Source organism: Olleya sp. UBA1516, assembly GCF_002323495.1.
GTDB lineage: Bacteria > Bacteroidota > Bacteroidia > Flavobacteriales > Flavobacteriaceae > Olleya.
This window is the reverse complement of record NZ_DCQO01000020.1, coordinates 231,492-289,162: the sequence shown is the minus strand read 5'-3', so window position 1 is coordinate 289,162 and position 57,671 is coordinate 231,492. Positions and strand designations below refer to the sequence as shown.

Below are 57,671 nucleotides of genomic sequence, written 5' to 3'. Positions count from 1 at the left end.
CGACAAAATACACTTTTACATCGTTTAAAGTGTTTAATTTTTAGTTGTGAGTTATTCTTTTTGTTTTCACTTTAATATTTTATTAACTTGTTAAAAATTATAAATCACATTAATGAACTACATTAAAAACTTTGGCTTAAGTAACATATTACTACTTATTTTGTGTCTAGCAATTATATTGATTGCCGAGTATTTATTTTTAAAAGGAGAGCAACTACATGGTATTTTTATTGGTTTATGGGCACCAACTCTTTTAGGTGTAATGATATATGTAAAACTTGTAAACAATGGAAGGAAATAGTATTGTATTTTGGTTTTCTATTATCGTATTTTTTTGTGTCTTTGCATGGGCTTTAGTTATGATTAGAGCTTACAATAAAACAACTAAGGATTAAATAAAGTTTATAGATGAAATTTTTAAGAGAGTTTAAAGAATTTGCTGTAAAAGGCAACATGATGGATATGGCTATAGGTATAATTATAGGTGCATCCTTCAATAAAGTAATTGATGTTTTAGTTAAAAAAGTTTTTTTACCACCATTATCATTATTAACTGATGGTTTAAATTTTCAGAATAAGCGCTATATTTTAAGAAATGAGATTGTAAGCAATGATGGTGTGGTTACTAGTCAAGAAGTAGCTATATATTATGGCGAATTGTTTGAGGTTGTATTAGACTTTTTAATTGTTGGTTTAACGGTATTTATTGTTGTTAAAGCTATGAATAGGTTAAAGGATAAATCACACGACACCAAAAATAAAACAGTTAAAACACCTAAGGATATCGAGTTGTTATCAAGATTATCCGATTTAATGGAAGAGCAAAATGCGCTTTTAAAAGCTTCAAAAAAATAAGATATGCCTAAGCCTAAAGGTCAAAAAAACACAAAAAACAAAGCCAAACACTCTAAGTTAATGGCTAAAAAAATTAATAAAAAGAAAAAGGAGGAAGCCACAAGAAAGGAAAAACTTAAAGCTATTGTAAATAGTCAAATAAATAATAAATAAAAAAGAGCCAATATTAATTGGCTCTTTTTTTTATAATTTGATTAAAGATTTTTCAATATTTAAATCACTTAATATTTTATTCGTAAAACTATAATGTCCTTTAGTTGTAATAATTTTAAAACGATGGTCTTTCATTCTGGTAACTACGTCTAAAAGTCGCCATTTTGTTTTTAATTGTTTTGGTTTTTCGCTTTTTAAGCCTAATTCAAAAAAATATTTTTTCGTACGCTTATAAGCTGTAATGTCAGGTGTGATAACTAAGCTGTTTTTCTTTTTAATAAAAGATTTAGGCGATTCATATCCATCTAAATCCGCTTTAATATTTTCATACCCTAAAAACTTTAAATGTTTAATAGATTGTTTTAAAATGTCTTCGTGTGCTTCTTTGTCTTGTGCTATCATAATCAATAAGATACAAAAAAAAGGGTAGGTTTTAGTTAAAGACTAGTTAAAGCTACTTATTAAGTTTTAATATTAGTAAGCCTAGTATTATATAGTCAATTTTAAAATCAGTAATTTAGTAGTCTTAAAGTGTTAACAAAATGAAATTAGAAAATCAAGGTATAAATACCATTTGTACACATGTTGGTGAAGTGCCAGATGAGCAATTTAAAGGCGCAATATCTCCAATTTATTTATCATCTTCTTATCAATTTATGGATGTAGATGTTAAACGCTACCCAAGGTATTTTAATACTCCCAATCAAGAATATTTGGCCAAAAAAATTGCAGCTTTAGAACATACAGAAACTGCTATGATATTTGGTTCTGGTATGGCAGCTATTAGCCATATGTTTTTAGCGTTTTTAAAATCAGGAGATCATATTGTGGTTCAAAATACCTTATATGGAGGAACATCTAATTTTATTAGAGAAGAATTTCCTAAATTAAATATAGAGTTCACTTTTACAAATGGTTATAAAGTTGAAGACTTTGAAGCAGCAATACAACCAAATACCAAGTTGATTCATATCGAAACACCTTCAAATCCCTTGCTTACCATAACAGACATTAAAGCAATTGCCAATTTAGGTAAACAAAAAAGCATTGTAACAAGTATAGACAATACGTTTGCAAGTCCAGTAAATCAAAATCCAATAGATTTTGGTATTGATTTAGTAATGCACTCGGCAACTAAATATTTTGGAGGTCATAGTGATATTTGTGCAGGAGCAGTAGCAGGAAGTAAAGATCATTTAGATAAAATCTGGAATGTATCTAAAAATTATGGAGGTAGTTTAAGCGATTTTACGGTTTGGATGCTGGAGCGTAGCATGAAAACTATGGGTTTACGTGTAAAAGCACAAACTAAAAATGCTAACAAATTAGCAAAATGGTTAGATAAACAAACATTTGTTAAACAAGTGTATTATCCTGGTTTAAAAAGTCACCCAGAACATAAGTTAGCAAAATCTCAAATGAAGGGTTTTGGAGCTATGTTGTCTTTTGAACTTATAGATAGTATAAATTCTGATCAATTCATGAAGCAATTACAGTTAATTAAAGCTTCTATGAGTTTAGCAGGTATAGAAAGCACAATGTTATCTCCAACACAAACATCACACTCGTTATTAACACCAGAACAGCGTTTAGAAATTGGTATATCAGACGGACTTATTCGTTTTTCTTTAGGAATAGAAGAGGCTAAAGATTTAAAAGCAGATATAAAACAAGCAGTGGAAGCAACCATAAAATAATCAACTCATAACATTTTCAATAAAAATATTTTGCATAAAAAAAACAAACATACCGACGATTACGATTTTGATCAGCTATCATTAGTTTACACGGACTTAGAGCCTTTCATTTTTACAAATGCCAATAACAAAAAAACTATTGATTTTGCTAACCCTAAAGCAGTAAAGGCTTTAAATGCAGCATTATTAAAATCTCATTATGATGTAGTATTTTGGGATTTTCCTGATCACTTTTTGTGTCCTCCAATTCCTGGACGTGTAGATTACATACATCACATTTCAGATTTATTAGAGCGTTCTAAATTAACAGAAAATATAACTGTTATGGACATTGGTATAGGTGCAAACTGTATTTATCCCTTATTAGGTAATGCAGCGTATGATTGGAGTTATATAGGTGTGGATAGTAATGATGACGCCTTAAAAGCTGCTCAAAATATCATTGATAAAAATAACTTACAAGACCAAATTAAACTTAAAAAACAAAATGACGACGCACATGTGTTGACAGGTGTTTTAAGTGAAACAGATAAGGTAACAGTAACCATGTGTAATCCTCCATTTTTTAAAAATGAAGCTGATGCATTAAAGGCTACAACAAGTAAACTAAAAGGACTTGGAAAGCCCACAGACCAAATGGTCAGAAACTTTGCTGGACAAGCACATGAATTATGGTACAAAGGTGGAGAAAAAGCTTTTTTGCATAATTATTTATACGAAAGCTCTTTATTAAAAACTGCAAGTTTTTGGTACACAAGTTTAGTGTCTAACAAGGATAATGTAAAAACAATAAACCAATCACTTAAAAAGTTAGGTGCTACAGCTGTTTTAACAATTGGAATGAATATTGGAAACAAAAAAAGTAGAATTGTTGCTTGGACATTTTTAGATGAACAACAAAAAGAAGATTGGAATAAAAATTAATTTATGAAAGTAGATATACTAGCATTTGGTGCACATCCAGATGATGTAGAGTTAGGCGCAGGAGCTACAATAGCAAAAGAGGTCGCTAACGGTAAAACTGTAGCTATCGTTGACTTAACTAAAGGAGAGTTAGGAACACGTGGTACAGAGTTGACCAGAAAGGAAGAAGCAGAAGAGGCTAAAAATATATTAGGAGTAGCTTACCGAGAAAATCTGGGTTTTGCAGATGGTTTTTTTGTTAACGACAAACACCACCAACTAGAAATTATAAAAATGATACGAAAGTATCAACCAGAGATTATATTATGCAATGCAATTGATGATAGACACATTGATCATGGAAAAGGGAGTAAGTTAGTTAGTGACGCTTGTTTTTTAAGTGGTTTAATTAAAATTGAAACTATAGTTGATGGTATGCCTCAAAAACAATGGAGACCAAAGCAAGTTTACCATTACATACAATGGAAAAATATAGAACCAGATTTTGTTGTAGACGTCTCAGATTACATGGATGTTAAGATGAAAAGTGTATTAGCCTATAAAACTCAGTTTTTTGATCCTAATAGTAAAGAACCAGAAACACCTATTTCTAGCAAAAACTTTACAGATAGCGTAAAATATAGAGCAAATGATTTAGGAAGACTAATAAATGTTGATTACGCAGAAGGCTATAATGTAGAGCGTTACGTCGCTGTGGAAAGTTTATTTGATTTAAAGTGAAAAAATTTTAAAAAAAAGGTTTGGAATAACTACTAAATAAATTACCTTTGCACACGCATTATTAAATGTGCACAAATGGTGGTTGTAGCTCAGCTGGTTAGAGCGTCGGTTTGTGGTACCGAAAGTCGCCGGTTCGAACCCGGTCTTCCACCCAAAAGCAAAAAGCTTCTCTAAATATAGAGAAGCTTTTTTTGTGCTTTTTATTTTAAATAAAAGTAAATGTGTTTAGACTTTTATAATTAATAACTTCAAAATATAATAGATAAAAAAAAGTCCTGTAATTTTACAGGACTTTTTTATGTTGTTATTCAGCTTTATCAACTATAATTCTTGATGGTCTATTGGCTAGTTCCCAAGCAGTATAAAATACTAATCGGGTTCTGTTTTCTAATAGATCGTATTCTATCTTATCTGGCGTATCACTTGGTCTGTGGTAATCATCGTGCGTTCCGTTAAAATAAAATATAACTGGAATATTATTTTTAGCAAAATTATAATGATCAGATCTGTAGTAAAATCTGTTAGGATCATTATCATCATTATAAGTATAATCTAATTCTACCTTAGCATACTTTGTATTCATCTCTTCAGAGATCTCATGAAGCTCTGTGCTTAATTTATCACTACCAATTAAGTAGATGTAATTACGGTCTCCTGTTTTACGTTTAGGGTCAACACGACCAATCATATCTATATTTAAATTAGCAACAGTGTTGGCTAATGGAAAAATAGGATCGTTATCTGTATAATGCTGACTTCCTAATAAGCCTTTTTCTTCACCAGTTACATTTAAAAATACTATAGATCGTTTTGGACCATGTCCATCTTTTTTAGCTTTAGCAAAAGCTTCTGCAATTTCTAAGATAGCTACAGTACCTGAACCATCATCATCTGCACCATTATAAACTTCTCCATCTTTTACACCTTCGTGGTCTAAGTGAGCAGAAACCACAATATACTCATCTGGTTTTTCCGTACCTCTAATTATAGCAGCAACATTCTCAGAAGATAAATCTTGAGAGTTATTAGTAAAGTCTAAATCTAAGTTAGCTTTAACTAACTTATTTTTAAATGAAGCATCAAATGTTCTTACATCTTCATTAAAAATAGCTTTAGTCGTTTCAGTATTGACTAAAAAGTAAAACATGTCTTTATCATTGCCAGCTAAAGTCATTCTACCACTAGAAGCTCCAAAACGTAGTGCAGCCATAGCAAAGACTTCTGGATTATAATATAAAACAGCTTTTGCTCCTTTTTTTTCAGCTAAATCACGTTTTAATGCAAATTCTTGTCTAAAATTAGACCAATTTGAAGACTCTTTAGTTCCTGATATTACATATGTACCATCACTGTTTTTAGGTTCTCCGCTTACAAAAAAGACAACTTTACCTTTTATGTCTATGTTGTCGTAGTTAGAAAATTTATCATCTTCTATACCGTAACCTAAATTTACAATTTCAGTAGCTTTTAATTTACTTGTTTCCATTGGGTTGATAGAAACAAAATCTTCTAAATTTTTTAATGACTTTTCATTAATAGTTAATGCAACATCTGGCTTAGATTGCACCTTTAACGGTACATCTTGAAAATAGTTTCCATCGCTTTTTGCAGCCGGAACACCATATTTAATGTAATGTTCTTTTAAAAAGTTGATTGCTTTTTTCTGTCCTTCAGCACCAGTTTCTCTACCTTCAAATTCATCAGATGCAAAAGTGTACAATGATGTTTTTAGGTCTTCTTGTGTGATTGTTTGTCCGTAGACAACAGGATCTACAATTTTAGTGCTTGTTTCGCTGCCTTTTTGAGAGCTTCCACAGGCCACAAATAATAAACTTAATGTGGCGATTGAGAATGTTGATTTCATTAATAATAAATGATTTAAGTAGTTATACCTTCAAAAATACAAGAAAAATTAACTTAATATTAAGTTTACCTTGATTTTAAGATATAATTAGGAAACTATAAATCGTCAGGTTTTACAAAGTTGACTTGCTTATTTTGCAAATGTCAGTTTTTCTAAAAATTAATGGAATAGGCTTTTTTGATTACAGGCTAGCGGTATATTTTACACTTAATATGTAAGTGGATAATATTTAATTATTAGTGTTTTTATTAGCTGGATTTATATTCATTTAACATTTTAAATCAAATGGAATTAATCTAATGTTTTTACTTAATCAATAATGATTAAATCTTCTAATTCTTCTTTAGCTTCTTCTTGTCTTTGTTGTTCAAGTTCTTTCAACTCTTTAGTGTCTCCGACTTCTTTAACACTAAAAATAGATTTATAGGTTGCAAGTGCTAGAGCAATTATAGTTATTAAAAAAACAACTTGTATGACATGTGTCGGTTCTTGATTTTTCTTGGATTTAAAAAATGCTAATAGTCCAAAAGAAAGAGCAAGGATAGCTGGAATAAACGATAATTTATATAGTGGTAAAACTGAAAGAATTACAGCCAATACAGCAAAAATTAATCCTAATATTATACTTATTTTTCTCATGTTATTAGTTTTTTAATCCAGTCGCAGATTTTATTTTTAACTCACCACTTCCAACTGCTATTTTAAATTTAGCATACACAGGTATTTTGTTGTCGTCAGCAGTTAACCAAAGTAAATTGGCATTATTTCCTTTTAAAAAGTTGTTACCAGCAACGCTAATGGCTAGTTTATAACATTCTTTTTTACCAATAGCAGTATTAATAGTTTCTTTAGCTAGCAAAGTAAAGCTAAGTTTGGTCATTTTATTATCAAATAAGACTGTAAAAGAGTCTGAAGCACCTATTGGAGCTTTATTAATATCTAATGTTCTAATTTTATAAATCGTAGAGACAATATCTCTAGTATTTCCATTTATTTTTACATTATTATTTTGATCCCAAAAACCTGTTTTAGTTTTTTTAGTCTTTTTTCTAATTAAGCTTTCTACAAGATTAGCTTTATGGTTGTACTTATACTTCACAAATTTGTAATAACCACCTTCATTAATCTCTCTGTTATATAAATACGGAGTAACTGTTCTAGGGTTTACATAGCTTTCATATAAATCTCTAATTTTAAAATAACTATCAAAATCACTATAGGTAGTGGCAGTACATTTTAAATGTAATAAAGTTGCGCTACTAGTCTTCATTTCGCTAGTTTCCATCTTAACTTCTGCTATATCTGTTAATATTCCAGACATATTGTAAGAGGCAGCAAAAGTTAATTTTTCTCCAGCTTTAAAAGCTTTATTATCTTGAGCTTGCAAAAAACTAAAGGTTACAAGTGCTAGTAATACTGTTAATTTAAATTTCATAAAAAGGTTATTTATTTGTCAAAGATATAACTTAACATTAATTGTGCCGAAATTATTGTCCTAATTTAATATAGTTGTTAAACCTTTTGAAAACCATGCTACTGTATTATTCAATTTTGTACTTTTGTGTCGTGATAAAAAAAGCGTTACATAAAATAGGATCTGCATTAATGGCATTAGTGGTGTTGTTGTCAACATTGTCTTTTACTGTTGAAAGTCATTACTGCGGAGATCATTTAGTAGATGTTGCTGTTTTTACCAAAGCAAAAAAATGCGGTACTCCTGTGGATACTGACAAAAACGTGGTTTTAAAAAAATCATGTTGTAAGGATGTTGTAAAAATTATTAAAGGTCAAGACAAACTAAAGTTAAATAGTTTTAACGATTTAGATGTTGCTAATCAATTTTTGATAACCTCTTTTGTTTTTACTTACTTTCATCTGTTTGAAAGTCTTCCAAAACAAATCATTCCGCATAAAAATTATTCTCCACCCAACTTGGTTATAGATTACCAGGTACTTCATGACGTATTTGTTATTTGATAAAAGGCTTTAATTATTTCGCTTACGCGGAAATTATTTAAAGTTAATTTTATTAAATCATATTTATAATGACACATATTTATACAGTTACAGGTATGACCTGTAATGGTTGTAAAGCTTCGGTAGAGAAGTCTTTACAATCTTTAAAAGCAGTTGTAGATGTTTCAGTTAATTTAGAGCAATCTAAGGCTGAAATAGACATGACTGAACATATTTCAATTAAACAATTACAAGACGTACTATCAGATAAATTTCAAATAAGCGAAGTAAATACTTCTAAAAACCTATTTGATTCTGTTGCTAGTGATCAACATGATCAAAGTCAATTAAGACAACTGTTTCCCTTGTTTTTAATCTTTGGTTATATAACAACTGTTGCTGTTTTACTAAATCTTAAAGCTTGGGAATTGTCTAACTTTATGTTAGATTTTATGGGCTTATTTTATTTTGTATTTAGTTTTTTTAAATTCTTAGACTTAAAAGGGTTTCCTGAAAGTTTTAAAATGTACGACCCATTAGCTAAGGCTATTCCTAAGTATGGTTTAGTTTATCCATTTATCGAGCTGATTTTAGGTTTGTTATTTATTGCTAGAATTCAGATTCCGTTAGCCTTAATTATCACAATAGTTATTTTAGGTATCACAACGTTTGGTGTAATTAAAACTTTGCTAGATAAAAAAACTATTCAATGTGCTTGCTTAGGGACAACGCTTAAACTACCAATGACCAAAGCGACCTTTATAGAAAACACCATTATGATACTAATGGCAGTTTGGATGTTAATTAAAATCTATAATTAGTTATGAAAAAATTATTGATATTATTTAGCTTTTTTCCAATACTGCTAATCGCACAAGACAACTTAACAGGTACCATTTATGACGCTAGTCAAGGTGATGCAAAACAACCTTTATTTGGTGCTAATCTAATTTGGTCTGGAACTAGTGTTGGTACAGCTACAGATATTGATGGTAATTTTAGTTTGCCATTTGTAGAGAGTACTAATGATTTGATAATAAGTTATGTTGGGTTTAAATCTGACACACTAACTATAACGTCTTCAAATTCAATTAAACATGTGTTAGAACCTACCAACAACCTTGATGAAGTTTTTGTGCAATCCAGAAAGGTAGCGACTTCAAGATCTTATTTAAAAGCTCAAAACACACTATTGGTAAGTAGCGACGAGCTTTTAAAAGCTGCTTGTTGTAACCTGTCGGAAAGCTTTGAAACTAATCCATCCATTGATGTCAATTTTAGTGATGCTGTTACAGGTACCAAACAAATAAAAATGCTAGGTCTTTCTAGTCCTTATATATTAATTGCTACAGAAAATATTCCTGCAATTAGAGGTGCTTCTCAAGCTTTTGGTCTTAGTTTTATTCCTGGTACTTGGGTTGAAAGTATTCAAATTACTAAAGGCGCAGGAAGTGTGGTTAATGGATTTGAAAGTATTGCTGGTCAGATTAATGCCGAGTTAGTGAAGCCTTCAACAGACAATAAATTTTTTGTTAATTTATATGGTGCAAGTAGCACACGATTAGAATTAAACACGCATTTTAATACTAAAATTAGTGATAAAGTTAGTACTGGTTTGTATTTGCATGGTAATACACATCAAGAAAAACATGATGTAAACAACGACGGATTTTTAGACATGCCTTTATATAATCAGGTAAATGTTATGAATCGCTGGCAATATACTAATCCAGAAAAAGGGTTAGTAACATTTGTTAATTTAAGGTATTTGGATGATAGTAAACAGTCAGGTCAACTTGACTTTAATCCTGATACAGATAAACTAACCACTAATGCTTGGGGAAGCGAGATAGATACAAAACGCTATGAGATTTCTACTAAGTTAGGATATGTAAACCCAGAAATACCTTGGCAAAGTTTAGGTGTACAATTTGCTTTTAGTAATCATAAACAAGAATCTTATTTTGGTTTAAATGAATATAATATTGAGCATACCAGCATATATTCTAACATTATTTATAACTCAATTATAGACGACTCTAGGCACAAGATTAAAACTGGTATAAATTACACTTATGATGATTACAATGAGTTTGCTATTCAGCAAGATTTTGAAAGAACTGAACGTTCTTTTGGTGGGTTTTTTGAATATTCGTTTGACGATTTAGAATACTTTACCATGACAGCAGGCCTGCGTGTGGATACTCATAATTTGTTAGGCGAGTTTATTACACCAAGATTACACATGCGATATTCACCTTGGAGTAAGTCTGCAATCAGAGCCTCTGTAGGTAGAGGTAAGCGTAGTGCTAATATATTTACTGAAAATCAAAATTTATTTGCCTCTTCACGTGAATTTTCAATTTTAAATACCAATGGAACCATTTATGGTTTAGACCCAGAAATAGCATGGAACTATGGTGTGTCTTATTTACAAGGGTTTAACCTTTTTGGAAGACAAGCCGATGTGACTTTAGATTTTTACCGTACAGATTTTCAAAATCAAGTTGTTGTTGATTTAGAGAATAGTCAAGAAGTAAATTTTTATAATTTAGAAGGAGATAGCTATGCTAATAGTTTTCAGGCCGAATTTAACTATAACGTATTTGAGCATTTTAATTTAAGGACTGCTTATAAATACTACGATGTAAAAACACAGTATAAATCAGGAAAGTTAATTAAGCCACTTACACCTAAACATAGGTTGTTTGCTAACGCTTCGTATGAAACCATAATTAAAAATAATAGTAACTGGAAGTTTGATTTAACCTATAACTGGTTAAGCGAGCAAAGGTTTCCTTCAACATTAAATAATCCTATTCAATATAAAATAGACGATTATTCTAAGTCAATCGGAACTTTAAACGCACAAATAACTAGAGTGTTTTCGCCAAAATTCGAAGTATATTTAGGAGGAGAAAACATTACAAATTTAAGACAGGATAACCCTATAGTTAGTGCAGACAATCCATTTAGAACAAGTTTTGATACCAACTTTGTATATGGACCAATATTTGGTAGTATGTATTATGCAGGATTAAGATATAAATTAAAATAAAACCAATATAAAATGAAAAAACTAGTATTAGTATTAATAATGATTGCATCAACAGTAAGTTTTGCACAAGACAAAAACAAAAGAGAAAGTTTAGAAGTTGATGGTGTTTGCATGATGTGCAAATCAAGAATCGAAAAAGCATGTTTTAAAACCAAAGGTGTTAAAAGTGCTATTTGGGATGTAGATACGCACGAGTTAAAATTAATTTTTGACGAAAATAAAACAAGTTTAAAAACCATCGAGCAAAATGTATTAGCTGTAGGTCATGATACAAAAGACTTTAAAGCAACAGACGAAGCTTATGGCTCTGTACATGATTGTTGTAAATACAGGGATGAAGAGGTTAAGGATGATCACAAAAATGATTAATCATAAGTAATTGAAATAAAAAAAACGCCTGCTAATTGCAGGCGTTTTTTATTACTTATTTAGTAATGTATAATTTTACTTATTAATTAAACCTAGTAACTCAGTTTCCATCATAACATCAAACATATTAGCTTTAGGGTTAACAATTATAGCATTTTTGTCTACTATAAATATTTTGTTAACGGGTTTAAGTGATAAAAGTTCAATTGCATCCTCAACATTTTCAAAATGATACTCATTGGTCAAGCTAAAGTTATTACGTCGTAAAATTTCTGCTTGCTCTCTGCTGCTTATTTTATTAATAGAAATAGCAATAATATCAAACTCAGGGTATTTTTTTTGAAGATCGTTTGCACGCTCATGAGAAACTTTTAAGTGATATCTATCTTTAGCATCCCAAAAGTAAATGATGGATGGTTTAGTAATAATATCCTTTAAGTGTTTAGTTTCTTCATTTTTATTAATCACCATTAAATCAGGGATTACTTGACCTGGTTTTAAAAGTTTATAAGAGTTGACTAGCTTAGTCGCTTTAAATTTTTGTTCATTATTAGTGCTTTTTGCTTGAAACGATTTTAATAACGTATCATAATCATCTACGCTTTTTGAAGCATTAATAAACTTAATCATGTTGTAATATAACAATCTGTTTTTAATAAAGGTGTCAGATACCTTTTGCTCTATTAATGATAGCTTATCTAAATTATAATCTAAAGATTGGTTGTTGTAAGTATCGTCTTGAGAGTGTTTAAAGTGCTCTTGTAAGGCTATGTTGTTAAAATGAAACCTTAAAAAGGATACATAAGGTCTGTAATCTTTTAATAGCTTGTTGTTATAATCAATATCAGATCTAAAGTCAAAAAAGTCACTTGGTAGATTATTAAAAATAGCTTCTTCATTTTGGCTATAATTAATAAACGGATAGGCTTCTTTACTATAATAATAATTGTAATCTATATTGGCTCTAGCATAAGCATCAAAAAGCTCAGTAGTTTTATGCTTGTCATTAAATTTGGAAAGCTTTTCTAATTTAGCCTCTCTTATTTTTGAAAGCTTAGCTTCAAATGCTTTAGGTTCTAATTGACTTATTTTTAAAATTTCTTGTTCTTGTTGTTCTGTTTCTAAAAACAAATCCATCAGGTAATTGTTTTCCTTTTCTCCAATACCATTAAAAACTAAAGACTCATCAAATTCCTTAGTATTAACTCTTACCATAATACTATCTAGAGGCTGTATTAAAAAGGACTGAGACTCTTTACCATCGTAAAAACTAAATAGTCCAGGCTCAAAGTCATTAAAAACATATTTAAAACGATTATTACTATCTAAAAACACCGTATCAATAATCTCAGAAGATTTAAAAATGATAATATAATTGGTGCTTGGGTTAATAATTTCGCCTCCAAAAAATGCAGTATTGTCCTTTAATGTCTTCTTATCTTTTTTACAAGAAAACATGACGCTAGAGCAAAGTAAAAGATAAATAAATAGTCTTGTATACATATGGTAATTAATAAGGGCAAAAAATTTTACAAACAAAAATATGTTTTGCGAAAGAGTTCTCGTGTTAAGGCGTTGTTAAAACTTATTAAAGACTGAATGTATATGGCTATTTGATGTTAATTTTCTACTTTTGCACAAAATTAAAATTCAAGATATGTTATCAGTATCAAATTTATCAGTTCAATTCGGTAAGCGTGTGCTTTTTGATGAAGTTAGTACCACTTTTAATAATGGAAATTGTTATGGTATTATAGGAGCCAATGGAGCTGGAAAATCTACATTTTTAAAAATTATTTCTGGACAGATGGAGCCGACTTCGGGTCAGGTACATTTAGAAGCAGGAAAACGTATGTCGGTTTTAACACAAGACCACAATAAACATGACGAAGACACTGTTTTAGAAACAATATTAAAAGGTAATAAAGCCCTTTATAAAATAAAGACAGAAATTGACGCATTGTATGCAGACTATACAGATGAAAACGCTGAGAGAATAGGAGAGCTGCAAGTGCAATTTGAAGAAATGAATGGTTGGAATGCAGATAGTGATGCTGCAGCAATGCTATCTAATCTAGGTATAAAAGAAGAGTTTCATTACACATTAATGGGTGATTTGGACGGAAAACAAAAAGTACGTGTGTTATTAGCGCAAGCACTTTTTGGAAATCCTGATGTCCTTATTATGGATGAGCCTACCAATGATTTGGATTACGAAACCATTGCTTGGCTAGAAAACTTTTTAGCTAATTATGATAACTGTGTTATTGTGGTCTCTCACGATAGACACTTTTTAGATGCGGTTTGTACACATATTAGTGATATTGACTTTGGAAAAATTAATCATTTTTCTGGTAATTATACCTTCTGGTATGAATCCTCTCAATTAGCAGCAAGACAACATGCACAGCAAAACAAAAAAGCTGAAGAGAAGAAAAAAGAATTAGAAGATTTTATCCGTCGTTTTTCTGCTAACGTAGCAAAAAGTAAGCAAGCTACAAGTAGAAAAAAAATGATTGATAAACTTAATATAGATGAAATTAGAAGAACCAGTCGTCGTTATCCTGCCATAATTTTTGACAGAGATAGAGAAGCTGGTGATCAAATTTTAAATGTCGAAGGTTTAGCAGCATCAATTGATGATGAAGTGTTATTTAAAAATGTAGATTTAAATCTACAAAAAGGAGATAAAGTAGTCGTATTTTCTAGAGATTCTAGAGCAACTACTGCGTTTTACGAAATTTTAAATAACAATCTAAAAGCAGATGCAGGTAAATTTGATTGGGGAGTTACAACGACACAATCATACCTTCCATTGGATAATAGTAAGTTTTTTGAAAGTACAGACATGACTTTAGTCGATTGGCTAAGACAATGGGCTCAAACAGAAGAAGAACGTGAAGAGGTACATATTAGAGGGTTTTTAGGGAAAATGATTTTTAGTGGAGAAGAAGCCTTAAAAAAATGTAATGTACTATCTGGAGGAGAAAAAGTACGTTGTATGTTATCTAGAATGATGATGACTAGAGCTAACGTATTACAATTAGACGAACCAACAAACCACTTGGATTTAGAGAGTATTACAGCGTTTAATAATTCGCTTAAAAACTTTAAAGGGACTGTTTTATTTACAACTCATGACCACGAGTTTGCACAAACAGTAGCTAATAGAGTAGTAGAATTAACACCAAACGGAGTAATTGATAGATATTCTACGTTTGATGATTATATGCAAGACAAAAAAATAAAAGAACTAAGAGACCAAATGTACGCTTAGTAATTTTAAAATTTTATTTACATCTTTAAAAGCCTTCAGATCTCTCTGAAGGCTTTTTTTATTGGTCTTTTTTCATATTTATGAATCAATAGTTTTAGTTAATCATGTGTTAAATAGAAAAATTTAAAAACCGACATTTAAGTTCTCTCGTAAATAGACCGAACTTAAAAACCAAAACAATAAAATTATGAAAACAGTAAAATTATCAAAAATCGTATTAGGACTTAGTGTAATGCTTGTAGCAAATTTAGGTTTAGCTCAAGACAAAAAAATGATGAAAGAAGACACTAAAATGGTTGGAGGAGCAGAGATGTATCCATCAAAAAATATTGTAGAGAATGCAGTAAACTCAAAAGATCACACAACGTTAGTTGCAGCAGTTAAGGCAGCAGAATTAGTTGATGTTTTACAAAGTGAAGGACCTTTTACGGTTTTTGCACCAACAAACGCAGCATTTGACAAGTTACCAATGGGAACAGTTGAAACCTTATTAAAACCAGAAAATAAAGAGCAATTACAAACAGTATTAAAATATCACGTTGTTGCTGGAAAGTGGAATGCTAAAGAAATTTTAAACTTAATTGAAAAAGGAGATGGTAAAGCGGTTATTAACACTGTATCTGGTGGCACTTTAACTGCATGGAAAAAAGGAAAAGATGTTTATGTAACAGATGAAAACGGAAACTCTGCCAAAGTTACTATTGCAGATGTAAATCAATCAAACGGAGTAATACACGTTGTTGATTCGGTTTTATTACCAAAAGCATAATACAAACGTATTTGAATAGTCTAAAAAAACCTCTTCATTCTTTACAGAATAGAAGAGGTTTTTTTTATGCTTTAGTTTCTGCTTTTACAGCTTCAACAATGGATAGTGCTTTACTAAGTTCAGATTCGTGAACAAATACTTCAGGTACTCGTGGTATATCGTGTACAAAACCACCTAGTCGACCAGATTCATTTTCGTCTTTAATAATTGGATTTATTCCAATATCTTCTAATCTGGTTTTTATTAATTGTACGATTATAAAGTTACCTTCAAAAATTTTTATATAGTCTGTCATAATTTTGAATTTAAGTTGTTACTTAAATATACAAAAAAATAAAGGAAGTCTATAGGTCTTTAAAAATTATAGTTTTGTTAAATTATTCTATATTTTTAATTGTAAAATACTTGTATAAACTGTAACCACCTGATCCTATAAAGGCTATTGCTATTATTAATCTAATAGTGTTAGATGTTAGATTTCCATTTAAGTGTTGGTAAATTCTAAATAGACCATAGGCAATAAACACTATGCCTAAAATTAAATTCAAAATATTATTTTTTGGTTGAGGTTTCATGGGTAGCTAATTAGTCTTGTTTTTTTAATTGCGTATAATTATATAGTGCATAAATACCATAACCTATAGCAGCAACAGCAATGGCTAGCCTAAACGAGCTTAATGTTGGATTAGCATTAAAATGTTGGTATAATCTAAAGCACCCAAATCCTATTAATAATAGTCCTGTAAATAAATTATAAAGTTTATTGTTTTTTAACGATTCCATATTTAGATCTGTTTACGCTTGTTTGTCTTTTGTGTTTTTTATGTAAGTGTAAATTGCATATCCACCATAACCAAAAAACACCAATGCAATAATTAATTTTACTAGATTAAAAGCAGCTTCATTAAAAAATTGATACAGTCTATAAAATGCATAAGCTAAAAAAACTAGTCCTGATATTAGAAAAGATACATTCTTTTTAAAAATAGAAGCCATAATTATCTTAACTCTGCACCAAGTTGTTTTTCAAAATTGTTTTGTAGCTTGTTCATTATTTTATCAACTACTTTATCCGTAAGCGTTTGTCTCTCGTCCATAAATGTAAAGCTAACAGCATAACTTTTTTTACCTTCTGGTAAGTTTTTACCTTGGTAAACATCAAATAAATTTACTTTTTTAAGTAATTGTTTTTCTGTTTTTTTAGCGATTGCTTGTAGGCTATCAAAGGTTACGTTTTGATCTAACAGTAATGCAAAATCACGTCTTACTTCTGGGTATTTAGGTATTGCTGTAAACTTAATTTTGTTACGTTTAGCAACCTCTATAATAGTATCCCAATTAAAATCGGCATAAAATACATCTTGAGTTATATCAAAATGCTTAGCTATTTTAGATTTTAATACACCAAAGTTTACTAAGGTATCACGTCCTATGCTAAGCTGCAACCCTTCGGAAAACACATCATTTGTCGTAGCGCTTTCTTGGTAGCGTGTAATTCCTAGACGCTCTAAAACACTAGCAATAACTCCTTTAAGGTAAAAGAAGTTGGTTTTTACTTGTGGCGCATTTGACCAGTTTTCTTCGGTTTTAAATCCAGTAACTAGTAATGATAAGTGTTTATATTCTTCGCGTGTACCATTATAGTCGTGATAGGTTTTACCAAATTCAAAAAACTTTAAATTAGTTTGACGTCTATTAATGTTGTGACTTAAAGCTTCTAATCCAGAAAAAAGTAAGGTTTGACGCATAACTCCTAAATCTTGACTTAAAGGGTTTAGCATCTCTACATTATCCTCTGCTTTTAACTGTTCTGTTAGTTTTAAATAGTTTGCACTTGTTAAAGAGTTTGCCATAATCTCAAACCAGCCTTGAGCTGCTAATTGATTACCAACAACGTTTTGTAGTTTATAGTCTTCAAATCTTGAAGCATTAGATATTGAGGCATTTAGTTTAGAGCTAGTCTCAATATTATTATAACCATAGACTCTTAAAATCTCTTCTATAACGTCAGCTTCACGTGTAACATCATTTCTAAAAGCAGGTATAGTTAGACCTAATCCAGTTTCTGTTACACTATTAATTTTAATATCTAAAGAGGTTAGGATTGATTTTATAGTTTCGGTAGGTATTTCTTGACCAATAAGTTTGGTTACTTTATCAAAACTTAATCTAACCTGAAAGTCTTCAATTTTATTAGGATAAATATCTGCAATATCACTAGTAATTTCTCCTCCAGCAATCTCTTGGATTAGTAGTGCAGCACGTTTTAAAGCATATTCTGTTATTTTTGGATCAATACCACGTTCAAACCTAAAGGATGCATCTGTGTTTAATCCATGACGTTTTGCAGTTTTACGCACACTTACAGGGTTAAAGTAAGCACTTTCTAAAAAGATGTTTGTTGTATGCTCTGTAACTCCACTATCTATACCTCCAAAAACTCCTGCGATACACATAGGTTTTTCGGCATTACAAATCATTAAATCATCTTCATGTAATTCACGCTCTACGCCATCTAAAGTGGTAAATTTAGTGCCTGTTGGTAATGTTTTAACTTCAACTTTATTTCCGGTAATTTTACTAGCATCAAAAGCGTGTAATGGTTGACCTAAATCGTGCAATACGTAGTTTGTAATATCTACCACGTTATTAATAGGTGACAAACCAATAGCTTTTAATCTGTTTTGTAACCATTCTGGAGAGGTTTCTACCTTAAGACCAGATATGGTCACACCACAATATCTTGGTGCTAATTCTTTATTTAATACGTCAACATCAATTTTAAGTGTTCTGCTATCTACATGGTATGCACTAACGCTAGGTGTAATTAATTCGACATTTATTCCTTTTTGTTGTAATCCAGCTTTTAAATCACGAGCAGTTCCAAAGTGGCTCATTGCATCTGCACGATTAGGTGTTAATCCAATTTCAAAAACTTGATCATTTTCTACTTCAAACAAATCAGCACAAGGTGTGCCAACGACAGTGTCTTCTGGTAAAACTAAAATTCCGTCATGAGATTTTCCTAAGCCTAACTCGTCCTCTGCACAAATCATTCCGTGACTTTCCTCTCCTCTAATTTTACCTTTTTTTATGGTCCAAGCTTCACCTTCTTCAGTATATAAAGTAGTTCCTATAGTTGCAACAGGTACTTTTTGTCCAGCAGCTACGTTAGGAGCACCACATACAATTTGCACAGGTTGATCTTGCCCTATATTAACAGTAGTTACTTTTAGTTTGTCTGCATTGCTATGTTGTACGCAAGTTAAAACCTCACCAACAACAACACCTTCTAAACCTCCTTTAACGCTTTGGTATAGGTCTAAGCCTTCAACTTCTAAACCTAAATCTGTAAGTAATTCGCTAGTTTGTTCTGGAGTCCAATCAATTTTTATAAATTGTTTAATCCAGTTGTAAGAAATCTTCATTTGTATACTAATTAAGTGCACAAATATAACAATACTTAGTAGTTTTAAGGATTTAAAAAACAGCTTTTATTTCATTTTTAAAGCATTTTTTTAGGACAAATTGCAGATACAGAAAATTGTTATGGTTTTATGTCGAAAAAACATGGCGTTTTATCCGTAATTTAAATAAAAGACATATACTTAAAAATCTAATTAGGCTTTTATTACCGTATATTAGATAGATATTAATCATTAAAACCATTAAAAGATGAAAACTATTTTTAAAATAGCATTACTTGTTGTGTTATTTTCAGTTGCTTCTTGCAGAGATTCTAAAAAGGACGATGCAGCAGTAAAAGCGACAGAGCAAATCGAAACTATTGAAGTTGAAACAGATAGTCTAGTAAACGATTTAGAGCTTGAGGCTGATGAACTAGAAAAAGAATTGAAAGAACTTGAAAACCTATAATAACATGAAGCATTTAAAAATAATACTAGTATGTACAGGACTATTTTTAGTAGGTAGTCAACAAACACTTACTGCGCAAATAGCTACTGAATCTGAATTAGTTAAAAAAACAGAGCAGAAAAAAGCAGAAATGAAAGCCCAAAAGGAGCAAATGAAAGCGCAGATTAATGACAAAAAAGAAGCGCATAAAGACAATTTGAAGGAGAAGCAAGGCGAGTTAAAAGAAAGGCATGCCAAAAAGGACGAAATGAAGGCTGAAATGCTAGAAGAAAAAGCCGACATGAAGGCTAAAATGGAAAATGCTACTGGTGAGGAGAAAGAAGTTTTAAAAGCTGAAATGAAAGAAAAAATGAGTGCTAAGCGTATGGATATGGCACAAAAAAGAGAAGAATTAAAAGCAAAACGTGAAGCGTTTGAAGGTGATAAAGAAGCCTATAAAGCAGAGCGTATTGAAGCTGTTAGATCTAGAATGACGTCATATGATAATAAAATAGATGCTAGCGACCAATTAGTAACTAAAGGTCAAGACAGATTAGCTGCTGCTAAAGCGCAATTAGAGCAGCAAAAAGCAGAAGGAACTATTACGGATGAGGAAGTTAGCAAACGTGAAGCTACTTTTAAAAGAATAGAGGAAAAGCTAAAAAAGCATGAAAATGCAATTGAAAGAACTAAAACTAGAATTCAAAATAATAAAGAAAAGTTAGTAGAACTTGAAAAAGTGGAAACTGCTGAAGAGTAATAGTTATAATATTTTATATTTTAAAAAGACATTGTTAACGCAATGTCTTTTTATTTGTAAGTATTTTGTTGTTATTTCGAATAATATTGTAAAAAAACATTTAAATCATGCGTCAACTTTTAGTTATCCTAGTACTTTTTAGTGTGTTATCTTGTCAAAATAATGATACCGAGTTTTTAACTTTTGGTACATATCGAGGCGAATTAAAAGTAAATGACACTAAAAAACTTCCGTTTATCTTTAACGTAAAAGATGCTAATGCATTAGAGATTTACAACGCAGAAGAGGTTATTACAGTGGATGAGATTGAATATAAAAATGATTCGGTTTACATTAAATTGCCAGTGTTTGAAGGATTATTAATTGCAAAAATTAAAGACCAAACCCTAAATGGTCGTTTTGTTGTTGAAGAAAAAGGACGTCAACAAGCTTTTACAGCATCAAAAAATGAAAGTAGATTTGATAATAACGCTAAAGCGGAAACTAATATTACAGGAGAATGGGAAACTGTTTTTAGTCCAAATACCGAAGCTGATAAGTACGTCGCTAAAGGGGTTTTTAAACAAAACGATAATATTGTAACAGGTACTTTTTTGACCGAAACTGGAGATTATCGTTATCTAGAAGGGATTGTTGATGGTAATCAATTACAATTATCAACGTTTGATGGTGCACATGCCTTTTTGTTTACCGGAACCGTTACAGATAGTACAATTAATGGACAGTTTTACTCTGGTAATCACTGGAAAGAGCCATTTACAGCTAAACGTAATGATAACTACCAATTAGCTAGTGCTAATAATTTAACTTATTTAAAAGAAGGGTATGACACCTTAGCATTTAGCTTTCCAGATACAGACGGTAAACAAGTATCTTTAAAAGATGATCGCTTTAAAAACAAAGTTGTGGTTGTACAGATTATGGGTACATGGTGTCCAAATTGTTTAGACGAAAGTAAATTTTATACACAATATTATAATGCAAATAAAGATAAAGACATTCAGTTTGTCGCATTAGCGTTTGAATATGCTAAAACCGAAGCTAAAGCCTATAGTTTTATAAACCGATTAAAGGATAGGTTAGATATTAACTACCCAATATTATTAGCGCAAACCGGATCAACGAGTAAAACTGCTGCTAACGACAAACTCCCTATGTTAAACCACGTATTAAGTTATCCAACGTCAATATTTATAGATAAAACTGGTAAAGTGCGTAAAATACATACAGGTTTTAATGGTCCAGCAACAGGAGACAAATACACAGAGTTTAAAACTGAGTTTAACGCCTTTATGGATATGTTGCTAACCGAATAAAACTTTTGGTTTAATAGGTCTATTTTAAAATATACCATAAAGAAAATAACGAAATAAATATCCATAAAACAACCGCTAGTGTGATAGGTTTTAAACCAGTAGCTTTAAGCTCTTTAATAGAAATTGTTGAGCCTACTATAAATAATGTTACAAGTAAAAGACGTTTTGATAGTGACACAATAAAGGTAGTAATGAAAGGTGGTAGTATTTGATAGCTATTTATAATTATTGCAAGTATAAATAAAATAATAAAGTAAGGAATTTTTAGTTTTCCTTGATTGGTTTTAAAAAATAACATCGAAAAAAAGGACAACGGAATAATCCAAAGCGTTCTAGATAGTTTTACTGTAGTCGCGATTCTTAAAGCTTCCTCTCCATAATTTAAAGCAGCTCCAACTACAGAGCTTGTATCGTGTATAGCAACAGCACACCATAACCCAAATTGTTCTTGTGTCAAGTTTAAAAAATGTCCTATCGTTGGAAACACAAACAAAGCCACAGCGTTTAGTAAAAACACAATGCCTAAAGCAAGACTAATCGTATTGCTTTTTGCTTTTATAATTGGCGCAATTGCAGCAATAGCACTACCTCCACAAATGGCTGTTCCAGAAGTAATAAGGTGACCAAGTTTTAAATCTATTTTTAAAATTTTTGTCAATATTATACCTAAAACTATGGTTAGTGTAATGGTGTAAAGTGTCAAGTTAAAGCTGGTTTTACTAGTCTCTAACGTTTCAAATAGATACATGCCAAAACCTAATCCTATAACAGATAGTTTTAAAAGATAGTGTATAAATTTATGGCTATGTTGCTTAAAAGGGTTCTTAAATATAATAGCAAATAAAAAACCTAATATCAACGCTAATGGACTGTTTATAAATCCCAATAGACATAAAGTTATTAATGTAAAGTAAACTATTTTGGATAATACATTTTTCATATCAAACAGATTTGTGTGATACAAAAATAGGTGTAGATAATAACTTTATAGCAATGTAAAAAGTTATTAGATATAACTAAAAGTTATAATTAAAACGTATTATTTTTTTAAAGTAATCAAAAGTATGAGATAGGTATCCTGTCCTTTTTACAAAGTAAAACCAGCGTTGAATATCCAAATCTTTAATATCTATAATTTTAAGTTTATTATTTTTTAAATCCTCTGTAATGGAGTGTATCGATAACAAGGCGTAATGATCAGAGTTTAATAAATAACTTTTAATAGCTTCAGTACTATTAAAGGATACGACACTATTTAGCTTACCAATATTATTTTTTAATAAAAAAGCATCGATAATTTCTTTTGTTCCTGATCCAGTTTCACGTTCAATCATAGGTAAGTCTTGTAACGTGTTTATATCAATACTACCTTTCGGGAAACTATAGTTTTTAGCATTTGTAACTAGTACAATTTCATCTTTTATAAACTTTTCAAAATGTAATTTGGGATTAGCGCTACTTCCTTCGGTGATTCCAAAGTCGATATCTTCATTTAGAATTAAATTTTCTATGGTTTCAGAATTATTACTGATGATATTAAATTTGGTTTCTGGGTATTGTGCCCTAAATTTAGCTATCGTTTTGGGTATGATGTAATTAGAAATTGTGGTGCTAACTCCAAACTGGATAAAGTCGGGAATGTTTTCTTTTTTAAGAAGAAATCGTTCATCCATTTCGGAATAAATAGTCAATATTTTATTAGCATAAATTAAAAAGGATTTACCTTCAGCAGTAAGTTCAATCGAATTTCTTTTTCTAATAAATAGAGTAGTTTTGTAGTCTTGCTCTAAGTTTTTTATGGCTTTTGAAATTGCAGGTTGGGATAAATAGAGTTGCTCTGCAGCCTTAGTGAAACTTAAGTGTTTAGCAACGATTTTAAATATATGTAGTTTAGTTTTCATTAATTTTTCACGTATATTTAAAATTGCTATTGCTGTTTATTTTTTTTTGCTTTTAGAAGATTTTACAATAAAGCTGATCAGTTTTAATTAGCCATGTATGCTTTCGCTTTTCCCGTAGCTTTTAATTAGTTCGCCTTCAAACTCAATCAATTCTTTCCAGCGTTTGTCAACATCAATGTCTTGACCATATTTTCTTGCAAAAGTGATAAATGTCGTATAATGTCCTGCTTCGCTGACCATCAAGTCATAGTAAAACTTAGATAGTTCTTCGTCGTTTATGCGTTCTGATAATAGTTTAAAACGCTCGCAACTACGCGCTTCAATCATAGCAGAAAACAGTAAGCGATCAACCATAGACTGTAGTCTGCTTCCGCCTTTATTCATAAATTTATAAAGCTCATTTACATAATGGTCTTTGCGCTCACGACCTAAAGTATAACCTCGTTTTTTTATAATTTCATGTACCATCTGGAAATGTTCCAATTCTTCTTTAGCTAATTCTAAAAGTTCTGTTACTAAGTCTACTTTTTCTGAGTTATGGGTAATAATAGTAATCGCGTTAGTGGCTGCTTTTTGCTCACACCAAGCGTGGTCTGTAAGTATTTCTTCTAAATTAGATTCTGCAATGGTAACCCAACGTGGATCGGTTTCTAGTTTTAGGTGTAGCATAATTGTAGTGCGCTTTTAGGTTTTGGCTTTGTGCTTATTAACGTTGCGCAAAGATAATTATATTTTATACTATTAAAGTAATGTCTTTTCATTTGGTTAATACCAAATTAGATTCTGTTGCATTACGTCACTTCGAGTGATTTGTGAAGCATGAGCAAATTGTATCGAGAAGTAATTCAATAGCTATTAATTTCCGCTTTAAGCGAATTAAAAACATGTATTGCACTACTAACAGCAGCTTCCATTTTACCAGAAAACACAGGGCTGGTTTCTGCTCCAGCAATAAAAAGTTTATTACCTAATAACCCATTTTTAAACACTGGATGTCCATTATTTTGTTGTGGCATTAAAAAGTTGTTGTCAGTAGTCGTTGTATGTTTTTCGTCTTTCCATACACACTCTTCGTAACTTAGATAATCTACTGCTTGATCGCCATAATAACTTTGTAATTGCTCTAAAGCAAGTTGTTTGCGTTCCTCTTTGCTTAAATCGCTTAAATTAGAGCTCATAAAGCCGCTTAAAGCATAAACTGATTGCTCAGCATTAGAATGGTCGTAAAACTCTTGCAAAGGTCCTGAATTGGCATAAATAGTTCCGCTGCTTTGTAGATGTTTCCAAAAAGGGGTTTTATAAGTAAAACCAGCTCTGATTGAGTTATGCATCCAAGTATGTGTGTTGGCTAAAACGTTTGTAAAAACGTCAGGTAATTTAGGAGTTACGCCAATGTTTTGATTAAACAGAGCAGGAGGTAAAGTGGATATTACAAACTTAGATACATAGGTTTGATTGTTGGTTTGTACTTCTAGTAAATTAGCTTTAAGCTGAATTGAAAGAACGCTTGTCTCAGTAATAACACTTGTATTTTTTAATTGTTTTGCAAGCGTTTCAATTAAGGTTTGTGTTCCGTTTTTGATGCGATAACTTACTGAATCATTATTGGGTAAAGACACCAGTTGCGGTTGTTTGTTTGGATCTGGTTGGTAAATAGCTGTGGATCCGTAAAATTGCTCAAAGACGTCAATATTAAGTGTTTTAAGTAATTGTAAGACATTGGTTTGTTGTGGGACAAGCCATGTTGCGCCTAAATCTATTGGAGCCTGATTGATATTGCGTTTAGTAATAATACGTCCACCAATACGCGTATTAGCTTCTAAAATAGTTGTTTTAATATTAAGGTCCTTAAGTAAAAAGGCTAGTGTCAAGCCAGTTAATCCTGCTCCAATAATAAGTACGTCAGTGTCTTGTTTAGTCATGTTTTAGCTAATGTAATTCCAAATGTTTTTATACTTACTCATTTGTCGGTAAGTTTCTAATATAATTGCATTTTCTGGACTACTTAAACTTGGGTCTTTTGTTAAAAGGTCTTTTGCCCAATAACGCGCGTGTTGTAAAATGTCGTTATCTTTTACAATATCTGCGATGCGTAAATTTAAGATTCCGCTTTGTTGTGTACCCATAATATCTCCTGGTCCACGAAGTCTTAAATCCACTTCTGCAATCTCAAAACCATCATTTGTACTAGTCATGGTTTGGATGCGAGTTTTACTATTTTCGGACAATTTATGACTGGTCATTAATATGCAATAACTTTGCTCTGCACCACGTCCAACACGACCTCTTAATTGGTGTAATTGTGACAGTCCAAAACGCTCTGCACTTTCAATTATCATGACCGAAGCATTGGGTACATTTACCCCAACTTCTATAACTGTAGTTGCAACCATAATTTGTGTTTCTCCTTTAACAAAACGTTGCATTTCAAACTCCTTATCTGCAGGTTTCATTTTGCCATGAACGATGGAAATTTGATACTCTGGCATCGGGAAATCTCGCGTCAAACTTTCGTATCCATCCATCAAATCTTTGTAGTCCATTTGGGCGTTTTCTTGGATCAAAGGATAGACGATATAGACCTGTCTTTTTTTAGCAATTTCGTCACGAATAAAACGGAAAACTTTTAGCCTGTTTGAGTCGTACCTATGGACTGTTTTTATGGGTTGTCTTCCAGGAGGTAATTCGTCAATTATGGAGATGTCTAAATCACCATAAACTGACATCGCTAAAGTCCTCGGAATTGGAGTTGCGGTCATGACCAAAACGTGAGGAGGAAGGGTGTTTTTTTTCCAAAGCTTAGCACGTTGCTTAACTCCAAATCGATGTTGCTCGTCAATAATTGCTAGTCCTAAATTTTTAAATTTAACCTTGTCTTCCAAAACTGCATGTGTGCCAATTAGTATGTCTAATTCGCCATTTTCTAACATTTTATGTATTTCTCTTCTTTCTGAAGTTTTACTTGAACCTGTAAGTTGTTTAATACTGATTTCTAAATCATTGCATAGTTCAATTAATCCATTATAGTGCTGTACTGACAAAATTTCAGTAGGTGCCATTAAGCAAGCTTGAAAACCGTTGTCAAGTGCCATTAACATTGACATTAAGGCGACAATAGTCTTTCCAGAGCCAACATCGCCTTGTAAAAGACGATTCATTTGGGCATTGCTACCTAAATCTGACCTAATTTCTTTAAGTACTCGTTTTTGTGCATTGGTTAATTCAAACGGTAAATGGTTTTTGAAAAACGTATTAAAATGTGTTCCGACGGTTGTAAATGGAAACCCTTTTATTTTAGTTTTATGAATTAAATTTTTGAGAATTAATTGTAATTGTATGTAAAATAACTCTTCAAATTTTAGTCTAAATTCGGCTTTAGAAAGTGCGTTTTGATCCTTCGGAAAATGAACATTTAAAAGGGCTTCAGATTTAGAAATTAATTTGTTTTCTGAGAGCAGTTTTTCGGACAAAGTTTCAACAAATCTACCCTTGGTTTCAAGGAATAAATTTTGCATGATTTTTGTCATCACGCGATTGCTAATTCCTCGGTTTGCTAATTTCTCAGTTGAAGGATAAATAGCTTGCATTGCACTTCGTAAATTAGCTTCGTGTTCTGACAATAATTCGATGTCAGGATGAGGCATATTATACTTATTTGCAAACAGGTTTGTTTTTCCAAAAATGACGTAAGTTGCATTTAATTTTAAACCTTCCTTAATCCATTTTTGACCTCTAAACCAAACCAATTCCATGGTGCCAGTTTCGTCCTTAAAAGTGGCAACTAATCGCTTGCCTCTTTTCTGAGCAATCTCTTCAAATTTTACAATTTTTCCAACAATTTGCACCTCTGCTGCATTGGGTAATAATTGGTTGATTTTGTAATATTTTGTACGATCCAAATATCTATTTGGAAACAGATTTATTAAATCCTGATAGGTATGAATACCCAACTCCTTGCGCAACAAATCTGCACGATTTGGTCCGACGCCTTTTAGGTAATCTATTGGAGTTTGTAAGTTAGTACTCATAGACAACGAAATTAATCTATTTTGATTTAAAGTGAAAGTTAAATTGATTTGCTTTGTGTGTTACAGTTATTGCGCATCGTCACTTCGAGTGATTTGTGAGGCACGAGCAAATTGTATCGAGAAGCTTCAAGAGTAAGGTTTGGTTCTCGATACACTTCTCCTAAGGTCGAAGCATTCGAACTGACGTAGTGTTAATTGGTTTGCGAGTTTTATTGCGCATCGTCACTTCGAGTGATTTGTAAGGTACGAGTAAATTGTATCGAGAAGCTTTAAGAGTAGATTGTGGTTCTCGATACACCTTTCCTGCGTCAAGGCACTCGAACTGAGGAGTTGTGCTTAGTATTATGCTATTATTATCACGTATCGTCACTTCGAGTGTTTTGTGAGGCACGAGCAAATTGTATCGAGAAGCATAAAGAGTAAGGTTTGGTTCTCGATACGCTTCTCCTAAGGTCGAAGCACTCGAACTGACGTAGTGTTAATTGGTTTGCGAGTTTTATTGCGTATCGTCACTTCGAGTGATTTGTGAGGCACGAGCAAATTGTATCGAGAAGCTTTAAGAGTAGATTGTGGTTCTCGATACACCTTTCCTGCGTCAAGGCACTCGAACTTACGAGTTGTGCTTAGTTTTATGCCAATTTTATTATGTATCGAGTTATAAAAAGGAGAATGAATTTTGTTTTCCCTTTAAGGAAATCAAAAGAAAGAGGAGTTAACACATCACAAAAAATTGTATTTTGGTCTAATCCTTGTTTAAATCTATTTATGAGATATCTTTTAGTGCTATTTATTACGTTTTTATGTCTTTCCGCGAAAGCGCAACAAACTGAATTTATCGATTTTATATCTATAAAAGCTGAGGTCGGTTTTGAAAAAGACAATACGGTTAAAGGGAAAGCTAAGTATATTTATAAAGTCTTGAAGCCTTTTGATTCTTTATTTATTGACGCTGTAAATATGGAAATCATTAATTTTTATGATGATCATTATGATCTTGATTTTGAGTATAACGGAAAACAAATTGTATATAAACCAACTTTTAAAGCTAATACGTATCATGAGTTAAATATCGAGTACACAGTAAAGCCTAAAAAAGCACTCTACTTTACAGAAAAAGAAGATTCAAATCAAATCTGGACGCAAGGTCAAGGTAAATATACCAGTCATTGGCTGCCAAGTATTGATGATATGAATGATAAAATTGAATTTGATTTATCAATCACATATCATAAGGATTATCAGGTTATTGCTAACGGTTTGTTAGTTGAAAAAAAAGTCAACGATTCAACTATTACTTGGCATTATGACATGCAAAAACCTATGTCAAGTTATCTTGTAGCATTAGCAATTGGAAAATATGATACACGCGTTATCACATCTAAAAGCGGAATACCAATCGAACTATATTACTATCCTGAAGATTCGTTAAAAGTAGAACCTACCTACCGTTACACCAAACAAATGTTTGATTTTTTAGAAGACGAAATTGGTGTGTCTTATCCTTGGCAAAATTATAAACAAGTACCAGTTAAAGACTTTTTGTATTCTGGTATGGAAAATACTAGTTGTACCATTTTTAGTGATGACTTTATGATTGATGACATTAGTTTTGTGGATAAAAATTACGTTAATGTTAATGCACATGAGCTAGCACATCAATGGTTTGGAGATTTAGTAACAGAAACCTCTGGAACGCACCATTGGTTACAAGAGGGATTTGCGACGTATTACGCATTATTAGCAGAGCGTGATGTATTTGGAGATGATTATTACTATTGGCGACTTTATGAGTACGCAGAGGAGCTAATGGAGCAGCAAAAAGCAGGAGAAGGTACGATGTTATTGGATCCAAAATCTAGTAGCACGACGTTTTATAAAAAAGGTGCTTGGGTTTTACATATGTTACGTGAGCGAGTAGGTGATAAGGCATTTAAAAAAGCTGTTAAAAGTTATTTGAATACGTATGCTTTTAAAAATGTGGAGACTGAAAATTTTATTGTTGAAGTTGAAAAAGCTTCGGGACAGGATTTGACAGACTTTGTTGATCTTTGGTTAAAGTCTAAGCTATTGCCATATGATGTTATGATTGAGGAATTAAAATCGGTTTCGGATGCTGTAAATGGATATTTGCAAATTGATTGTGAGGCGTATTCTTCTAAATGTTCGGACTATTTAACATCTTATTTATTTGATAACGCTAAGATTAAGGTGGTTAGTCAAATGCCAAATAAGATTCAGGCTAAGGATTTTGAAAATTCGGTTAAAGTAAGGCAAGCTATTGCACAACATGTTCGCAAAATTCCGTTGGCATTACAATCGGAGTACGAATCTTTGTTACAAGATAAATCCTATACAACTATTGAGGCTGCACTGTATAACCTCTGGGCTAATTTTCCGCGAAAGCGAAACCTGTATTTAGACCAAACTAAAAAGGTTTACGGTTTTAATAATTATAATGTTAGAGTATTATGGTTAGCGCTAGCTATTGCGACTCCTGATTATGAGTCTAATAATACTGAAGCTTTTTATAATGAATTAGTGCAATACACAGATTCTAAAAACAGTTTTACATTAAGGCAAAACGCATTTGATACTTTGGCTAGTTTAGGTTTGTTTAATGAAAAAGCTTTGGTTAATTTAATAGAGGCTTCAAAACATTATAATTGGAGATTTAAAAGTTTTGCTAAACAACTTTTAGAATTGTTATCTGAAAATGAAAAATATAAATCTATAATTAGTAATTTGCAGGATAACCAAAAACAATAATTTGAAAGCATTAGTTATATCTGGAGGAGGAAGTAAAGGTGCATTTGCAGGTGGCGTTGCGCAACATTTAATAGAGCAGGAAGGTAAAAAGTACGATATGTTTTTGGGTACGTCTACTGGAAGTTTGTTGATTCCGCATTTAGCGACCGGAAACATTGGAAAGCTTTATGATATTTACACGCATGTTAATCAGAATTCTATTTTTAGTATAAATCCATTTGTGATTAAGAAAAAAGGAGACAGAGAATATGTATCGATTAACTATTTTAATACTGCTTTACAATTTATAAAAAGAAAACGAACCTTTGGCGAAAGTAAAAACTTAAAAAAACATATCAAGGAGCATTTTACTAAAGCCGAATATGATATTATCAAAGCCACTAAAGAAGATGTGGTTGTTACGGTTACAAACCTATCTAAAAACAGAGTAGAATATAAGTCTATTAACGATTACAGCTACGAGGAGTTTTGCGAGTGGGTTTGGATATCCTGTAATTATATACCGTTTATGTCATTGGCTATAAAAGATGGTTTTGAGTATGCAGATGGTGGCTTAGGTTGTGTAATACCAATTAGGGAAGCTATTTTACGTGGTGCAACAGAAGTTGATGCTATTGTTTTAGAAAGTGAAAACTTAGAATACAATAAGGTGTTGGGTAAAAACCCGTTCTCGTTAATGATAAACTTGTTTGGTCACTTATTGGATCAAGTAGAAAAGGGAGATATTGCAATTGGTAAACTAGCAGCAAAACACAGAAATGTAAAGTTAAACTTATACTACACACCAACTAAGTTAACAGAAAACTCATTGATTTTTAATAAAAAATTAATGGAAGAGTGGTGGTTGCAAGGGTATTTATACGCGCAAGGTAAATATGATAATCATGATGAGTATAGCTCTACAGTGCCAATACCTTAAATAGTAAATTAATAATTACGCATAAAAAAAAGCCTTATCAATTGATAAGGCTTTTTTTTATTTTTAAATTGGTTACCAGATTTCTCCAACTTCCTTTTTAATATAATGTAAACCAGCATTACTTGGTGCAGGCTTGTCAATCATTTCGCTTAAAATGGTTTCTCTAAGCTTGCTTGCAGAGTCTATTTTATCACTCATTCCTGCTTTTCTTATTAATTGTATGGTTGCACTTTTTGATGCATTTACAATAGTCCAACAGTCATTGCTTAAATAGATTTGTTGTGATAGGTTATGTTCAAATTCTTGTTCGATGTTTTTTATCAATAAATCCTCGTAAGCTTGCTTGTCTGAAGATACAGGTGCCACACGTAACAAAAGTTTGTTTGGAGAGATACGTTCTAAAAACAGTGTGATACGCTCATAAGCCTGTAATCTAACAGGTAAAGACTCTTTACTTAAGGTTTTAACAATATTAAATTTACGACGCTCTTCTTCGTTTTGCATATGTTCTCTAAAAAACAGATAGGCAATTGCTCCTGTAATTATAGAAGGGACTGTATACATTAGTAAGTTTAAAAGCTGTTGTTCCATGGGATAAATTTTAGTTAAGTAACAAACTTAATATGTTTTAAACTATTGTACAAGTAAACTGATAATGTAATAGTAAGAAGTGCTACTTGTTTGTATGGCGTTTTAAATAGAAATAAAAAAAAAGAGGTTTCGATTGAAACCCCTTTAAAGCATTTTAAGCCTTTCCGCCTAGATAACGACAGTCTTTTAAGCTTTGTATTCCGTTAAACGGAACCACAGTTTTTTTGTAACCATATGTGCTGTCTAGCTCTTTAGATAAGTTGTGGTCATCCACATTAACTTCAATATCTGTCATTTTAAATTGGCATGGATGCTCATAACCTGCAGCATGAGTGATTTCGATAAATTCTTTTCTAAAGGTTTTAAAATATTGTGCTAAACGTTCTGATTTTAACGTTGGATCAATTCCGTTTTGCAACCACTTATTTTGTGTTGCGACACCACTTGGACAGGTATTGGTATGACAAACTTGTGCTTGGATACAACCAATACTCATCATGGCTTCTCTAGCAACATTTATACAATCTGCTCCCATAGCAAATGCCATAGCAGCTTTAGCAGGAAAACCTAATTTACCACTACCAATAAATACAATACGCTCGCTTAATCCTTTACTTTGAAACAATTTATATAAATCTCCAAAACCATAAACCCAAGGTAAGCTAACATGATCTGCAAAACTTGGTGGAGCAGCACCTGTACCACCTTCGCCACCATCAACAGTAATAAAATCTGGACCTTTACCAGTTTTTACCATGATATCAGCTAATTCTTCCCATTGTTCTAATTTACCAATAGCAGCTTTAATACCAACAGGTAATCCAGTTTTATCAGCAATAGCTTCTATAAAGTCCACTAATTCTGGGACATTATTAAACGCTTTGTGGTTAGGAGGTGATAATACATCTTTACCAACTTCAACACCTCTGATTTCAGCAATTTGAGGTGTGATTTTTGCACCTGGTAAAACACCACCTTTTCCTGGTTTAGCACCTTGTGATAATTTTACTTCAATAGCTTTAATAAAAGGATTGTCTTCGACTAATTTTACCATTTTATCCATGGAGAATCCACCATCCGCAGCACGTACACCAAAGTATCCTGTGCCAAAATGAAACACAACGTCTCCACCATGACTGTGGTAAGGAGACAAACCACCTTCTCCAGTATTATGGTAAGCTCCAGCAATTTTTACACCTTTGTTTAAAGATTCAACCGCTTTCGCGGAAAGCGAGCCAAAACTCATCGCAGATACATTAATGACAGAACCTGGTCTAAAAGGTTTTTTACGTTTATTATATTCGCCCATAACTTTAGCACAAGGTAAAAACGACATGTCTGCTGCGTGTGGATGATTAGCTTCTACCTTATAAGGCATCATTGCGTTATTAATAAATATATGTTGATGTGCGTATATATCTCTGTCTGTACCAAAACCTTCGTAGTTATTTTCTTTTTTTGCAGACGCATAAATCCAACCACGTTCAATACGATTAAAAGGAAGCTCCTCTCGGTTATTAGCTACAAGATATTGTCTTAATTCTGGTCCAATTTTTTCTAACATATACCTAAAATGTCCAACAATTGGAAAATTATGACTTATCGTATGCTTTTTTTGAACAATGTCTCTAATAGCTATTATAACTAATACTATTATAATCCAAAGCCACCAAGAAATGTTTGAAATCAGGTTTGTTAATGTATCCATGTTTTAAAATCGGTTTTTTTCAAAAGTAACGAATATCTCTATTTTTAGTTACTATTTATCTTACAAATAAATCATAATATTTTTTTGATTTATGAGTAATCTTTGAAGTGTTTGTCTAATTAACTGATAGTTTAATCAATTAAGTTTTCTTAAAGATTTTTAAAAATTGAGGTACTTAAGATTGTTAGTTTTATCTTTATAGTATGAGCATAAAAAGAAAAAAAATAGTAATTGGATTTGTTGCCTTTATAGGTTTGGTAATACTATCGTTAGTAATAGCAAATACTATAGCTAAAAATAAACTTAAAAACTATATCGTTAATTTACCAGAGCATATATCTTTATTGTATGACGATTTAGATGTTAGTCTTTTACAGGGTAATATTACCTTAAAATCCCCTTTGCTAACAGTCAAAGGAAAAACGACAAATCAAATTAATGCTCAGGTTAAATTAAGTAGTTTATCTATTAAAGATTTTAGTTATTGGAACTATTTATTTAATGACAATTTAAAGTTTGATCACTTAAATTTTGATACTCCAAAAGTAACTTATTACCACAACCCATTGGCTGATACAGATCAAGGCAGTGCGTCTGTTTTTAAAAACATAAAAAAAACAATTTACATTAAAAATCTTAGCGTTAATAAGGCTTCAGTTGAGGTTTTTAATGTCAAAAATGATTCCGTTTTATTAAGCACAAACAATCTTGATTTTACAATGTCACAGATTATTGTTGATAATAATTTAGCGTCTTCAAAGCTTTTCGATTTTAAATATAGCACTTTAAGCACTAATAATTTAAAATATCAGATAAGCAAATTTGAAAACTTAAGTGTTGATAAATTAAAAATAGATAATACTATAATGACTTTATCTGGATTTAGTTTAAAAACAAAATATGATAAGGTGGCATTATCAAACGTGATCACCACAGAGCGTGATCACTTTGAATTAGCAACTCCAGAAATACGTATTGAAAATTATGATTTTAAGTTTGATAATACCAAATTATCGGGATTTAGCACAGATAAAATTACCTTTACAAAACCTGATTTAACAATTTACAGAGATAAGTTAGTTGCGGACGACTTAACACAAAAAGACCTATATAGTACAATGCTAAGGTCGCTTAATGTTAAATTAGATATTAAACATATAAATATTGTGGAAGGTAAAATTGTTTACCAAGAAAAAGTTAATCAAGATAAAACAGCAGGTCAGCTTACTTTTAGTGACTTTAATGCAAGCTTAGACCACATAAGTAACACTAAATTAAATCCTAAAAAAACAGAAATTAAAATAGATTGTAACTTTATGCAAAGTACACCACTTAAGGTGGATTGGTCGTTTGATGTTAATGATCCTAATGATGGCTTTGTTTTTAAAGCAAATTTAGGAGACTTACAAGCAGACCATTTAAACCAATTTATGCAACCTAATTTAAATTTAAAATTAGAAGGTAATTTAATGCAAACACTGTTTACAATAGATGGAAATGCTACAACCTCTAATGTGGATTTAAAAACAAAGTACACTAATTTTGATATTATTTTACTTAAAGAAAACGGTAACGAAAAAAATAAAATACTATCCAAAATAATAAACATTTTTGTTTCAAAGGATAGCAAAGACGCTAAAGATAACTTTAGAAACAGCAATACTAAAACAGTAGAACGCGACAATACTAAATCAATATTTAATTTTGTTTGGAAAAATGCTCAAGCAGGTTTAATCTCTGCTATGGCAGGTGACGGTAAAAAAGATGATTGATTGTTTATAATTAATAACAAATCTTTAGAGTAAAAACAGAGGGTTTGGTTAATTTTGCTTTTTTAAAAAAGAATAAAAATTGGAGAAATATTTAAGTCAGTTAAACGAAGCACAATACGCGCCAACAGTTCAAAAAGAAGGACCTATGATAATTATCGCAGGTGCAGGTTCTGGAAAAACACGTGTGCTAACCTATAGAATAGCCTATTTAATGAATCAAGGTGTAGACTCTTTCAACATCTTAGCATTAACCTTTACAAACAAAGCAGCCAAAGAAATGAAAGGCAGAATAGCCGAAATTGTAGGTGCAAGTGAGGCTAAAAACTTGTGGATGGGAACTTTTCACTCGGTTTTTGCAAAAATATTACGTTTTGAAGGTCACCATTTAGGTTATCCAAGTAATTTTACTATTTATGATACTCAAGATTCTCAAAAATTAATGGGTAGTATAATTAGAGAAATGGGTTTAGACAAAGACTTGTATAAAACCAAGCAGGTATACAGCAGGATTTCTTCTTACAAAAATAGTTTAATTACAGTCAAGGCATATTTTAATAATCCAGAATTAATGGAAGCTGATGCTATGGCTAGGCGTCCAAAAATGGGAGAAATCTATCAAGCTTATGTGGAGCGTTGCTTTAAAGCAGGAGCAATGGATTTTGATGATTTATTACTTCGTACTAACGAGCTGTTAACGCGTTTTCCTTCAGTTTTAGCGCAATATCAAGATAAGTTTAGATATATATTAGTGGATGAGTACCAAGATACAAACCACAGTCAATATTTAATTGTACGTGCTTTAGCAGATCGTTTTCAAAACATTTGTGTGGTAGGTGATGATGCACAAAGTATTTACGCCTTTAGAGGAGCAAACATTAGTAACATCTTAAATTTCCAAAAGGATTATGAAGATGTAAAAATGTACCGATTAGAACAAAATTACCGTTCTACAAAAAATATAGTAGGAGCAGCAAACTCTGTAATAGAGCATAACCAAACTAAATTAGATAAAATAGTTTGGACTGCAAATGTGGATGGACCTAAAGTGCAAGTGCATCGCAGTTTAACAGATGGTGACGAAGGTCGTTTTGTGGCTAGTGCCATTTGGGAGACAAAAATGACAGACCATGTGCCAAATAGTGATTTTGCGATTTTATATCGTACCAATTCACAATCACGTGCAATGGAGGAAGCTTTGCGTAAAAGAAGTATTCCGTATCGTATATATGGTGGTTTGTCTTTTTATCAAAGAAAAGAAATTAAAGATGTTACAGCATATTTACGTTTGATTTTAAATCCATCTGATGAAGAGGCCTTAAAACGTGTTATCAATTATCCTGCACGTGGTATTGGTCAAACAACCATAGATAGATTAATGGTTGCAGCTAATGAGTCTGGTAAAACTATTTTTGGATTATTGGAAAACATTGATAGTACAGATATAAATATAAATGGAGGTACAAAAAATAAGCTAAAAGACTTTGTCACGCTTATTAAAAGTTATCAGGTAATGAATCAAACAGCAAATGCTTTTGATTTAGCAGAGTATGTAACTAAAACTAGTGGTTTAATAAAAGAGTTTAATAAAGACAATACTCCAGAAGGTGTCACGCGTTTAGAGAATGTCGAAGAATTATTAAATGGTATAAAGGATTTTGTCGAAGGACAAATGGAAATTGCAGACTCTAAAGATGATTTAGCCGAGTTTTTAGAAGATATCGCATTAGCAACCGATCTTGATGGAGACAAAGGAGATCCAGATCATGTAGCGTTAATGACTATTCACTCTTCAAAAGGATTAGAGTTTAGTAATGTCTTTATCGTTGGTTTGGAAGAAGACTTGTTTCCAAGTGCAATGAGTATGAATACAAGAAGCGAGCTTGAAGAAGAGCGTCGTTTATTCTATGTAGCTTTAACCAGAGCAGAGAAAAAAGCATATCTAACCTATGCGTTATCGCGTTATCGTTGGGGAAAATTAGTAGACTCAGAACCAAGTAGATTTATTGAAGAAATTGACGATCAATTTTTAGACATTATAACACCAATAGAAGAGCGTCGCATTAATCCAATGCTGTCTGCAGATATCTTTGGCGATACACCACCTAATAAAGTAAGATTTAAAAAACCAATGCAACCTAAATTGAAGAAGAAAGACAAATCTAAGCCAGTAAATTTTGAAATTAGCGCTCCTAAAAAACTTAAAAAGGCTTCAGAAGTTAAGCCTTCAGCAGAAGCAAATCTGTTTGATGGAGATTTAGCAGTAGGTAATCGCGTTAAACATTTAAAATTTGGTAGAGGTGATGTTTTAAGTATCGAAGGTAAAGGTGGAGATGTTAAAGCTGAAATTGATTTTGAATTTGGAGGAAAGAAAAAGCTTTTACTACGTTTTGCAAAATTAGAGCTTATAGGATAATATTTAAAAAATTTATTATGGCAGACTTTATCAGAATTTATGAAGAAAATCCAAATCCTAAGGAAATTAAAAAGGTAGTAAACATCCTTAAAAAAGGAGGTCTTATTATTTATCCCACAGATACGGTATATGGTTTAGGCTGCGATATTACTAACTCAAAAGCTTTAGAGCGTATCGCTAGGATTAAAGGTGTAAAGTTAGAAAAAGCTAATTTTTCTTTTATTTGTCATGACCTTAGTAATTTATCAGATTATGTAAAGCAAATTGATAGTACAACTTTTAAAATATTAAAACGTGCTTTGCCAGGACCATACACTTTTATTTTACCAGGATCCAAAACGTTGCCAGCAGCTTTTAAAAAGAAAAAGGAGGTAGGTATAAGAGTGCCAAATAACGCTATCGCATTAGAGATTGTTAAGGCATTAGGTAATCCAATTGTGTCCACATCAATCAGAGATGATGACACAATTTTAGAGTATACCACAGATCCTGAATTGATTTTAGAAAAATGGGATAACCTAGTAGATTTAGTTATTGATGGTGGTTATGGAGGTAACCAAGGATCAACAATTATTGATTTGTCAGGTGAACAACCTGAAATAATAAGGGAAGGAAAAGGTAGTATTGAGATTTTTTAGAGCATATTTTTAATAATTCAGACTATTAACTCTTTTAATACTATCGATTTTCAAACTCATGATTTTTAAACGATAAGATTTTAAACAAAAAAAGCCCAACCGAAAGGTTGGGCTTTTTTATTCTAATAAAAAGAATTAGTTCTCTTTAGATAAACTTTTCATTTCAGTTTCAATCATTTCGTAAAACTGATCAATCTTAGGTAAGATGTAAATCTTAGTTCTTCTGTTGATTGCTCTGTTTTCTGCCGTATCATTTGATACTAAAGGTAAATGATCACCACGTCCAGCTGCAATTAATTGTTGAGGTTTAACACCTAAGTCTTGTAAAGCTCTAACAATAGCTGTACTACGCTTAACACTTAAATCCCAGTTGTCAACTAATACACCACCTTTGTTGTATGGTACGTTATCTGTATGACCTTCTACCATTGCTTCAAAGTTTGGCTTTCCATTAATAACTGTTGCTACTTTTCCTAAGATTTCATTAGCTCTAGTTGTAATGTTATAGCTTCCACTCTTAAATAATAACTTGTCTGATAAAGAGATAAAAACAACGCTTTTTTCAACATTGATTTCGATGTCTGGATCGTTTAATCCAACTTCTTTCTTTAAACTAGTTACTAAAGCTAGTGTTACACTATCTTTTTTAGTTAAAGCATCTTGTAATCTTGTAATTCTTAAGTCTTTTTCTTTTAAGCTTTCTAAAGATTTTTCAACGTTTTTAGCGCCTTGAGCGGTTAACATTGTCATATCTTTTGTGCTTTCAATCAATGCAAGATTATTTGCTTTCATGTCTGCTAAACGAGCTTGTAATTCTGCTAAACGCGCTGCAGATGCTGCTTCGTCAGCTAAACAAGAGTTAAGTTTAACAGTTGCTGTGTTTAATAAATCCTGTGTTTCTTTTTGTTTTGCTTCTAATGCAGCAAATTCTTTTTTAGACACACAAGAGCTTAATAATAGTAGTGCACCTGCACTAAATAAAAGGATTTTTTTCATAATTTTTAAATGATAAATTAAATTTATACACACCAAAAGTATAAATAATTAAAATGTTAAAATACGCTTTAACAAAACTTTTGCTAAAACTAAAAGCAAATAAGGTTTAAAACTGACGGTTAAAATTTAATATAATAATTAAAATATTTAATCAGCTAATAATCAGCATTTTGTTTGGATAAGTAAAGCGTAAATAAAATATCGTTTAGTTTTTAATTATTCTATTTTTTTAATAAAAACTTACTTGATAAAGGTTTTTTTATTTAAAACAAAATAGTTGTAAACTATTGATTTTGTCTGGTAATAGCCAGTTTTTTGCGAGATTGCTTTTCGTTTTTTTAGTAGCTTAGGTAAATGTTTGTAAAAAGATACATGTGCTTTTAAAATTGCTATTAAATGGTTAGGCTTAAATTCTATTAAAAATTTTAAGGCAGCAATACCATCAAGTACTAATCTTACAAAAATTAATAATGCAATATATCCTTTGGCGTTTTTAGTTAAAGTAAACAAACTGTTTCTAAAATTTAGATAGGTTTTTTTTGGACTACTTGCGTTTAAGGTTGCTCCACCAACGTGATACACAGTACTATTATTAATGTATTTGGTTAAATAACCCTTGTTAAACGCTCTCCAACATAAATCAATTTCTTCCATATGGGCAAAATAGGATTCGTCAAATCCTTGTAAAGCCTTAAATGTAGATTGTCTAATAAATAAGCAAGCACCTGATGCCCAAAAAATGGTTTCGTTTTGGTACTGATTGGTATCAACTTCAATTGTATTAAAAATACGACCTCTACAATATGGATAGCCATATTTATCTATATAACCTCCAGCAGCTCCAGCGTATTCAAACTTTTCTTTGCTTTTGTAATCTAAAATTTTAGGTTGTATAATGGCTGTTTCAGGTTGCTCTTTAAATGTTTTTAAAATAGGGACTAACCAATTAGGCGTAACTTCAATATCGCTATTTAATAAGCAATAAATATCTTCTTTAACAAAAGGTAAAGCATCATTATAGCCTTTTACATAGCCTCCATTTTCTGAGTTTTGAATAATTATAACCTCAGGATAGTTTGTTTTAATAAATGTTACAGAATTATCAGTTGACGCATTATCAGCCACATAAATGGTTGCATCTTTAGAGTATGCAATAACAGATGGTAAAAATTGCTCAAGCAATGCGCTTCCATTCCAGTTTAATATAACGACTGCTATTTTCAAATTTTTTAAAGGCGTTTTGGTTTTTTTATTTATGCTTTAGACTAAACAAAAACTAGTGTTCTTGATAATCTGGTATGTCTTTTAAAAAGTGATACTGTTCTGCTTTAAAATCCATACTGCAATAATAGTGATTAATACCATTTGTTACCATCAAATAGGTTGCATTTAATGCCAAATTATAACGTGCTATTTGGTCAAAAGTGTTTTGTTTGATTTCTATTTTAGGCGCTTTACATTCTACAATTAAATGTATGCTTCCGTCAGTATTAAAAATAACAATGTCATAACGCTTTTTTAAATCGTTGACTTTTAGTTCTTTTTCGACATTAATCAAAGAGATTGGATATTTTTTAACTTCTATTAAGTAATGTACACAATGTTGTCTTACCCATTCTTCAGGTTGTAAGACCATAAATCTTTTACGTATAACATCAAAAATAGATACTTTATTTTCGTTATTTTTGAATCGAAACACAAACTTTGGAAAGTTTAACTCTTGCATTTAATGGTATTCGGTTTTTTTCAAAGTTAAACTTCAAAAGTCAAAAACCAAATTTTTAAATTTTTTTCCTTTGGACGAAGTCAAACAGTTAGTTACTGATATAAAAAATAAGCAGCTTAAACCTATCTATTTATTAATGGGTGAGGAGGCTTATTACATTGATAAAATCTCAGATTACATCGAAAAAACCGTTTTAACGGAAGAGGAGCGAGGCTTTAACCAAATGGTGTTATATGGTCGTGATATTAGCGTGGACGATATTGTAAGTAATGCTAAGCGTTACCCTATGATGGCAGATCGTCAAGTGGTGATTGTTAAAGAAGCTCAAGATTTATCTAGGACAATTGATCAATTAGCAGATTATGCCAAAAACCCACAACCTACAACGGTTTTAGTTATTTGTTATAAATACAAATCTGTAGACAAACGTAAAGCGGTTTACAAAGCTATTAAAAAGTCAGGTCAAGTTTTTGAAAGTAAAAAGCTTTACGAAAACCAAGTACCAGATTGGATAAGTCGTGTGTTGTCACCAAAAGGCTATTCTATAACTCCAAAAGCATCACAAATGTTAGTGGAGTTTTTAGGTACAGATTTGAGTAAATTAAGTAATGAGTTAAACAAACTACAAATAGTCTTACCAAGAGACACACAGATTACTCCTGACCATATCGAAGAAAATATAGGTATTAGTAAAGACTATAATAACTTTGAGTTACGTAAAGCTATTGGTGCAAAAAATACTGCTCAGGCTTTTAAAATTGTCCATTATTTTGCAGAAAACCCAAAGGATAATCCAATGGTCTTAACTGTATCTTTATTGTTTAGCTTTTTTTCTCAATTATTGCATTTACATGGAATGTCTGATAAAAACCCTCGAAGTGTAGCCTCTGCATTGCGTGTTAACCCATATTTTGTAAACGAATATATAGAGGCTTCACGCAATTATCCAATGCGAAAAGTTAGTCAAGTTATTGCTATTTTACGCGAGTTTGATGGTAAAAGTAAAGGTGTTGATAGTAATGCTGTGCCACAAGGTGATTTGCTTAAAGAGATGTTAGTTAAGATTATGTACTAACATTTATTTAAAACTTTAAAAAACATCATGAAACCATATTATATAATCGCAATAGTGCTTTTAAGCTTTTCTTGTAAGACTGTACAAACACTTCCAGATCCATTAGCAGCAGGTTGGGAAGGACATAAAGTGTGCAAAGTATTACAAGACACAAAAAAACAGCGCATATTAAAATGTACGTTTCCACCTAATGTTGGTCATGAGAAGCACTATCATAAACCACATTTTGGTTATACCTTAGCAGGAAGCACTTTTCAAATAACAGATGCTACAGGTACACGTACTATTCCTGTAAAAACAGGAGTGACTTGGTCTAAATCTGAAATTAGCCAGCATCAAGTACTAAATGTTGGAGATAGTACTGCAATATATTTAATTATAGAACCCAAATAGTTAATTTTTTTAACGAAGCTAAATGGGTTTTAACACTTCCATATTATTATTTAACACTTGATATTAAATCGAAGTTAAACAGGTTTTGTAATTCGTCTAAGGCTATTAATTATAGTACTTTAGAGGTAAATCGAATTATTAATAACAAAAACCAAAAAATAAAATGGAAAACTTAGAGAGAAAGAAAGTTGCAATTTTAGCAACCAATGGATTTGAAGAAAGTGAATTAAAAGAACCAATGAATGCTTTAAAAGAAGCAGGAGCAGATGTACATATCGTCTCTGAAAAATCAGGACAAATAAAAGGTTGGGCAGACGGAAACTGGAGTAACAGTTATGAAGTAGATAAGACCTTAGATCAAGTGTCTCAAGACGATTATAATGCACTAGTATTACCAGGAGGAGTCATTAATCCTGATACTTTAAGAAGAAATGAAGATGCAATTAGATTTATTAAATCGTTTTTTGCTAATAAAAAACCAGTAGCAGCTATTTGCCATGCACCTTGGTTGTTAGCTGAAGCAGGTGTATTGCAAGGACGTAAAGTAACATCATTTAGCTCTATTAAAAGAGATTTAGTAAATGCAGGAGCCATGTGGGAAGATAGCGAAGTAGTGGTAGATGAAGGATTAGTCACAAGTCGTAATCCAAACGATTTGCCAGCTTTTAATAAAAAATTAATAGAAGAAGTTTACGAGGGTAAACACAATATGCAAACTGCATAATCTATTTACAGATTGAATATAAAAGCCAACCGTTAAGGTTGGCTTTTTTTATGTTTTAATTTTAAACTACATATCTTCTAATTCAGTAGTATAATCGTATTGTAAATCTTCATGTAATGCTAATATTTTTTTAGTAATCGCCTCAATGTTTCGGTCATACAGATTAGTTAAGGTTGTGTTTCTAGAAATAGACGGTTTCATTGTTTTTAACTTTTTGCAAAAGTACAGCAGTAATTCAACTTCAGTTTCTTTATTAAGCGAGTATCTAATATATTTTTTCGTGTTTCGTAAAATCTTTCTAACACTCTTTTTTATATAAAAAAAGCTATCTGTATTTATTAGTTCAAATTGTTCGTCTATTTCAGCTTTGACGGTTTCAATATAACCAGCTTCACTATCTGCTTCAAATAATAAATAGGTAAGCAGCTCTTTGTTTTCTTTTTTAAAACGTGATAATCTTAAACATAGTTCTGCCAATTCTTCGTTGGTTTTATGTTTTAACTCTTTTCGGATCGTAACAACAGATACAGCTTTCATTTAAATTCTATAGTGTTTTTTTATAGTGCGTTTGACTACATACAGGCGTACAATACCTATTATTAAAATAATAGGAGCTATTGCTATTAATATGATACCATACGTTTTTAAATCTGCTAGTAAATCTAATTTAAGTATAGTAATTCCTGTACCTAAAATAACTAAAAAAGTTCTAAAATAAGCCAAAAAAGTACGTTCGTTGGCTAATTTGGTACGCTCAATAGCTAGCCAATCGCGTGTTGTTAAATCGGTTTGTTCTATCATAATTTTTAAATAGATTTTAAAGGTATAAAAAAAGGAGTCATTTACTCTAGCTAATGCCTATTGTCTGCATAATTTCATTTATATATTTTATTTTTTGCAATTTAACGACTTGTTAATAATACTTTAAGTCTGGTTTAACACTGTTTAGTCATTGATATTTTATCTTTAAGTAAACCAAAAAAAAAGAAATTGATATGCCATTTATTACAAACAAAAACACAGCAGAAACCGTAGATATTTTTTATGAAGATTATGGAAGCGGACAACCAGTCATTTTAATTCATGGTTGGCCATTAAGTAGAAAATCATGGGAACATCAAGTGTGGAAAATCGTAGAATCAGGTTATAGATGCATTTCCTACGATAGGAGAGGCTTCGGAATAAGTAGTACACCTTGGAATGGATACGACTATTCTGCATTAGCTAGCGATTTAGAACAAATTATTGCTCAGTTAGATCTTGAAGATGTGATTGTTGTAGGATTTTCAATGGGAGGAGGAGAAGTTGTAAGATATTGTACAGATTTTGGCACAGATAAAATTGCCAAAGCAGCTTTAATAAGTAGTATTATACCTTTAGTTAAGCAAAAAGAGGATAATCCAGATGGTGTCTCTGAAAGGGATTTACAAGGTATTCAAGATGCTTTAGAAGAAGACAGAGTAGGGTTTTTAAAAGAATTTTCTAAAGGATTTTATAATTTTGAAGACAATAAAGACAAGGTTAGTCAAGCACAATTAGACTATGATTTTGTTGTAGCTTCACACGCTTCGCCAAGAGCCACAATCGAAACTGCTAAAGCATGGATGCATACAGATTTTAGAGATGAATTAAAAAATGTAAATGTGCCAACTTTAATTGTACATGGTGATAGTGATAACACTGTCCCAATTGAAACGTCTGCTAATCAAGCAGCAAAAGGTATTACAGATAATGTGTTTAAAGTCATTAAAGGTGCACCTCATGGTTTAAATATTACCCATAAGGACCAATTAAATACTATTTTAATTGATTTTCTAAAATCGTAAATGGTAACTAATATATAAGTAAAAAGCTCATCTAATTTTATAGATGAGCTTTTTTATTTAGTATATAGCGTTTGACCAATTATCTTAACTTAGGAAAACGACTAGGATTAGACTCGTGCATAACCGCATAAACTGCTTCAAAAACATCTTCTGTTGAAGGTTTAGAGAAGTAATCTCCATCTGTACCATAAGCTGGTCTATGTGGTTTAGCAGCTAATGTTTTAGGTTGGCTATCTAAATGCTTATATGCATTTTGAGTGTTAATTATTTGATCTAATATATATGCGGATGCTCCACCAGGAACGTCCTCATCTATAACCATTAAGCGGTTGGTCTTTTTGACACTGTTTACAATGTCGTGATTAATATCAAAAGGTAGTAAAGATTGTATGTCAATAATTTCTGCATCAATACCAACTTCAGCTAGTTCTTTGCCAGCTTGTTGAACAATTCTTAAAGTTGATCCATAAGATACTAAAGTAATATCTGCACCTTCCTTGATAGTTTCAACAACTCCAATAGGTGTTGTAAACTCTCCAATATTAGATGGTAATTTCTCTTTTAATCTATAACCGTTAAGACACTCTACAATTAAGGCAGGCTCGTCACTTTTTAAAAGTGTATTGTAAAAACCTGCAGCTTTGGTCATGTCTCTTGGTACCAATACATGAATCCCTCTAACTAGATTTAAAACGCCACCCATTTGCGAACCTGAATGCCAAATACCTTCTAGTCTATGTCCACGAGTACGAATAATTAATGGTGCTTTTTGACGACCTTTTGTTCTGTAACGCAAGGTTGCTAAATCATCGCTAATTATTTGTAAAGCATATAGGATATAATCTAAATACTGAATTTCGGCAATTGGACGTAAACCACGCATAGCCATACCAATACCTTGGCCTAAAATGGTCGCTTCTCTAATACCAACATCAGCAACGCGTAATTCGCCATATTTTTCTTGTAAACCTTCTAATCCTTGATTAACATCTCCAATGTTACCAGCATCTTCTCCAAATACTAAAGTTTCAGGATATGTATTAAAGATAGCATCAAAGTTTTCTCTTAAAATAACACGTCCATCAACATCTTCAGTTTTACTGTCGTAAGTTGGTTTAATTTCTTTTATATGAATCGCAGAAGTTGAACTTTCGTTATGTAAATCAGAACTATACAAGGGTTGTACCTTGGTAAAAAAGGTGTCAATCCAGTCTAATAATTGTTGTTTTTCTGAAGAATTTTCAGCAATAACATAACGCAACGCTTTTCTAGCAGCAGATACAGAGTCTTTTCTGTTAGGCTCTCCAATAGCACTTAAATCGTTTGCAATTTTTTCAATAAACACTTTATTAGAACTAGCGTTAGCAACATTTTTTAATAGCGCTACTAAATCTTCTTTTTCTGTCAAAGCAGGTTTTAAATAATTAGTCCATGCAGCTTTTTTAGCATCTCTAACTTGCTTTTTAATGTTTTTTTCAATGGTTTGTAATTCTTCGTCAGTTGCAATGTTGTTTTCTATTAACCAAGCACGCATTTTAAGATTACAATCGTTATTAGCTTCCCACTCTAAACGGTCTTTATCTTTGTAACGCTCATGCGATCCTGAGGTCGAGTGACCTTGTGGTTGTGTAAGCTCGTTAACATGAATTAAAACAGGTACGTGTTCTTCTCTTGCTATTTTTGCAGCTTCTTCATAGGTCGCTATTAAATTAGCATAATCCCAACCTTTAACTCTTAGGATTTCATAACCATTATTGTCTTTATCACGTTGAAATCCTTTTAAGATTTCAGAAATATTTTCTTTTGTTGTTTGGTGTCTTGCATGTACAGAGATTCCGTATTCATCATCCCAAACGCTTATTACCATTGGTACTTGTAATACACCAGCAGCATTAATAGTTTCAAAAAACAAACCTTCACTTGTACTTGCGTTTCCTATAGTTCCCCAAGCAATTTCATTACCATTTACAGAAAAATTGGTCGTATCAATACCTTTAACATTTCTGTAAATTTTTGATGCTTGCGCTAAACCTAATAATCTTGGCATTTGACCTGCTGTAGGTGAGATGTCAGAACTTGAGTTTTTTTGCTGAGTTAGATTTTTCCAATTTCCGTTTTCATCCACACTATGCGTTGCAAAATGTCCACCCATTTGTCTTCCTGCAGACATAGGTTCTTGCGATAAATCTGTATTGGCATATAATCCAGCAAAAAACTGCTGAATTGTTAGCTCGCCAATAGCCATCATAAAGGTTTGATCACGATAGTAACCTGATCTAAAATCTCCGTTTTGAAAAGCTTTAGCCATAGCTAATTGAGGGACTTCTTTACCGTCACCAAATATTCCAAATTTAGCTTTTCCGGTTAACACTTCACGACGTCCTAATAGACTACATTCACGACTGGTTACAGCGATGTGGTAATCTTTAAGAACTTCAGTTTTAAAATCTTCAAAAGACAAGTCTTTTTTATTGTTAACTTTTGTTTGCATGTGTAAGGAATTATTTGAAACAAATTTAATCAAAAATTGTCGGTTTAGCAATATCAAAAAATCTTAAAAAAATGTGAATTATTCAATAATTAAGCATTAAGCAGGGTTATTTAATAAATTAATCGCAAAAAAGACTAATCTGCTAAGAATTTATTAATACCAACGTCTAGTAAATAGACCTAATAAAGTTTTTGGAGATAGGGTAACTATAAACCTAATTTTTTCGTCATAATTAGGTTGTCCTATTTCCCAACCTAAGTTAGAGTAGACCGGAAAGTATAGCTCAAAATAATCTTCGACAAGATTTAATCTAATACCAGAATCATAAACAAATTCTGGACTAAAATTTTGATTTTTTATAACTCCAGCATCACCATAAAGCATAATATATCTCCAAAGTGTTGCGCTTGTGTTAACGGTTGTCATCCATTGGTTGGCAAAAGGCTGAGATAGTTTTGATTTAAATCCACCTTCGGCTATTATAATTTGTTGACTTAATACTCCAGTTTGTTCGCTTCGACCTAAATAATTATAGTCAAATAAATAGTCTGTGGGTCTGTCTAAAGCAAAACTAAAAAAGTCAGAATCTTGATACGTATCATTGTATAAAAACAAACCAGAAAAAACGCGTAAATTAAACTGTTTATTGCGTTCGTTTAGGTTTCTAAACTCTAACGTAGCAGATATTTTACCAAAGTTTTTAGCTACTTGTAGATCTGTAAATAATGACGCGTAGTCTTTTAAATTATTGTCTACAAGACCATATTTAGCATTAAAAACAGAGTATTTTGGTTCTCCATCAGTTTCAAATTCTCCTGTTGGATCAACTTCTCTATTTATATTTATATATCTAAAAGATAAAAACTCACGTTTATTGTCTCTTAAATCTTTATGGTTTCTAAAATTATAATCAATAAAAGGTGTAAAAGAGGTGTAGCTTAAGTTTGGTGCATAATTGTAATAGTTACCAGATAATCCATAGCGTGTTCTAAAATTGTCTGTACCTTCTGGTCTAGCATTATAAATCAAGGAGGCACTACCAACAACTTGATTACTTTTAAATCCATATTTAGGACTTAATTTGTATAGAAAGCGTTTACTTAAAAGGGTCTTATTGTATAGTTTTAAACCAGGAGATAGTCCATCATAAAAATTATAGTCAAACTCTGGCATAAAAAAGACTTGGTTATAGTTTGGGTCTTCAATGTCTTTAAATAATCTAAATTGTAAAGGTTTATTGGTTAGAAAAAAGCCATTTAACTTTTTAAAATTGTTACGTTGGTTAAATTCTGGGATGATATTATCATAATTTAACGCTAATTGGTCCACGTCTTTATTTGCTATTGTAATGGTTTTATTACCATTAAAACCATCAATCCAAAACTTAGAGGTAATACTATCGTTTTCTAAAGTAAAAAGCGAAACAGGCATTTTATTATCCCTTAGGTTTTTAAGAGTAATTTTAATAGAGTCCTCTGATTTTTTTATCTTTTTGATTTTAAAATCTATCTTTTTACTTGTGCTAACATAGTCTTCAAAAAACCAATCAATATTTTTAGGAGTTTTAGATCTAATTATAGTTTCAAAATCTGCTGGTGTTGTACGTTTTAATTTAGATTGTTTAACAAAATCACTTAAAGTTTTAGAGACTACGGAGTCACCTATGTAATCATCCAAGTAATTTAATCCAATTGCTGCTTTGTATTTGTTAGAAATGTTTTTGTTGAATTTTAATAACGAGTCCTTAGCCATACCAATAGGTTGGTCAATATTTGTACGTGCCATGTGCATGTACAAAAACGAATATTGGTCATTAAAATTTAAGTCTGCTGCATGAAACGCTCTTACTCCCCAGACATTAGCTAGTTTTCCTAATATTTTTTGGTTAGGATAAAAGTTTTCGACGTATTTCATTAAATAATACACCTGAATACCATCTAGTAACCACTGTTCTTTTCTTGGGTTTATTAACAAAGTGTTTTCTAAATATACCTTTAATGTGGTTTTAAGTAATTTTAATTCATATTGAAACGTGTCCTCAAAAGGTCTTACAAAATCAGGAAGTAAATTAAGACCGTAAATAGGGTCTTTTTTGTAATCAATCCAAGTTAATAATACTTTTTCATGTGGATAATCACCTAGGTTTTTGGTAATAAATTGTGCAACTCGATCGGATGCTAATGCCACTTCAGTAGGTTCTAGATTTTCAGTATCAATATTTGATTCAATATTAAAAAAATCTGTCTCAACTGTCTTGTAATCGTTGTTTTGTACTAGAGATAATTTAGAGTTTATTCTATTTTCACCTTTAAAAGTAGTGGTTGTAACAGTTCCAACTTCATTATTTAAAATATTTAATTCAGATATTGGCGTAAAATTATTTGGATAGGTAAGTTTAAGGGTAATATTTGCAGGTTCTACAAATAAATCTTCTAAATCTTTATTACTGTAGTAATGCCAAGATCCATCAAACACAGCAGGCGTAATATACCAAAAGCGTAGGTTGTAATCACCAAAGTCATTGACACCATATCTTGTAAATTTATTATGAGGTATTTGAACAATATAGGTAAGTGTAATATTATAAGATTGATTGGGTTGTAAAGGTGTGTTAAGAGCTACCTTAATAACATCTGGGTGTTTAGCTAAACGTTCAAAAAACGTGGTTTGATTAGATTGTTTAATACTAGTTAATGCAGTAAAACCACGATCTTCATTATTTGCAAAATGAAACGTTGTTTTAAACTCATCTGCAAAACGCTCGGCAAGTGGAGTGGTTTTTGAAGAATAGCTATGACTCCAATCGTTTAAATAGATGGTGTCTAAAACCGTATTACTATTATTTTTATATTGTATAATTTGCGTTACGTTTATGCTATTTTTTTTAGTATCAAAAACAGCCTCAATGTCAATAGTATTTTGGCTTAAAGCCGAAATACTAAATAGTATAAAACAAATAAAAATATAATAGTTTAGCTTCAATTGACTTTTACAAACTTTAAAGGTTGAACATTAATATTGTTAAGTGAAATGTAATATATTCCGTTTGATAAATACGAAATATCAACGTTAATAGTTTTGTCGTTTATAAAAATTGTTTTTACAACTTGACCTAACGTGTTGTAAATCTTTAGGTTATTGTCGTTTTTAAGCGATGCGTTAATTTTTAAATTTAATAAACTTGAAACCATATTGGATCCAATGATCTCGAAAACTGGTTTTTTAACTACCACATCAGGTACGTTTAAAAAGTTTTGATTGGTTTCAATATTTAAAGTAACGGGAAGATGGTCGCTAAAATTGTGTAAAGACTCTCTAATACTTTCTGAAAACAAAACACCAGAACAATCGCTACTATTTATTGCGCTATTCCAGCAATTTGGGTTGTTATTGTTACCATATACTTGATAACTATTTGGTGTAAATTGTAATTCCGGATTATTAGTTAAAGAAGTACTAGTTAGTATAAAGTCAAACCTGTCATCAAAACCTCCTGTAGTACCACCAAGTCCTGTTGCTGTCCTTGTAGACTGTGTAAAAACATCTACATAACTTTGGTTATTGTGCCAACTACCCATCCTGTTTGCTGGATCTATAAAGGTGATATTGTTTGTAGGATTGATAAACTCTTGAAAAGCAGGTTCGGAATTTGTGTACACATTAAAATCTCCTGCTAATAAAAAATAATCATTACTTGAAAAAGTGGATAAGTAAGTTGTTAAATCCTGAGCCATTTGAAAACGTAATTGCTGATTTGCAGTACCACTTGATGCTTTTAAGTGACACACAATCACGTTTAAATATATTGGGTCTGTGTCCTGAGTAAGTGTGTTTAACTTTAATTGATAATGATTAAAGTCTCGGTAAATTGTAGTGACTTGATTTTGTCCTTCTAAACTAAACTTAGAACTGTCAAAATAAATTAAGTTTTGTAAATCGTTTTGGTCTCCTAAATTATTATCACTAGAGTTAAGTACAAAATTAGCCATTTGATAATTGACATTAATGCTTTGTTGCATCATGTTTAAAATAGCATTTGCTCCAGAGCTATTATTAAGCTCACAAACCATAAAAAGATCTGGCTGATAATTGGATAATATAATGTCTAGCTCGTCTAAGCGATCACTAGCAGGCTCTTGAAGCGGAAAGTTTAATAAATTATAAAACATAGTTTTAAAGGTGTCTTGTGCATAGACACCTGAAAAACTAAGTAGTATTAATAAGTATAATGTTTTTTTTATCATTAACTGTTTTAGAAATTAGGACTTAATCCATAATCCTTATAGAAGTTGTCTAAAATATCTACAACCTCTTCAGCAGAATCGACTAAATGTATTAAATCTAAGTCACCTTCGCTAATATTTGCAAAACTATCTAAAAGGGTAGTTTTAACCCATCCCATTAAACCTTCCCAAAAGTCAGTACCTACAAGTATAATTGGGAATTTTTCAATTTTATTAGTTTGTATTAACGTAATGGCTTCAAACAATTCGTCTAAAGTTCCAAATCCACCAGGCATTACTACAAATCCTTGGCTGTATTTAACAAACATTACTTTTCTAACAAAAAAGTAGTCAAAGTCTAAACTTTTATCAGAATCGATATATGGGTTGTCATGTTGCTCAAACGGTAATTCAATATTTAATCCAACAGATGTACCACCTGCTAAATGTGCACCTTTATTACCAGCTTCCATTATACCAGGTCCACCACCTGTAATTACACCATATCCAGCATCGACTATTTTTGAAGCTATATTTTCTGCTAATTTGTAATATTTATGGTCAGGCTTAGTACGTGCTGAACCAAAGATTGAAACAGAAGGTCCTATGGCGCTCATCTTTTCAAAACCATTTACAAATTCTCCCATGATTTTAAAAATCGCCCAAGAATCATTTGTTTTTTTCTCATTCCAACCTTTTGGATGTTTTTCTTCTCTCATTATATAACTGTTTATTTTCTATTTATTAGTGTTTAAATATTGGTCTATTGTAAATGTAATTCATTCCCAATATTATTTTAATTCTTTCTTTAAAAATTTAGCTGTGTAGCTCTTTTTATGCTTAGCAACTACTTCTGGAGTACCTTCTACAATAACTTGTCCACCACCTTTACCGCCTTCATATCCAATATCAATAATATGATCTACGGTTTTAATGACATCTAAATTATGTTCTATAATTAACACTGTGTTTCCTTTGTCTGCTAATTTGTTTAATACAATCATTAACACTCTAATATCTTCAAAATGAAGACCTGTAGTTGGTTCGTCTAATATATAAAAGGTGTTACCAGTGTCGCGTTTACTTAACTCTGTAGCCAATTTTATACGTTGTGCTTCTCCACCAGATAGCGTTGTGCTTTGTTGTCCCAAGGTAATGTAACCTAATCCAACATCTTTAATTGTTTTTAGTTTTTTATGAATTTTAGGAATGTTTTCAAAAAAGTCAACCCCTTCATTAATGGTCATGTCTAAAACATCACTTATGCTTTTTCCTTTATATCTAATCTCTAAAGTTTCGCGATTAAAACGTTTACCTTGACAAGTTTCACACTCGACATACACATCAGGTAAAAAATTCATTTCAATAACACGTAAACCACCACCTTTACAGGTTTCGCAACGTCCTCCTGCAACATTAAAGCTAAAACGTCCAGGTTTATAACCACGTATCATGGCTTCTGGTATTTTAGCAAAAAGGCTACGGATTTCGTCAAATGTTTTGGTGTAAGTTGCAGGATTACTTCTTGGTGTACGACCAATTGGCGATTGATTAATATCAATAACTTTATCTATATGCTCTAAACCTTTTATGCTTTTATAAGGCATTGGTTTTTTTACACCATTAAAATAATGTGCATTTAAAATAGGGTAGAGTGTCTCGTTAATTAAAGTAGATTTTCCGCTACCAGAGACACCTGTCACACCAATCATTTTAGCTAATGGAAATTTAACTGACACATTTTTTAAATTGTTTCCTGTACAGCCTTTAAGCTCTAAAAAGTGTCCATTCCCTTCGCGTCGTTTTTTTGGTATTTCAATTTCTCTTTTACCATTTAAATATTCTGCAGTAAGTGTTTTTTCTTTTAATAGCTGTTTAGGTGTCCCTTGACTAATAATTTCTCCTCCATGTTTACCAGCTCTTGGACCAATATCTATAACATGGTCTGCACGCTCAATCATGTCTTTATCATGCTCTACAACAATAACAGAGTTACCAATATCACGTAAAGACACTAAGCTATTAATTAGTTTTTCGTTATCACGTTGGTGTAACCCAATACTGGGTTCATCTAATATATACAGTACACCAACTAATTGTGATCCAATTTGCGTTGCTAATCTAATACGTTGTGCTTCTCCACCAGATAACGATTTAGAGCTTCGGTTTAAAGACAAGTAGTCTAAACCAACATCTAATAAAAACTGAAGTCTGGCACTAATTTCTTTTATAATTTCTTCAGCAATTTTGACTTGTTTTTCAGTCAAATACTGAGGTAATGTTTTAAACCATTTAGCTAATTCACTTATATCTTGATTAGCTAATTCGGCAATATTTTTACCATTTACTTTAAAGTATAACGACTCTTTTTTTAGTCTAGCACCTTCACAGACAGGACATTCAATTTTGTCCATATAGTCTTTAGCCCAACGTTTTAAAGAAGTTGATTCAGCATTTTTGTATTGATTTTCAATAAAGTTAGCAACACCTTCAAAGTCTATTTTATAGTCTCTGGTTATGCCTAAAGTTTTACTTTCAACCGAAAATTTTTCATTACCACCAAACATAATTACTTGTTTAGCTTCTTGTGGTATTGATTTATATGGATCGCTTAATTTAAAATTATAGCGTTCTGCAATGGTTTCAAATTGTTTAAAAATCCAGCTCTTTTTTTCAGGACCATGAGGCGCCAAAGCACCTCCTTTTATGGATAAAGTATCGTCTGGAACAATCTTTTTTTCGTTAACCTGATATAATGTTCCAATCCCATTACAATTATCGCAAGCACCTTTAGGCGAGTTAAACGAAAAATTATTAGGTTCTGGATTTGGGTAAGAAACACCAGAAGTTGGACACATTAAACTACGACTAAAATAGCGTGCTTCCTGAGTGTCTTGGTCAATAACCATCAACACATCATCACCATGATACATGGCTGTATTAATACTTTCGGTTAAACGTTTGTCATTATCAACACCATCATCAATTTTAAGTCTATCAATTACAATTTCAATGTCATGGTTTTTGTAACGATCCAACTTCATACCTTTAACTAAATCCTTGATTTCGCCATCAGTACGCACTTTTACAAAGCCTTGTTTAGCAATTTGCTCAAATAACTCGCGATAATGTCCTTTTCTAGAACGTACCACAGGAGCTAAAATGTTTATACGCTTGCCTTTATAGCTTTCGGTGATTAATTCTTTAATCTGCTCATCACTGTAGCTTACCATTTTTTCGCCTGTATTATAGCTGTAAGCATCACTACCTCTAGCATATAAAAGACGTAAAAAATCATAAATCTCAGTAATAGTTCCAACCGTTGATCTTGGAGATTTACTAGTTGTTTTTTGCTCAATAGCAATTACAGGAGATAATCCATCAATTTTATCAACATCAGGACGCTCTAAACTACCTAAAAATTGTCTCGCGTAAGCAGAAAACGTTTCGATATAACGACGTTGTCCTTCAGCATAAATGGTGTCAAATGCTAATGACGATTTACCACTACCAGATAAACCAGTAATCACAACTAGTTTTTCGCGAGGAATGGTCACATCAATATTTTTAAGGTTATGTGCTCTGGCACCTTTAACCTCTATGTTTTCTTCAAAATTACTCATAGCATTTAAGTGTTTTTGCCCAGAAATAGACAAAGCTGTAAAGATACGCATTTTGTATTTCTTTTAGAAATAGTGTTTGTTAGGATTTTATTAATTATCACTATTTTTGAAATTATAAAAAAAACGATAATGGAAATATTAGGAATAGGCTCTAGAATTAACCATCCAGAACACGGAAAAGGAGTGGTAACTAACATTGATAGTAAAAATTATTGGGTTACTTTTATTGAAAATGGATTAGAAACCATTGCTTTAAATGATGATTTTGAAGTTATTGAAGCTGCAGAAAATGAGGTAGACACTATTAGTCTTTTTGATGTAGAAAGTAGCTTGGTTAGAATACTTAAAAAATATAGCGATGTCTCGGAAATTGTGTCAATTGGCGACAAGTGGAAAGGAGGCATCTTAGAATTAAAACCAGCTGACAGTAACTTAAAAAGTAAAGTAATAAAAATTGAAGACTTTTTTCATAAAATTACTATGGTTAGAGACCGATTGAGAGTGATGGAACAAAAAGTTAACTCTAGAATCTAGAACCATCAGAGAAAGTGGATATACAACAATACATAACCCGAATTTATGGAAGCTTAACCACTTTTAATGTGTTATTTAAGTCTAAAGAACAGCAATTTGTAGGTCAAAAAAGTAAGTAGCAAAACTTGCTTTTAATTTTTGGTAGTCAGTAGTTATCGTTTTAATGTTAGTCAAAGGATAACTACTGCTTATGTTATTTAGTGCCTTTAACGTCTCCTATATCAAAACCAAAAAATAATAATTGATGGTTGGTAGGTAACTCTGCTTTAGACTCGGTTGTTTTCCAATCACTCCATGTGGCTTCCAAACCTCCAATAGGTAAAATATCAACCCACATTTTAAATTTTGTAGGTTTATAATTGTCATCTAAAATCCATAAATAAGAATCTCCAGGAGTAGAGCCTCCTTTAGAGTAAGTCACCATTAAAGCATCTTTACCATTATGCTTAACAATGCTTCTAGACGTACCATGGTCAAATACTTTATATGGTGCAACTAACCAAAAGGAATCGTTGTTAAAGTAGTCTGTTGCTGTTTGGATAAGTGCTTCCTTCTCTTTAGTATTAACGTCTTGCTTGTTTATAAAAACTTGACTTTTAGACGGATTGTTAAGGTCTAATATTACCTTGTTTTTTTTCCAATAGACTTCACAGCTATTCTCTTTTTTATTCCATTTGTAGTGGTGTTTTTGGCTAAAGGTCCATTCTAAATTATTAGTAGCTTTGTACGCGTCAGCGTTTAAAGATATTAGCATTTTATGTGCTAAAATATCAGCTTTTTCTGTTTGATTACCAATAGGTAAATCTTCGTTATATTTAAAGTAAACAAATCCAAAAAACAGCAAACTTGGTAATGTAAAAAAGATGATTACACCAGCTATTATTTTTAGTACTTTTTTAAGTTTCATTTTGTAAAAATTATTTTGTTTTAAATTTAGTAGACTGTTTAAAATCCAATAGCAGTGTCATCACCACGCTTATCTGCACCACCTTCTAATTGACCATTATCTAAAACTAAGATGCCATCTACTTTACCAATAACGTCAGCATTTTTTTCGGTAATGGAATAGCCTTTTTGCTGTAATTGAAGGACTAGATCTTTTGAGAAAGAGTTAGGTTCCATTCTAATTTGGTCAGGTAACCATTGATGATGAAATCTGGGAGCATTTACAGCTTCTTGCATGGTCATATCATATTCATGCACGTTTAAAATAGTTTGCATTACAGATGTTATTATTGTGGATCCTCCAGGAGTCCCTAAAGTCATATATAGTTTGTCGTTTTTTTCTACAATCGTTGGCGTCATAGAGCTTAACATACGCTTTTCTGGTAAGATGCTATTAGCTTCTGCACCAATTAATCCATACACGTTAGGCGTTCCAGGTTTGCTGGAAAAATCATCCATCTCGTTATTAAAGAAAAACCCTAATTCTGGACTATATAATTTTGAACCATAACCAGAATTTAAGGTGGTTGTCACAGCTATAGCATTACCAAATTGATCAACGATGGAGTAGTGCGTGGTCTCATCACTTTCAATAATATCAACTTTTCCATGAGAAATGGTACTAGAAGGTGTCGCTTTTTCAAAGGTGAAGTCAGCCATTCTGTTTTTTAGGTAAGCATCACTTAACAATTGGTCATGAGGTATTGTAACAAAATCTGGATCTCCTAAATAAAAACTACGGTCTGCGTACGCACGTCGCTCAGCTTCGGTAATAACCTGAATACTTTTAAGACTATTGTGCCCAA

The 57,671-nt window shown here is 31.7% G+C and carries 53 protein-coding genes, 1 tRNA gene and 1 pseudogene (1 of these 55 only partly in view); 26 read left to right on the top strand and 29 right to left on the bottom strand.

From position 1 onward, the window contains the following. The first annotated feature begins 112 nt into the window (after nt 1–112). The 3 genes from B2989_RS13635 (at nt 113) to B2989_RS13625 (ending at nt 1,008) form a co-directional block, all read left to right on the top strand. A complete protein-coding gene (locus tag B2989_RS13635) occupies nt 113–301 on the top strand; it encodes a hypothetical protein (protein ID WP_292949452.1) in 189 nt (62 codons plus the stop codon). A 107-nt stretch (nt 302–408) separates the two neighbouring features. Beyond that, on the top strand, nt 409–855 hold the full coding sequence (mscL, locus tag B2989_RS13630) for a large conductance mechanosensitive channel protein MscL (protein ID WP_292949449.1): 447 nt from the start codon (nt 409–411) through the stop codon (nt 853–855). 3 nt (nt 856–858) lie between these two features. After that, nucleotides 859–1,008, top strand: a complete 150-nt coding sequence (locus B2989_RS13625) for a hypothetical protein (RefSeq protein ID WP_186439172.1) — start codon at nt 859–861, stop codon at nt 1,006–1,008. 30 nt (nt 1,009–1,038) lie between these two features. Here the strand turns inward: B2989_RS13625 and B2989_RS13620 are convergent, their stop codons facing one another. Beyond that, a complete protein-coding gene (locus B2989_RS13620) occupies nt 1,039–1,410 on the bottom strand; it encodes a hypothetical protein (RefSeq protein WP_292949445.1) in 372 nt (123 codons plus the stop codon). A gap of 140 nt (nt 1,411–1,550) precedes the next feature. Here B2989_RS13620 and B2989_RS13615 point away from each other — a divergent pair, with 140 nt between their 5' ends. From B2989_RS13615 to B2989_RS13600, 4 genes are all read left to right on the top strand, one after another. After that, nucleotides 1,551–2,705, top strand: coding sequence for a trans-sulfuration enzyme family protein (locus B2989_RS13615; RefSeq protein WP_292949442.1), 1,155 nt, complete (start codon nt 1,551–1,553; stop codon nt 2,703–2,705). Nucleotides 2,706–2,735: 30 nt separating this feature from the next. Beyond that, a complete protein-coding gene (gene rlmF / locus B2989_RS13610) occupies nt 2,736–3,629 on the top strand; it encodes a 23S rRNA (adenine(1618)-N(6))-methyltransferase RlmF (RefSeq protein WP_292949439.1) in 894 nt (297 codons plus the stop codon). Between the two features lie 3 nt (nt 3,630–3,632). Continuing rightward, complete coding sequence (bshB1, locus tag B2989_RS13605) at nt 3,633–4,349, top strand: bacillithiol biosynthesis deacetylase BshB1 (RefSeq protein WP_292949436.1); 717 nt, start codon at nt 3,633–3,635, stop codon at nt 4,347–4,349. A 77-nt stretch (nt 4,350–4,426) separates the two neighbouring features. Next, nucleotides 4,427–4,502, top strand: a tRNA-His gene (locus B2989_RS13600). A 151-nt stretch (nt 4,503–4,653) separates the two neighbouring features. Here B2989_RS13600 and B2989_RS13595 read toward each other — a convergent pair. The 3 genes from B2989_RS13595 to B2989_RS13585 form a co-directional block, all read right to left on the bottom strand. Then, nucleotides 4,654–6,213, bottom strand: coding sequence for a M28 family peptidase (locus tag B2989_RS13595; RefSeq protein ID WP_292949433.1), 1,560 nt, complete (start codon nt 6,211–6,213; stop codon nt 4,654–4,656). Between the two features lie 309 nt (nt 6,214–6,522). Beyond that, complete coding sequence (locus tag B2989_RS13590) at nt 6,523–6,852, bottom strand: FUSC family protein (RefSeq protein WP_292949430.1); 330 nt, start codon at nt 6,850–6,852, stop codon at nt 6,523–6,525. A 4-nt stretch (nt 6,853–6,856) separates the two neighbouring features. After that, nucleotides 6,857–7,648, bottom strand: coding sequence for a DUF3108 domain-containing protein (locus B2989_RS13585; RefSeq protein WP_292949427.1), 792 nt, complete (start codon nt 7,646–7,648; stop codon nt 6,857–6,859). Nucleotides 7,649–7,779: 131 nt separating this feature from the next. On the opposite strand from B2989_RS13585, the gene B2989_RS13580 reads away from it, so the two are divergent. The 4 genes from B2989_RS13580 (at nt 7,780) to B2989_RS13565 (ending at nt 11,596) form a co-directional block, all read left to right on the top strand. Continuing rightward, nucleotides 7,780–8,190 (top strand): HYC_CC_PP family protein, encoded by a 411-nt coding sequence (locus B2989_RS13580; protein WP_292949424.1) that lies wholly within the window; start codon nt 7,780–7,782, stop codon nt 8,188–8,190. Nucleotides 8,191–8,258: 68 nt separating this feature from the next. Beyond that, the gene (locus B2989_RS13575; protein ID WP_292949421.1) at nt 8,259–8,990 is read left to right on the top strand and encodes a heavy-metal-associated domain-containing protein; all 732 of its coding nucleotides are present in this window, start codon (nt 8,259–8,261) and stop codon (nt 8,988–8,990) included. Between the two features lie 2 nt (nt 8,991–8,992). Next, complete coding sequence (locus B2989_RS13570; protein WP_292949418.1) at nt 8,993–11,227, top strand: TonB-dependent receptor; 2,235 nt, start codon at nt 8,993–8,995, stop codon at nt 11,225–11,227. A 12-nt stretch (nt 11,228–11,239) separates the two neighbouring features. After that, on the top strand, nt 11,240–11,596 hold the full coding sequence (locus tag B2989_RS13565; protein WP_292949415.1) for a heavy-metal-associated domain-containing protein: 357 nt from the start codon (nt 11,240–11,242) through the stop codon (nt 11,594–11,596). A gap of 75 nt (nt 11,597–11,671) precedes the next feature. On the opposite strand, the gene B2989_RS13560 is transcribed toward B2989_RS13565, so the two are convergent. Continuing rightward, nucleotides 11,672–13,099: a hypothetical protein gene (locus tag B2989_RS13560; RefSeq protein WP_292949412.1), complete on the bottom strand. Its 1,428-nt coding sequence runs from the start codon at nt 13,097–13,099 to the stop codon at nt 11,672–11,674. A gap of 154 nt (nt 13,100–13,253) precedes the next feature. Between B2989_RS13560 and B2989_RS13555 the strand changes: the two genes are divergently transcribed. Together B2989_RS13555 and B2989_RS13550 are read left to right on the top strand one after the other, a co-directional pair. After that, on the top strand, nt 13,254–14,873 hold the full coding sequence (locus B2989_RS13555) for an ABC-F family ATP-binding cassette domain-containing protein (RefSeq protein ID WP_292949409.1): 1,620 nt from the start codon (nt 13,254–13,256) through the stop codon (nt 14,871–14,873). A 187-nt stretch (nt 14,874–15,060) separates the two neighbouring features. Further along, the gene (locus B2989_RS13550; protein WP_414692237.1) at nt 15,061–15,642 is read left to right on the top strand and encodes a fasciclin domain-containing protein; all 582 of its coding nucleotides are present in this window, start codon (nt 15,061–15,063) and stop codon (nt 15,640–15,642) included. Between the two features lie 64 nt (nt 15,643–15,706). Here the strand turns inward: B2989_RS13550 and B2989_RS13545 are convergent, their stop codons facing one another. From B2989_RS13545 to pheT, 5 genes are all read right to left on the bottom strand, one after another. Next, nucleotides 15,707–15,937, bottom strand: coding sequence for a DUF2007 domain-containing protein (locus B2989_RS13545; protein WP_261375284.1), 231 nt, complete (start codon nt 15,935–15,937; stop codon nt 15,707–15,709). Nucleotides 15,938–16,019: 82 nt separating this feature from the next. Beyond that, nucleotides 16,020–16,217 (bottom strand): hypothetical protein, encoded by a 198-nt coding sequence (locus B2989_RS13540; protein WP_292949405.1) that lies wholly within the window; start codon nt 16,215–16,217, stop codon nt 16,020–16,022. Between the two features lie 10 nt (nt 16,218–16,227). Further along, nucleotides 16,228–16,425, bottom strand: a complete 198-nt coding sequence (locus B2989_RS13535; RefSeq protein WP_145001199.1) for a hypothetical protein — start codon at nt 16,423–16,425, stop codon at nt 16,228–16,230. A 12-nt stretch (nt 16,426–16,437) separates the two neighbouring features. Then, complete coding sequence (locus B2989_RS13530; RefSeq protein WP_292949402.1) at nt 16,438–16,638, bottom strand: hypothetical protein; 201 nt, start codon at nt 16,636–16,638, stop codon at nt 16,438–16,440. 2 nt (nt 16,639–16,640) lie between these two features. After that, nucleotides 16,641–19,070, bottom strand: coding sequence for a phenylalanine--tRNA ligase subunit beta (gene pheT / locus B2989_RS13525; protein ID WP_292949399.1), 2,430 nt, complete (start codon nt 19,068–19,070; stop codon nt 16,641–16,643). Nucleotides 19,071–19,317: 247 nt separating this feature from the next. On the opposite strand from pheT, the gene B2989_RS13520 reads away from it, so the two are divergent. The 3 genes from B2989_RS13520 (at nt 19,318) to B2989_RS13510 (ending at nt 21,573) form a co-directional block, all read left to right on the top strand. Further along, nucleotides 19,318–19,518 (top strand): hypothetical protein, encoded by a 201-nt coding sequence (locus B2989_RS13520; protein WP_145001205.1) that lies wholly within the window; start codon nt 19,318–19,320, stop codon nt 19,516–19,518. Nucleotides 19,519–19,522: 4 nt separating this feature from the next. Beyond that, nucleotides 19,523–20,257 (top strand): hypothetical protein, encoded by a 735-nt coding sequence (locus tag B2989_RS13515; RefSeq protein WP_292949395.1) that lies wholly within the window; start codon nt 19,523–19,525, stop codon nt 20,255–20,257. Between the two features lie 107 nt (nt 20,258–20,364). Further along, the gene (locus tag B2989_RS13510) at nt 20,365–21,573 is read left to right on the top strand and encodes a peroxiredoxin family protein (protein ID WP_292949392.1); all 1,209 of its coding nucleotides are present in this window, start codon (nt 20,365–20,367) and stop codon (nt 21,571–21,573) included. A gap of 19 nt (nt 21,574–21,592) precedes the next feature. On the opposite strand, the gene B2989_RS13505 is transcribed toward B2989_RS13510, so the two are convergent. From B2989_RS13505 to recG, 5 genes are all read right to left on the bottom strand, one after another. Beyond that, a complete protein-coding gene (locus B2989_RS13505; protein WP_292949389.1) occupies nt 21,593–22,513 on the bottom strand; it encodes a YeiH family protein in 921 nt (306 codons plus the stop codon). Nucleotides 22,514–22,589: 76 nt separating this feature from the next. Next, nucleotides 22,590–23,474 (bottom strand): LysR family transcriptional regulator, encoded by an 885-nt coding sequence (locus B2989_RS13500; RefSeq protein WP_292949385.1) that lies wholly within the window; start codon nt 23,472–23,474, stop codon nt 22,590–22,592. An 87-nt stretch (nt 23,475–23,561) separates the two neighbouring features. Continuing rightward, nucleotides 23,562–24,143, bottom strand: a complete 582-nt coding sequence (locus tag B2989_RS13495) for a tRNA-(ms[2]io[6]A)-hydroxylase (RefSeq protein WP_292949382.1) — start codon at nt 24,141–24,143, stop codon at nt 23,562–23,564. Nucleotides 24,144–24,319: 176 nt separating this feature from the next. Next, nucleotides 24,320–25,396: a flavin monoamine oxidase family protein gene (locus B2989_RS13490; protein ID WP_292949379.1), complete on the bottom strand. Its 1,077-nt coding sequence runs from the start codon at nt 25,394–25,396 to the stop codon at nt 24,320–24,322. 3 nt (nt 25,397–25,399) lie between these two features. After that, nucleotides 25,400–27,502, bottom strand: coding sequence for an ATP-dependent DNA helicase RecG (gene recG, locus B2989_RS13485; protein ID WP_292949376.1), 2,103 nt, complete (start codon nt 27,500–27,502; stop codon nt 25,400–25,402). 765 nt (nt 27,503–28,267) lie between these two features. Between recG and B2989_RS13480 the strand changes: the two genes are divergently transcribed. After that, nucleotides 28,268–30,268 (top strand): M1 family metallopeptidase, encoded by a 2,001-nt coding sequence (locus tag B2989_RS13480; protein ID WP_292949373.1) that lies wholly within the window; start codon nt 28,268–28,270, stop codon nt 30,266–30,268. 1 nt (nt 30,269) lies between these two features. Beyond that, nucleotides 30,270–31,187: a patatin-like phospholipase family protein gene (locus tag B2989_RS13475; protein WP_145001223.1), complete on the top strand. Its 918-nt coding sequence runs from the start codon at nt 30,270–30,272 to the stop codon at nt 31,185–31,187. A gap of 72 nt (nt 31,188–31,259) precedes the next feature. Here the strand turns inward: B2989_RS13475 and B2989_RS13470 are convergent, their stop codons facing one another. Then, on the bottom strand, nt 31,260–31,778 hold the full coding sequence (locus tag B2989_RS13470; RefSeq protein ID WP_145001225.1) for a hypothetical protein: 519 nt from the start codon (nt 31,776–31,778) through the stop codon (nt 31,260–31,262). Between the two features lie 154 nt (nt 31,779–31,932). Further along, on the bottom strand, nt 31,933–33,486 hold the full coding sequence (locus B2989_RS13465) for an FMN-binding glutamate synthase family protein (protein WP_292949367.1): 1,554 nt from the start codon (nt 33,484–33,486) through the stop codon (nt 31,933–31,935). A 203-nt stretch (nt 33,487–33,689) separates the two neighbouring features. Here B2989_RS13465 and B2989_RS13460 point away from each other — a divergent pair, with 203 nt between their 5' ends. The 3 genes from B2989_RS13460 to B2989_RS13450 all read left to right on the top strand — a co-directional run bounded on the left by B2989_RS13460 (nt 33,690) and on the right by B2989_RS13450 (nt 38,309). After that, nucleotides 33,690–35,258, top strand: a complete 1,569-nt coding sequence (locus tag B2989_RS13460) for a hypothetical protein (protein WP_292949364.1) — start codon at nt 33,690–33,692, stop codon at nt 35,256–35,258. A gap of 79 nt (nt 35,259–35,337) precedes the next feature. Further along, a complete protein-coding gene (locus tag B2989_RS13455; RefSeq protein WP_145001231.1) occupies nt 35,338–37,671 on the top strand; it encodes an ATP-dependent helicase in 2,334 nt (777 codons plus the stop codon). 17 nt (nt 37,672–37,688) lie between these two features. Further along, complete coding sequence (locus B2989_RS13450) at nt 37,689–38,309, top strand: L-threonylcarbamoyladenylate synthase (RefSeq protein ID WP_145001233.1); 621 nt, start codon at nt 37,689–37,691, stop codon at nt 38,307–38,309. A 135-nt stretch (nt 38,310–38,444) separates the two neighbouring features. Here the strand turns inward: B2989_RS13450 and B2989_RS13445 are convergent, their stop codons facing one another. The 3 genes from B2989_RS13445 to B2989_RS13435 form a co-directional block, all read right to left on the bottom strand. Then, entirely contained in the window at nt 38,445–39,305 is an 861-nt protein-coding gene (locus tag B2989_RS13445; RefSeq protein ID WP_145001234.1) for an OmpA/MotB family protein, read from the bottom strand. A gap of 240 nt (nt 39,306–39,545) precedes the next feature. Continuing rightward, the gene (locus B2989_RS13440; protein WP_292949361.1) at nt 39,546–40,529 is read right to left on the bottom strand and encodes a glycosyltransferase family 2 protein; all 984 of its coding nucleotides are present in this window, start codon (nt 40,527–40,529) and stop codon (nt 39,546–39,548) included. 52 nt (nt 40,530–40,581) lie between these two features. After that, on the bottom strand, nt 40,582–41,031 hold the full coding sequence (locus tag B2989_RS13435; RefSeq protein ID WP_292949358.1) for a type I restriction enzyme HsdR N-terminal domain-containing protein: 450 nt from the start codon (nt 41,029–41,031) through the stop codon (nt 40,582–40,584). Nucleotides 41,032–41,101: 70 nt separating this feature from the next. On the opposite strand from B2989_RS13435, the gene holA reads away from it, so the two are divergent. The 3 genes from holA to B2989_RS13420 all read left to right on the top strand — a co-directional run bounded on the left by holA (nt 41,102) and on the right by B2989_RS13420 (nt 43,223). Next, nucleotides 41,102–42,106, top strand: a complete 1,005-nt coding sequence (gene holA / locus B2989_RS13430) for a DNA polymerase III subunit delta (protein ID WP_145001239.1) — start codon at nt 41,102–41,104, stop codon at nt 42,104–42,106. 27 nt (nt 42,107–42,133) lie between these two features. Beyond that, nucleotides 42,134–42,499: a cupin domain-containing protein gene (locus tag B2989_RS13425; protein WP_145001241.1), complete on the top strand. Its 366-nt coding sequence runs from the start codon at nt 42,134–42,136 to the stop codon at nt 42,497–42,499. A gap of 163 nt (nt 42,500–42,662) precedes the next feature. After that, entirely contained in the window at nt 42,663–43,223 is a 561-nt protein-coding gene (locus B2989_RS13420; RefSeq protein WP_292949354.1) for a type 1 glutamine amidotransferase domain-containing protein, read from the top strand. A gap of 66 nt (nt 43,224–43,289) precedes the next feature. Here B2989_RS13420 and B2989_RS13415 read toward each other — a convergent pair whose 3' ends face one another. Both B2989_RS13415 and B2989_RS13410 read right to left on the bottom strand, forming a co-directional pair. Further along, nucleotides 43,290–43,760: a hypothetical protein gene (locus B2989_RS13415; protein ID WP_145001245.1), complete on the bottom strand. Its 471-nt coding sequence runs from the start codon at nt 43,758–43,760 to the stop codon at nt 43,290–43,292. After that, nucleotides 43,761–44,024: a DUF202 domain-containing protein gene (locus B2989_RS13410; protein WP_292949351.1), complete on the bottom strand. Its 264-nt coding sequence runs from the start codon at nt 44,022–44,024 to the stop codon at nt 43,761–43,763. It abuts the gene before it with no gap. A gap of 194 nt (nt 44,025–44,218) precedes the next feature. On the opposite strand from B2989_RS13410, the gene B2989_RS13405 reads away from it, so the two are divergent. Continuing rightward, nucleotides 44,219–45,049: an alpha/beta fold hydrolase gene (locus B2989_RS13405; RefSeq protein ID WP_145001250.1), complete on the top strand. Its 831-nt coding sequence runs from the start codon at nt 44,219–44,221 to the stop codon at nt 45,047–45,049. A gap of 79 nt (nt 45,050–45,128) precedes the next feature. On the opposite strand, the gene B2989_RS13400 is transcribed toward B2989_RS13405, so the two are convergent. The 5 genes from B2989_RS13400 to uvrA form a co-directional block, all read right to left on the bottom strand. After that, nucleotides 45,129–47,540, bottom strand: a complete 2,412-nt coding sequence (locus tag B2989_RS13400; RefSeq protein ID WP_292949347.1) for an alpha-ketoacid dehydrogenase subunit alpha/beta — start codon at nt 47,538–47,540, stop codon at nt 45,129–45,131. A 153-nt stretch (nt 47,541–47,693) separates the two neighbouring features. After that, nucleotides 47,694–50,522 carry a metalloprotease gene (locus B2989_RS13395; protein WP_292949344.1) on the bottom strand — a complete coding sequence of 943 codons (2,829 nt, stop codon included), beginning with the start codon at nt 50,520–50,522 and terminating at the stop codon, nt 47,694–47,696. After that, nucleotides 50,519–51,784 carry a T9SS type A sorting domain-containing protein gene (locus B2989_RS13390; RefSeq protein ID WP_292949341.1) on the bottom strand — a complete coding sequence of 422 codons (1,266 nt, stop codon included), beginning with the start codon at nt 51,782–51,784 and terminating at the stop codon, nt 50,519–50,521. The genes B2989_RS13395 and B2989_RS13390 overlap by 4 nt, the downstream gene beginning before the upstream one ends. A gap of 8 nt (nt 51,785–51,792) precedes the next feature. Beyond that, a complete protein-coding gene (locus B2989_RS13385; protein ID WP_145001258.1) occupies nt 51,793–52,482 on the bottom strand; it encodes a TIGR00730 family Rossman fold protein in 690 nt (229 codons plus the stop codon). 72 nt (nt 52,483–52,554) lie between these two features. Continuing rightward, entirely contained in the window at nt 52,555–55,386 is a 2,832-nt protein-coding gene (gene uvrA / locus B2989_RS13380) for an excinuclease ABC subunit UvrA (RefSeq protein ID WP_292949505.1), read from the bottom strand. A gap of 129 nt (nt 55,387–55,515) precedes the next feature. Between uvrA and B2989_RS13375 the strand changes: the two are divergent. Next, a pseudogene (locus tag B2989_RS13375) lies at nt 55,516–56,039 on the top strand (hypothetical protein). A gap of 74 nt (nt 56,040–56,113) precedes the next feature. Here the strand turns inward: B2989_RS13375 and B2989_RS13370 are convergent. Further along, nucleotides 56,114–56,827: a hypothetical protein gene (locus B2989_RS13370; protein WP_292949337.1), complete on the bottom strand. Its 714-nt coding sequence runs from the start codon at nt 56,825–56,827 to the stop codon at nt 56,114–56,116. A 38-nt stretch (nt 56,828–56,865) separates the two neighbouring features. Then, nucleotides 56,866–57,671: the end of a gamma-glutamyltransferase gene (gene ggt / locus B2989_RS13365; RefSeq protein ID WP_292949334.1), read on the bottom strand. It continues 874 nt past the right edge of the window; 806 of the gene's 1,680 nt are visible here — the last part of the coding sequence; its start codon lies beyond the right edge, outside the window — the gene reads right to left on this strand; it ends in the stop codon at nt 56,866–56,868.

Bases quoted from the DNA above. Each gene is read 5' to 3' on its own strand.
- B2989_RS13635 (WP_292949452.1), top strand. From the start codon at position 113: ATGAACTACATTAAAAACTTTGGCTTAAGTAACATATTACTACTTATT.
- mscL (WP_292949449.1), top strand. From the start codon at position 409: ATGAAATTTTTAAGAGAGTTTAAAGAATTTGCTGTAAAAGGCAACATG.
- B2989_RS13625 (WP_186439172.1), top strand. From the start codon at position 859: ATGCCTAAGCCTAAAGGTCAAAAAAACACAAAAAACAAAGCCAAACAC.
- B2989_RS13620 (WP_292949445.1), bottom strand. From the start codon at position 1,410: ATGATAGCACAAGACAAAGAAGCACACGAAGACATTTTAAAACAATCT.
- B2989_RS13615 (WP_292949442.1), top strand. From the start codon at position 1,551: ATGAAATTAGAAAATCAAGGTATAAATACCATTTGTACACATGTTGGT.
- bshB1 (WP_292949436.1), top strand. From the start codon at position 3,633: ATGAAAGTAGATATACTAGCATTTGGTGCACATCCAGATGATGTAGAG.
- B2989_RS13595 (WP_292949433.1), bottom strand. From the start codon at position 6,213: ATGAAATCAACATTCTCAATCGCCACATTAAGTTTATTATTTGTGGCC.
- B2989_RS13590 (WP_292949430.1), bottom strand. From the start codon at position 6,852: ATGAGAAAAATAAGTATAATATTAGGATTAATTTTTGCTGTATTGGCT.
- B2989_RS13585 (WP_292949427.1), bottom strand. From the start codon at position 7,648: ATGAAATTTAAATTAACAGTATTACTAGCACTTGTAACCTTTAGTTTT.
- B2989_RS13575 (WP_292949421.1), top strand. From the start codon at position 8,259: ATGACACATATTTATACAGTTACAGGTATGACCTGTAATGGTTGTAAA.
- B2989_RS13570 (WP_292949418.1), top strand. From the start codon at position 8,993: ATGAAAAAATTATTGATATTATTTAGCTTTTTTCCAATACTGCTAATC.
- B2989_RS13565 (WP_292949415.1), top strand. From the start codon at position 11,240: ATGAAAAAACTAGTATTAGTATTAATAATGATTGCATCAACAGTAAGT.
- B2989_RS13560 (WP_292949412.1), bottom strand. From the start codon at position 13,099: ATGTATACAAGACTATTTATTTATCTTTTACTTTGCTCTAGCGTCATG.
- B2989_RS13555 (WP_292949409.1), top strand. From the start codon at position 13,254: ATGTTATCAGTATCAAATTTATCAGTTCAATTCGGTAAGCGTGTGCTT.
- B2989_RS13550 (WP_414692237.1), top strand. From the start codon at position 15,061: ATGAAAACAGTAAAATTATCAAAAATCGTATTAGGACTTAGTGTAATG.
- B2989_RS13545 (WP_261375284.1), bottom strand. From the start codon at position 15,937: ATGACAGACTATATAAAAATTTTTGAAGGTAACTTTATAATCGTACAA.
- B2989_RS13540 (WP_292949405.1), bottom strand. From the start codon at position 16,217: ATGAAACCTCAACCAAAAAATAATATTTTGAATTTAATTTTAGGCATA.
- B2989_RS13535 (WP_145001199.1), bottom strand. From the start codon at position 16,425: ATGGAATCGTTAAAAAACAATAAACTTTATAATTTATTTACAGGACTA.
- B2989_RS13530 (WP_292949402.1), bottom strand. From the start codon at position 16,638: ATGGCTTCTATTTTTAAAAAGAATGTATCTTTTCTAATATCAGGACTA.
- pheT (WP_292949399.1), bottom strand. From the start codon at position 19,070: ATGAAGATTTCTTACAACTGGATTAAACAATTTATAAAAATTGATTGG.
- B2989_RS13520 (WP_145001205.1), top strand. From the start codon at position 19,318: ATGAAAACTATTTTTAAAATAGCATTACTTGTTGTGTTATTTTCAGTT.
- B2989_RS13515 (WP_292949395.1), top strand. From the start codon at position 19,523: ATGAAGCATTTAAAAATAATACTAGTATGTACAGGACTATTTTTAGTA.
- B2989_RS13510 (WP_292949392.1), top strand. From the start codon at position 20,365: ATGCGTCAACTTTTAGTTATCCTAGTACTTTTTAGTGTGTTATCTTGT.
- B2989_RS13505 (WP_292949389.1), bottom strand. From the start codon at position 22,513: ATGAAAAATGTATTATCCAAAATAGTTTACTTTACATTAATAACTTTA.
- B2989_RS13500 (WP_292949385.1), bottom strand. From the start codon at position 23,474: ATGAAAACTAAACTACATATATTTAAAATCGTTGCTAAACACTTAAGT.
- B2989_RS13495 (WP_292949382.1), bottom strand. From the start codon at position 24,143: ATGCTACACCTAAAACTAGAAACCGATCCACGTTGGGTTACCATTGCA.
- B2989_RS13490 (WP_292949379.1), bottom strand. From the start codon at position 25,396: ATGACTAAACAAGACACTGACGTACTTATTATTGGAGCAGGATTAACT.
- recG (WP_292949376.1), bottom strand. From the start codon at position 27,502: ATGAGTACTAACTTACAAACTCCAATAGATTACCTAAAAGGCGTCGGA.
- B2989_RS13480 (WP_292949373.1), top strand. From the start codon at position 28,268: ATGAGATATCTTTTAGTGCTATTTATTACGTTTTTATGTCTTTCCGCG.
- B2989_RS13470 (WP_145001225.1), bottom strand. From the start codon at position 31,778: ATGGAACAACAGCTTTTAAACTTACTAATGTATACAGTCCCTTCTATA.
- B2989_RS13465 (WP_292949367.1), bottom strand. From the start codon at position 33,486: ATGGATACATTAACAAACCTGATTTCAAACATTTCTTGGTGGCTTTGG.
- B2989_RS13460 (WP_292949364.1), top strand. From the start codon at position 33,690: ATGAGCATAAAAAGAAAAAAAATAGTAATTGGATTTGTTGCCTTTATA.
- B2989_RS13450 (WP_145001233.1), top strand. From the start codon at position 37,689: ATGGCAGACTTTATCAGAATTTATGAAGAAAATCCAAATCCTAAGGAA.
- B2989_RS13445 (WP_145001234.1), bottom strand. From the start codon at position 39,305: ATGAAAAAAATCCTTTTATTTAGTGCAGGTGCACTACTATTATTAAGC.
- B2989_RS13435 (WP_292949358.1), bottom strand. From the start codon at position 41,031: ATGCAAGAGTTAAACTTTCCAAAGTTTGTGTTTCGATTCAAAAATAAC.
- B2989_RS13425 (WP_145001241.1), top strand. From the start codon at position 42,134: ATGAAACCATATTATATAATCGCAATAGTGCTTTTAAGCTTTTCTTGT.
- B2989_RS13420 (WP_292949354.1), top strand. From the start codon at position 42,663: ATGGAAAACTTAGAGAGAAAGAAAGTTGCAATTTTAGCAACCAATGGA.
- B2989_RS13415 (WP_145001245.1), bottom strand. From the start codon at position 43,760: ATGAAAGCTGTATCTGTTGTTACGATCCGAAAAGAGTTAAAACATAAA.
- B2989_RS13410 (WP_292949351.1), bottom strand. From the start codon at position 44,024: ATGATAGAACAAACCGATTTAACAACACGCGATTGGCTAGCTATTGAG.
- B2989_RS13405 (WP_145001250.1), top strand. From the start codon at position 44,219: ATGCCATTTATTACAAACAAAAACACAGCAGAAACCGTAGATATTTTT.
- B2989_RS13400 (WP_292949347.1), bottom strand. From the start codon at position 47,540: ATGCAAACAAAAGTTAACAATAAAAAAGACTTGTCTTTTGAAGATTTT.
- B2989_RS13390 (WP_292949341.1), bottom strand. From the start codon at position 51,784: ATGATAAAAAAAACATTATACTTATTAATACTACTTAGTTTTTCAGGT.
- B2989_RS13385 (WP_145001258.1), bottom strand. From the start codon at position 52,482: ATGAGAGAAGAAAAACATCCAAAAGGTTGGAATGAGAAAAAAACAAAT.
- uvrA (WP_292949505.1), bottom strand. From the start codon at position 55,386: ATGAGTAATTTTGAAGAAAACATAGAGGTTAAAGGTGCCAGAGCACAT.
- B2989_RS13370 (WP_292949337.1), bottom strand. From the start codon at position 56,827: ATGAAACTTAAAAAAGTACTAAAAATAATAGCTGGTGTAATCATCTTT.